The organism is Bradyrhizobium sp. cf659 (assembly GCF_900113725.1).
Lineage (GTDB): Bacteria > Pseudomonadota > Alphaproteobacteria > Rhizobiales > Xanthobacteraceae > Bradyrhizobium.
The window spans coordinates 222,825-280,149 of record NZ_FOQJ01000009.1; the positions used below are offsets into that span (position 1 = coordinate 222,825).

At 65.7% G+C, this 57,325-nt stretch carries 48 protein-coding genes (1 of these 48 running past the window's edge); 22 read left to right on the plus strand and 26 right to left on the minus strand.

What is annotated here, in order from left to right; translation table 11 throughout:
* The first annotated feature begins 49 nt into the window (after window positions 1–49).
* From BM118_RS30065 to BM118_RS30085, 5 genes are all read left to right on the plus strand, one after another.
* Entirely contained in the window at window positions 50–2,386 is a 2,337-nt protein-coding gene (locus tag BM118_RS30065) for a Tex family protein (RefSeq protein ID WP_177234828.1), read from the plus strand.
* 347 nt (window positions 2,387–2,733) lie between these two features.
* Window positions 2,734–3,177 carry a hypothetical protein gene (locus tag BM118_RS30070; RefSeq protein WP_092190078.1) on the plus strand — a complete coding sequence of 148 codons (444 nt, stop codon included), beginning with the start codon at window positions 2,734–2,736 and terminating at the stop codon, window positions 3,175–3,177.
* A gap of 100 nt (window positions 3,178–3,277) precedes the next feature.
* Window positions 3,278–3,970: a response regulator transcription factor gene (locus BM118_RS30075; protein ID WP_092190080.1), complete on the plus strand. Its 693-nt coding sequence runs from the start codon at window positions 3,278–3,280 to the stop codon at window positions 3,968–3,970.
* On the plus strand, window positions 3,957–5,048 hold the full coding sequence (locus tag BM118_RS30080; protein ID WP_092190082.1) for a sensor histidine kinase: 1,092 nt from the start codon (window positions 3,957–3,959) through the stop codon (window positions 5,046–5,048). Before BM118_RS30075 ends, BM118_RS30080 begins: the two co-directional genes overlap by 14 nt.
* Before the next feature lie 29 nt (window positions 5,049–5,077).
* Window positions 5,078–6,319: an amidohydrolase family protein gene (locus BM118_RS30085; protein ID WP_244550274.1), complete on the plus strand. Its 1,242-nt coding sequence runs from the start codon at window positions 5,078–5,080 to the stop codon at window positions 6,317–6,319.
* Window positions 6,320–6,329: 10 nt separating this feature from the next.
* Here BM118_RS30085 and BM118_RS30090 read toward each other — a convergent pair whose 3' ends face one another.
* Window positions 6,330–6,701: a response regulator transcription factor gene (locus BM118_RS30090; protein ID WP_092190086.1), complete on the minus strand. Its 372-nt coding sequence runs from the start codon at window positions 6,699–6,701 to the stop codon at window positions 6,330–6,332.
* Window positions 6,698–7,564 (minus strand): S1C family serine protease, encoded by an 867-nt coding sequence (locus BM118_RS30095; protein WP_092190088.1) that lies wholly within the window; start codon window positions 7,562–7,564, stop codon window positions 6,698–6,700. Before BM118_RS30095 ends, BM118_RS30090 begins: the two co-directional genes overlap by 4 nt.
* A 183-nt stretch (window positions 7,565–7,747) precedes the next feature.
* On the opposite strand from BM118_RS30095, the gene BM118_RS30100 reads away from it, so the two are divergent.
* The 3 genes from BM118_RS30100 to BM118_RS30110 all read left to right on the plus strand — a co-directional run bounded on the left by BM118_RS30100 (window position 7,748) and on the right by BM118_RS30110 (window position 12,200).
* Window positions 7,748–8,713 carry a VOC family protein gene (locus tag BM118_RS30100; protein ID WP_092190090.1) on the plus strand — a complete coding sequence of 322 codons (966 nt, stop codon included), beginning with the start codon at window positions 7,748–7,750 and terminating at the stop codon, window positions 8,711–8,713.
* A 62-nt stretch (window positions 8,714–8,775) separates the two neighbouring features.
* The gene (locus BM118_RS30105; RefSeq protein WP_092190092.1) at window positions 8,776–9,651 is read left to right on the plus strand and encodes a dihydrodipicolinate synthase family protein; all 876 of its coding nucleotides are present in this window, start codon (window positions 8,776–8,778) and stop codon (window positions 9,649–9,651) included.
* Between the two features lie 227 nt (window positions 9,652–9,878).
* A complete protein-coding gene (locus tag BM118_RS30110; RefSeq protein ID WP_092190094.1) occupies window positions 9,879–12,200 on the plus strand; it encodes a xanthine dehydrogenase family protein molybdopterin-binding subunit in 2,322 nt (773 codons plus the stop codon).
* Between the two features lie 80 nt (window positions 12,201–12,280).
* Here BM118_RS30110 and BM118_RS30115 read toward each other — a convergent pair whose 3' ends face one another.
* From BM118_RS30115 to BM118_RS30125, 3 genes are read right to left on the minus strand one after another with little or no spacing between them, the layout of a single operon-like run.
* Window positions 12,281–13,477: an acyl-CoA dehydrogenase family protein gene (locus BM118_RS30115; RefSeq protein WP_092190096.1), complete on the minus strand. Its 1,197-nt coding sequence runs from the start codon at window positions 13,475–13,477 to the stop codon at window positions 12,281–12,283.
* Window positions 13,478–13,494: 17 nt separating this feature from the next.
* Window positions 13,495–14,643, minus strand: a complete 1,149-nt coding sequence (locus BM118_RS30120) for an acyl-CoA dehydrogenase family protein (protein ID WP_092190098.1) — start codon at window positions 14,641–14,643, stop codon at window positions 13,495–13,497.
* Window positions 14,644–14,647: 4 nt separating this feature from the next.
* A complete protein-coding gene (locus BM118_RS30125) occupies window positions 14,648–15,502 on the minus strand; it encodes an enoyl-CoA hydratase (RefSeq protein ID WP_092190100.1) in 855 nt (284 codons plus the stop codon).
* Window positions 15,503–15,679: 177 nt separating this feature from the next.
* Between BM118_RS30125 and BM118_RS30130 the strand changes: the two genes are divergently transcribed.
* The 6 genes from BM118_RS30130 (at window position 15,680) to BM118_RS41830 (ending at window position 21,034) form a co-directional block, all read left to right on the plus strand.
* The gene (locus tag BM118_RS30130; RefSeq protein WP_008563456.1) at window positions 15,680–16,288 is read left to right on the plus strand and encodes a LemA family protein; all 609 of its coding nucleotides are present in this window, start codon (window positions 15,680–15,682) and stop codon (window positions 16,286–16,288) included.
* A 132-nt stretch (window positions 16,289–16,420) separates the two neighbouring features.
* Window positions 16,421–17,335: a TPM domain-containing protein gene (locus BM118_RS30135; protein WP_177234829.1), complete on the plus strand. Its 915-nt coding sequence runs from the start codon at window positions 16,421–16,423 to the stop codon at window positions 17,333–17,335.
* 5 nt (window positions 17,336–17,340) lie between these two features.
* On the plus strand, window positions 17,341–17,838 hold the full coding sequence (locus tag BM118_RS30140) for a TPM domain-containing protein (protein ID WP_092190104.1): 498 nt from the start codon (window positions 17,341–17,343) through the stop codon (window positions 17,836–17,838).
* Between the two features lie 405 nt (window positions 17,839–18,243).
* Window positions 18,244–19,203 (plus strand): hypothetical protein, encoded by a 960-nt coding sequence (locus tag BM118_RS30145; protein ID WP_177234830.1) that lies wholly within the window; start codon window positions 18,244–18,246, stop codon window positions 19,201–19,203.
* 93 nt (window positions 19,204–19,296) lie between these two features.
* Complete coding sequence (locus BM118_RS30150; RefSeq protein ID WP_092190108.1) at window positions 19,297–20,832, plus strand: hypothetical protein; 1,536 nt, start codon at window positions 19,297–19,299, stop codon at window positions 20,830–20,832.
* 37 nt (window positions 20,833–20,869) lie between these two features.
* Window positions 20,870–21,034 (plus strand): hypothetical protein, encoded by a 165-nt coding sequence (locus BM118_RS41830; RefSeq protein WP_177234831.1) that lies wholly within the window; start codon window positions 20,870–20,872, stop codon window positions 21,032–21,034.
* Window positions 21,035–21,245: 211 nt separating this feature from the next.
* On the opposite strand, the gene BM118_RS30155 is transcribed toward BM118_RS41830, so the two are convergent.
* Complete coding sequence (locus BM118_RS30155; protein ID WP_092190110.1) at window positions 21,246–22,451, minus strand: CaiB/BaiF CoA transferase family protein; 1,206 nt, start codon at window positions 22,449–22,451, stop codon at window positions 21,246–21,248.
* A gap of 344 nt (window positions 22,452–22,795) precedes the next feature.
* Window positions 22,796–25,795: a bifunctional proline dehydrogenase/L-glutamate gamma-semialdehyde dehydrogenase PutA gene (gene putA, locus BM118_RS30160; RefSeq protein ID WP_092190112.1), complete on the minus strand. Its 3,000-nt coding sequence runs from the start codon at window positions 25,793–25,795 to the stop codon at window positions 22,796–22,798.
* A 114-nt stretch (window positions 25,796–25,909) separates the two neighbouring features.
* Here putA and BM118_RS30165 point away from each other — a divergent pair, with 114 nt between their 5' ends.
* Window positions 25,910–26,374: an Lrp/AsnC ligand binding domain-containing protein gene (locus BM118_RS30165; RefSeq protein ID WP_092190114.1), complete on the plus strand. Its 465-nt coding sequence runs from the start codon at window positions 25,910–25,912 to the stop codon at window positions 26,372–26,374.
* Window positions 26,375–26,544: 170 nt separating this feature from the next.
* Here the strand turns inward: BM118_RS30165 and BM118_RS30170 are convergent, their stop codons facing one another.
* From BM118_RS30170 to BM118_RS30185, 4 genes are all read right to left on the minus strand, one after another.
* Window positions 26,545–26,745: a cold-shock protein gene (locus tag BM118_RS30170; protein WP_008563500.1), complete on the minus strand. Its 201-nt coding sequence runs from the start codon at window positions 26,743–26,745 to the stop codon at window positions 26,545–26,547.
* Window positions 26,746–26,942: 197 nt separating this feature from the next.
* Window positions 26,943–27,251: a SorB family sulfite dehydrogenase c-type cytochrome subunit gene (sorB, locus tag BM118_RS30175; protein ID WP_177234832.1), complete on the minus strand. Its 309-nt coding sequence runs from the start codon at window positions 27,249–27,251 to the stop codon at window positions 26,943–26,945.
* 12 nt (window positions 27,252–27,263) lie between these two features.
* Entirely contained in the window at window positions 27,264–28,463 is a 1,200-nt protein-coding gene (gene sorA, locus BM118_RS30180) for a SorA family sulfite dehydrogenase catalytic subunit (protein WP_092190118.1), read from the minus strand.
* 334 nt (window positions 28,464–28,797) lie between these two features.
* Window positions 28,798–30,528 carry an adenylate/guanylate cyclase domain-containing protein gene (locus BM118_RS30185; RefSeq protein WP_092190239.1) on the minus strand — a complete coding sequence of 577 codons (1,731 nt, stop codon included), beginning with the start codon at window positions 30,526–30,528 and terminating at the stop codon, window positions 28,798–28,800.
* 337 nt (window positions 30,529–30,865) lie between these two features.
* Here BM118_RS30185 and BM118_RS30195 point away from each other — a divergent pair, with 337 nt between their 5' ends.
* Window positions 30,866–32,407 carry a glycosyltransferase family 39 protein gene (locus BM118_RS30195; RefSeq protein WP_092190121.1) on the plus strand — a complete coding sequence of 514 codons (1,542 nt, stop codon included), beginning with the start codon at window positions 30,866–30,868 and terminating at the stop codon, window positions 32,405–32,407.
* A gap of 7 nt (window positions 32,408–32,414) precedes the next feature.
* Here the strand turns inward: BM118_RS30195 and BM118_RS30200 are convergent, their stop codons facing one another.
* On the minus strand, window positions 32,415–33,443 hold the full coding sequence (locus BM118_RS30200; RefSeq protein ID WP_092190123.1) for a YcjF family protein: 1,029 nt from the start codon (window positions 33,441–33,443) through the stop codon (window positions 32,415–32,417).
* Window positions 33,440–34,909, minus strand: coding sequence for a YcjX family GTP-binding protein (locus BM118_RS30205; protein WP_092190125.1), 1,470 nt, complete (start codon window positions 34,907–34,909; stop codon window positions 33,440–33,442). Before BM118_RS30205 ends, BM118_RS30200 begins: the two co-directional genes overlap by 4 nt.
* Before the next feature lie 178 nt (window positions 34,910–35,087).
* On the opposite strand from BM118_RS30205, the gene trhA reads away from it, so the two are divergent.
* Together trhA and BM118_RS30215 are read left to right on the plus strand one after the other, a co-directional pair.
* On the plus strand, window positions 35,088–35,783 hold the full coding sequence (trhA, locus tag BM118_RS30210; protein ID WP_092190127.1) for a PAQR family membrane homeostasis protein TrhA: 696 nt from the start codon (window positions 35,088–35,090) through the stop codon (window positions 35,781–35,783).
* Between the two features lie 66 nt (window positions 35,784–35,849).
* A complete protein-coding gene (locus BM118_RS30215; RefSeq protein WP_027547155.1) occupies window positions 35,850–36,644 on the plus strand; it encodes an SDR family oxidoreductase in 795 nt (264 codons plus the stop codon).
* Window positions 36,645–36,899: 255 nt separating this feature from the next.
* On the opposite strand, the gene BM118_RS30220 is transcribed toward BM118_RS30215, so the two are convergent.
* On the minus strand, window positions 36,900–37,361 hold the full coding sequence (locus BM118_RS30220) for a MarR family winged helix-turn-helix transcriptional regulator (protein ID WP_177234833.1): 462 nt from the start codon (window positions 37,359–37,361) through the stop codon (window positions 36,900–36,902).
* A gap of 75 nt (window positions 37,362–37,436) precedes the next feature.
* Here BM118_RS30220 and BM118_RS30225 point away from each other — a divergent pair, with 75 nt between their 5' ends.
* Window positions 37,437–38,213: an SDR family NAD(P)-dependent oxidoreductase gene (locus BM118_RS30225; RefSeq protein ID WP_092190131.1), complete on the plus strand. Its 777-nt coding sequence runs from the start codon at window positions 37,437–37,439 to the stop codon at window positions 38,211–38,213.
* A gap of 179 nt (window positions 38,214–38,392) precedes the next feature.
* Here the strand turns inward: BM118_RS30225 and mdlC are convergent, their stop codons facing one another.
* The 4 genes from mdlC to BM118_RS30245 form a co-directional block, all read right to left on the minus strand.
* Window positions 38,393–40,015, minus strand: a complete 1,623-nt coding sequence (gene mdlC / locus BM118_RS30230) for a benzoylformate decarboxylase (RefSeq protein WP_092190133.1) — start codon at window positions 40,013–40,015, stop codon at window positions 38,393–38,395.
* A gap of 141 nt (window positions 40,016–40,156) precedes the next feature.
* Window positions 40,157–41,008: an HTD2 family dehydratase gene (locus BM118_RS30235; protein ID WP_092190135.1), complete on the minus strand. Its 852-nt coding sequence runs from the start codon at window positions 41,006–41,008 to the stop codon at window positions 40,157–40,159.
* A 15-nt stretch (window positions 41,009–41,023) separates the two neighbouring features.
* Window positions 41,024–42,124: a CaiB/BaiF CoA transferase family protein gene (locus tag BM118_RS30240; RefSeq protein WP_092190137.1), complete on the minus strand. Its 1,101-nt coding sequence runs from the start codon at window positions 42,122–42,124 to the stop codon at window positions 41,024–41,026.
* A 10-nt stretch (window positions 42,125–42,134) separates the two neighbouring features.
* Entirely contained in the window at window positions 42,135–43,304 is a 1,170-nt protein-coding gene (locus BM118_RS30245; RefSeq protein ID WP_092190139.1) for an acyl-CoA dehydrogenase family protein, read from the minus strand.
* 125 nt (window positions 43,305–43,429) lie between these two features.
* On the opposite strand from BM118_RS30245, the gene BM118_RS30250 reads away from it, so the two are divergent.
* Window positions 43,430–44,350 carry a LysR substrate-binding domain-containing protein gene (locus BM118_RS30250; protein WP_092190141.1) on the plus strand — a complete coding sequence of 307 codons (921 nt, stop codon included), beginning with the start codon at window positions 43,430–43,432 and terminating at the stop codon, window positions 44,348–44,350.
* A 341-nt stretch (window positions 44,351–44,691) separates the two neighbouring features.
* On the opposite strand, the gene BM118_RS30255 is transcribed toward BM118_RS30250, so the two are convergent.
* On the minus strand, window positions 44,692–45,966 hold the full coding sequence (locus BM118_RS30255; RefSeq protein WP_177234834.1) for a cytochrome P450: 1,275 nt from the start codon (window positions 45,964–45,966) through the stop codon (window positions 44,692–44,694).
* Window positions 45,967–46,144: 178 nt separating this feature from the next.
* The gene (locus BM118_RS30260; protein WP_092190143.1) at window positions 46,145–47,410 is read right to left on the minus strand and encodes a cytochrome P450; all 1,266 of its coding nucleotides are present in this window, start codon (window positions 47,408–47,410) and stop codon (window positions 46,145–46,147) included.
* 302 nt (window positions 47,411–47,712) lie between these two features.
* Between BM118_RS30260 and BM118_RS30265 the strand changes: the two genes are divergently transcribed.
* On the plus strand, window positions 47,713–48,867 hold the full coding sequence (locus BM118_RS30265; RefSeq protein WP_441299767.1) for a YjgN family protein: 1,155 nt from the start codon (window positions 47,713–47,715) through the stop codon (window positions 48,865–48,867).
* Window positions 48,868–48,870: 3 nt separating this feature from the next.
* Window positions 48,871–49,980, plus strand: a complete 1,110-nt coding sequence (locus BM118_RS30270) for a M48 family metallopeptidase (protein WP_092190145.1) — start codon at window positions 48,871–48,873, stop codon at window positions 49,978–49,980.
* Window positions 49,981–50,054: 74 nt separating this feature from the next.
* Here the strand turns inward: BM118_RS30270 and BM118_RS30275 are convergent, their stop codons facing one another.
* From BM118_RS30275 to BM118_RS30300, 6 genes are all read right to left on the minus strand, one after another.
* The gene (locus tag BM118_RS30275; protein ID WP_177234835.1) at window positions 50,055–51,086 is read right to left on the minus strand and encodes a G1 family glutamic endopeptidase; all 1,032 of its coding nucleotides are present in this window, start codon (window positions 51,084–51,086) and stop codon (window positions 50,055–50,057) included.
* Complete coding sequence (locus BM118_RS30280; protein WP_143099542.1) at window positions 51,083–51,988, minus strand: phosphatase PAP2 family protein; 906 nt, start codon at window positions 51,986–51,988, stop codon at window positions 51,083–51,085. The genes BM118_RS30275 and BM118_RS30280 overlap by 4 nt, the downstream gene beginning before the upstream one ends.
* Window positions 51,989–52,028: 40 nt before the next feature.
* A complete protein-coding gene (locus BM118_RS30285; protein ID WP_092190151.1) occupies window positions 52,029–53,798 on the minus strand; it encodes an adenylate/guanylate cyclase domain-containing protein in 1,770 nt (589 codons plus the stop codon).
* A gap of 252 nt (window positions 53,799–54,050) precedes the next feature.
* On the minus strand, window positions 54,051–54,680 hold the full coding sequence (gene upp / locus BM118_RS30290; protein ID WP_027548356.1) for a uracil phosphoribosyltransferase: 630 nt from the start codon (window positions 54,678–54,680) through the stop codon (window positions 54,051–54,053).
* A gap of 201 nt (window positions 54,681–54,881) precedes the next feature.
* Window positions 54,882–56,120, minus strand: coding sequence for a URC4/urg3 family protein (locus tag BM118_RS30295; protein ID WP_092190153.1), 1,239 nt, complete (start codon window positions 56,118–56,120; stop codon window positions 54,882–54,884).
* A gap of 7 nt (window positions 56,121–56,127) precedes the next feature.
* Window positions 56,128–57,325: the 3' portion of a GTP cyclohydrolase II gene (locus BM118_RS30300; RefSeq protein ID WP_092190155.1), read on the minus strand. Its footprint extends 59 nt past the window's final position; only the last 1,198 of its 1,257 coding nucleotides appear in the window; its start codon lies beyond the right edge, outside the window; its stop codon occupies window positions 56,128–56,130.

Below are 57,325 nucleotides of genomic sequence, written 5' to 3' on the forward strand. Positions count from 1 at the left end.
GCGACCGGATTTCGGTTTGCGTCGCGTGCTTGGAGAGAGGAATTCCCGCGTGGCAAATATCAACCAGAAAATTGCGCAGGAGCTTGGGGTTCGGGCGGAGCAGGTCGAGGCGACGGTGACGTTGCTCGACGGCGGCGCCACGGTTCCCTTCATCGCCCGCTACCGCAAGGAAGCGACCGGTGCGCTCGACGACGCGCAATTGCGCACCCTGGAGGAGCGCCTGGGCTACCTGCGCGAGCTCGAAGACCGCCGCAAGGCGATCCTCGAATCGGTCCGCGAGCAGGGCAAGCTCGATGCCGCACTCGAAGCCACGATCATGGCTGCCGACAGCAAGGCGCGCCTGGAAGACATCTATCTGCCGTTCAAGCCGAAGCGCCGCACCAAGGCCGAGATCGCCAGGGAAGCCGGCCTCGAGCCGCTCGCCAATCAGCTGATGGCGGAGCCCGGCAACGATCCCAAGGTCGTCGCCGAAGGCTTCATCAACGCCGAGAAGGGCGTGGCTGACGCCGCTGCCGCACTCGACGGCGCCCGCGCCATTCTGGTCGAACGGTTTGACGAGGACGCCGATCTGATCGGCGCCCTGCGCGAGGAGATGTGGACCAATGCGCGCATGGCCTCCAAGGTGCGCGATGGCAAGAAGACCGAGGGCGAGAAATTCGCCGACTATTTCGAGTTCTCCGAGCCGCTGACCAGGCTGCCGTCGCACCGCATCCTGGCGATGTTCCGCGGCGAGAAGGAAGAAATCCTCGATCTGCAGATTCAGGCCGAGGCCGAAGCGCCGCCGCCGGGCGTGCCGAGCGCCTACGAATTGAAGATCATGAAGCGTTTCGGCATCGCCGACCTCAAGCGTGCCGGCGACCGCTGGCTGATCGACACCGTGCGCTGGGCCTGGCGCACCAAGATCCAGGTGCATCTCAACATCGACTTGCGCATGCGGCTGTGGAACGCGGCCGAGACCGAGGCCGTGCGCGTGTTCGCGTCCAATTTGCGCGACCTGCTGCTGGCCGCACCCGCCGGCACCCGCGTCACCATGGGGCTCGATCCCGGCTACCGCACCGGCGTCAAGGTCGCCGTCACCGACGCGACCGGCAAGGTCGTCGATACCGCCGTGATCTATCCGCACGAGCCGCAGCGGCAATGGAACGAGTCGCTCGCGATCCTCGGCAAGCTCGCGCTGAAGCACCGTGTCGAGCTGATCGCGATCGGCAACGGCACGGCCTCGCGCGAGACCGACAAGCTCGCAGGCGATCTCGTCAAGGGCCTGGCCGAGCTGAAGATGAACAAGATCGTGGTGTCGGAAGCCGGCGCGTCGGTCTATTCGGCCTCGGCCTTTGCCTCGGAGGAGCTGCCCGGTCTCGACGTCACCCTGCGCGGCGCGGTCTCGATCGCGCGGCGGCTCCAGGATCCGCTTGCCGAGCTCGTCAAGATCGAGCCGAAGGCGATCGGCGTCGGCCAGTATCAGCACGACCTCGGCCAGGCCAAGCTCGCCAAGTCGCTCGATGCCGTGGTCGAAGACTGCGTGAACGCCGTCGGCGTCGACGTCAACACCGCCTCGGCGCCGCTGCTCGCCCGCGTGTCGGGCGTGGGCTCGGGCCTTGCACAGAGCATCGTGGCACATCGCGACGCCAACGGCCCGTTCAAGTCGCGCAAGGCGCTCAAGGAGGTGCCGCGGCTCGGACCGAAGGCGTTCGAGCAGTGCGCGGGCTTTTTGCGCATTCTCGGCGGTGAGGATCCGCTCGATGCGTCCGGCGTGCATCCGGAAGCCTATCCGGTGGTGCGCCGGATTCTCGCGGCCACCAAGAGCGACATCAAGGCGCTGATCGGCAGCAGCGAGATCGTGCGCACGCTGAAGCCGAAGGATTTCGTCGACGAGACCTTCGGTCTGCCGACCGTCACCGACATCCTGCGCGAGCTCGAAAAGCCCGGCCGCGACCCGCGTCCGGCGTTCAAGGCCGCGGTGTTCAAGGAGGGTGTCGAGGAGATCAAGGATCTCAAGAAGGGCATGATCCTCGAGGGCACCGTGACCAACGTCGCCGCCTTCGGCGCCTTCGTCGACATCGGCGTGCACCAGGACGGCCTCGTGCACATCTCGGCGATGTCGAAGACCTTCATCAAGGATCCGCGCGAGGTGGTGAAGCCCGGCGACATCGTCAAGGTGAAGGTCCTGGACTTCGAGGTCGCCCGCAAGCGCATCTCGCTGACGCTGCGGCTCGACGACGAGGTCGGCGCCAAGAAGGACGCCCCCGGCATGCAGCGCGACAATGGTGCGCGCAATCCATCCCGCATGACCTCGTCGGCGCCGCGCAAGCAGGAATCCTCCGGCGGCGGCGCACTCGCCGAAGCCCTGCGCCGCGCGGCGGAGAAGAACAACGGCAAGCGGGCGTAGTACTTAACCTCTCCCCGCTCTTCAGCGGGGAGAGGTCGGAATTCGCGCATAGCGCGGATTCCGGGTGAGGGGCAGGGGCACTACGTTGCCGAAACAGAAGTCCAACCGACTCGTCGGACGACCACACAACGGATATCCGGCTCTCAACTCAAATTGAATTCGCGGAAGCAGCCCCTCACCCCCTCCCTCTCCCCGTAAGAACGGGGAGAGGGAGTGACAGAGCAGAGCGCACCTAACTTCCGCGTCAGAATCTGGCGCCTTTGTAAGTTGAAGGCGCTCGTCTCTTCCTCTCATCTGATCCTCCTCGCGCGGCACGGAGACCGCCGCGCTGCACGGAGGATGTTTCGATGAACAGCAGGCTTCTCAAAGGCCTCACCGCGGTGACGCTCGCCGCGACGATGGCGCTCGCTTCACCGGTGCTTGCCCGAGGCGGCGGTGGAGGTCACGGCGGCGGTGGCGGACATTTCGGCGGTGGCGGGCATTTCGGCGGCGGAATGCACGCGGGCGGCATCGGTGGCATGCATGTCGGCGGGATGAGCGGCGCCCGCTTTGCCCATGTCGGCGGTCCGGCCCTCGGCGGCGCACGTTTCGCGCATGCGGCGATCGGGCCGCGCTTCGCCGGTCCTGGCTGGCACGGGCACCACCATGCCTTCTTCCGTCATCATCACTTCCGGCGTTTCGCCGTCTTCGGCGCGCCCTTTTACTATGCTGGCTATGACAATGGTTGCTGGCGCAGGAGCTGGACGCCCTATGGGTGGCAATGGGTCAATGTGTGCGGAGATTATTGGTAGTCGCATCGCCGTACCGCACCATTGTCGCGATCGCCATCGGACGGTTCCGCTCAGCCCCGGAACGGGATAGTCTGGTGGCGATCGTCGCGCGGAGTTTTGCATGACCGGAGGTCACCGCCGCATCCTGGTCGTCGAGGACGATCCGGAAACCGCAGGCCAGCTCGTCGAAGAGTTGACGACCTCCGGCTATGAGGTCGATCTCGCCGCCACCGGGCGCGAGGCCCTGAGCCGGGGCGCCGCGCGCGACTATGCCGTGATCACCATCGACCGCATGCTGCCCGACATCGACGGCATCACCGTGATGCGCCAATTGCGCGACGACGGCATCGCGGCGCCCTTCCTGATCATCTCGGCGCTCGGCGAGGTCGACGACCGCGTGCGCGGCCTGCGCGCCGGCGGGGACGACTATCTCGTCAAGCCGTTCTCCTTCGTCGAGCTTCTTGCGCGGCTGGAGGCCTTGGGCCGCCGCAGCGAGACCATCGCCAAGGAGACGCTGCTGCGCGTCGGCGACCTCGCCATCGACCTGATCGCGCGCAACGCCAGCCGCCGCGGCCGCAAAATTCCGCTGCTGCCGCGCGAGTTTCAGCTGCTCGAATATCTCGTCCGCAACGAGGGCCGCGTCGTCTCGCGCGCGATGCTGCTCCAGCACGTCTGGGACCTGCATTTCGATCCCTCCACCAACATCATCGACGTCTATGTCGGGCGCGTCCGCCGCAAGGTCGACGATGCCCAGGCTTATCCGCTGATCCATACCATCCGCGGCATCGGATATTGTCTCCGTGCTCCTGGCTAAGACGCTTCGTTCCTCGACCTTCCGCCTGGCACTGATCGCGATCGCGGCGTTCGGGCTGATCGTCGCGGCGATCATGGCTTATGTCTATTTCGGCACGCTCGCCTATGTCGAGAGCCGGCTCGGCACCGCCGGCGATCACGACGGCTTCACCGGCACGATCGAGCTCGCCATGGTCGCGGTCGCGGTGCTGCTCCTGGTGCTCGCCGGGCTCGCGGCCGTGCTGGTGACCCGGCGCACGGTGGGGCGGATCGAGGAGATCAACGCCACCAGCCGGGCCATCATGCTGTCCGGTCTCGACCGCCGCATTCCCTTGCGCGGCAGCCACGACGAGTGGGACCGCGTCGCCGAAAACCTCAACCAGATGCTCGACCGCATCGAGACGCTGATGGGCGAGGTCAAGCAGGTCAGCGACAACGTCGCCCACGATCTGCGCACCCCGCTGACGCGCATGCGCGGCCGGCTGGAAAAGGCCTATCACACCCCGCGCAACAGCGAGGCAGATGCTGCGCTGATCGGCGACACCATCGCCGATCTCGATGCCGTGCTCGGCATGTTCGCCTCCATCACCCGGATCTCGGAAATCGAGACCCGCGCCCGCAGGAGCGCCTTCCGCGCGCTTGATCTCGCCGAGATCGCCGGCGAGGTCGTCGAGCTCTACGACGCCGCCGCCGAGCAGGTTTCGACGCGTCTCAGCCTCGGCGGGGACCGCGAGGTCGCGATCACGGGCGACCGCGACCTCCTGTTCGACGCCGTCGCCAATCTTGTCGACAACGCGATCAAGCACGGCTGCAAAGGCGGGCAGGTGACGGTGACCTGCCGCTGCGCCGATGGCGGCGCCGTGATCGCGATCGCCGACGACGGTCCGGGCATTCCCACTGAGGCGCGCGATCACGTCTTCAAGCGGTTCTACCGGCTCGAACAGAGCCGCTACACGCCGGGCAACGGCCTGGGTCTCAGCCTCGTCGCCGCGGTCGCGCGCCTTCATGGCGCCGAGATTGCGCTGCATGACAATGCGCCGGGCCTGACGGTCCAGCTCCGGTTTCCGCCGCCTGCGCAGCCCGGCACCCAACTTGCATGATCGGACTGGTACTGAGTGGAAGTCCTGCAATGTCCCGCCTGCCAGACCTCGTCATCACCAATGCTCGCACGCGCGGCCGCGAGATCGTCGACATTGCGATCACCGATGGCGTGATCACCGCGATCGGCAACCGGCTCGATCCCGGTGCACAGGCCTTTGTCGATGCCAAAGGCGGCCTGGTGACGCCGGCCTTTGTCAATCCGCACCTGCATCTCTGCAAGGTCTGGACCCTGCCCATGATGTCGGAGGCGGCGCTCGAGGCCTATCAGGGCGGCGGCATGAGCGAGGCGGCGAAAGCGGTCGATCTCGCTGCAGTGGTGAAGAGCAAATACGACGCGTCCTGGATCGTCCCGAACGCACGGCGCGCGGTGGCGCTCGCCGTGCTCCACGGCAATCTCCACATCCGCGCCTTCGCCGATGTCGACACCAAGGCCCGGCTGGAGGGCGTCAAGGCGCTGCTCGCGATCCGCGAGGAGTTTCGCGGCATCGTCGACATCCAGGTCGTGGCTTTCCCGCAGGACGGCCTGTTTCGCGAGCCCGGCGCCGACGGTCTGATGCGCAAGGCGATGGCGCTCGGGGCCGACGTCGTCGGCGGGATTCCCTGGATCGAAGCCGATGAAGAGGACATGCGCCGCCATGTCGCGTTCTGCTTCGACCTCGCGGTCGAGCACGGCGCCGAAATCTCGATGCTGCTGGACGACGTCGGCGACGCCAACATGCGCACGCTCGACATGATGGCGCGCGCGGTCATCGCGCGCGGCGTCGAGGGCCGGGCGCTCGCCCATCATTGCCGGGCGATGGCGCTCTATCCCGAGAATTATCTCCGCGAGCTGATGGTGCTGCTCGGAAAGGCCCGTGTCAGCGTCGTCAGCAATCCGCACAACGGTCCGCTGCACGCGCGGGTGAAGGAATTGCTGGGCGCGGACATCAATGTCTGTCTCGGCCAGGACGACATTTCCGACGCCTATTATCCGTTCGGCCGCAACAACATGCTGGAGGTGGCGTTCCTCGCCTCGCATCTGTTGTGGATGACGAAGAAAAGCGAGTTCGAGACGCTCTACGACATGATCACCACGCGCGCCGCCACGGCGATCAACCTCGAGCGCTATGGCCTCGGGCTCGGCTGCGCAGCCAATCTGGTCGTGCTCGAGCAGGCCGACGTCACCGAGGCCCTGCGCTTCCACGCCCCGCCCAGCGTCGTGATCAGCCATGGCCGCATCGTCGATACCGACCGCATGCGCGCGCTGGCGCAGACCGCGATTGGCGATTGATCCGCGCCGCTCAGAGCTCGATCACGCCGCGGCGCGCGGCATGCGCCACCGCATCGGTGCGGCCGGTGGCGTCCAGCTTGTCGAGCAGCGAGCCGACATGGAATTTCACGGTGTGCACGGAGATGCCGAGCTGACGCGCGATCATCTTGTTGGAGGCGCCCTCGGCCATCAGCGCCAGCACGTCGAGCTCGCGCTGCGTCAGTGCGATGTCGTCGGGCATGCCGCGCGGATCGCGGGCAACGACCGTCGCGGCGGCTTGCTCGCCGGGCGCGGCAAGGCGCAGCCCGGCGACAGTGCCGAGTAGCGCAGCCAGGCGATCGGCGAGAGCGGCATCGTCGATCTCCAGGGACAGCACGATCTCCGGCAGCTTGTTCTCGCTCACGCCTCCGGCCTCTCGCCGACCGTGACCTTGAAGCTGACAGGCTCGCCGCCGCGGCGCACCGCGACATCGACCACTGCGCCGACGCTCGACGGTCCCAGCGTCCGCGACAGCGCGCGCACGCCGGAGAGCTTCTGGTCGTTGACCGCCACGATCACGTCGCCCTGGCGGATGCCGGACGCCGCCGAAGGCCCGGCCTTGTCGACATTCATCACCATCGCGCCGATACCGTCGTCGAGCCGCACCGGCTGGAGTCCGAGCCCGAGATACCCGCGCGCGATGCGGCCGCGTGCCTCCAGCTGCGGCGCGATGCGCTCGATCGTCGCCGTCGGGATCACCAGCACGCGCCGCGGTCCGAGCACGGCCATGCCGAAGGCTTCACCGGTCGCATCGAGCGCAAGGCCGCCTTCCTGGCCGGGACGCAGGCGAACGTCGAGCTCGATCCGCGCATCGATGTCGCCGCCGCGCAAGGAGCGCCAGCTCCCGCCGGACGCCGATACCATGCCGAGCGCGGCGCTCGGGGTATCACGGTTGGTGGCCACGACAACCGACAACGTGCCGAGGGGCGGGACCGTCGCGGCCAGCTTGACCGGGGCGACGCCAATCTCGGTGCGCAGCAGCGCGATATCGGTGGTGTGGTCGCGGCCGACGATCGTGGCGGCGACCCGGCTGCCGTCGGGGAGGCCGATCTCGACCTCGCCCTCGTCGGCCAGCGCCTCGTCGGCGGTGACGATCAGGCCGGGCTTCCAGACGAAGCCGGTCGCGCGGGAGCGATGCGAATGCACGGAGACGACGGAGGGCGCGGTGCGCGCCACGACGTCCGCGAGCGCGGACGACAGTGAAGACAGAGGAGTTGGGGCGGTCATGGCGGTCTCCTGTAAGTTGTCCTCAATCTGGGATGTCGCGGGCGATTGCGAAACTGGCCGGGTGGCCAGGACAGAGCCGGCGCCGGCCGACGAACATGTGATTGGGAGCCGCTCACGGGAACGTGTAGCAATCGGCCGACATTGCGCCGCACGGCCCTAAACGTTTCCAGCGAGCCCTGACCGATGACCATCGACCTCACCCGCCGCACCCTGCTTCAACTCGCCGGCGCCACCTCGCTCGCGATGGCCGCCGCGGCTGCTGCACGCGCCGAGGGGACTGCGCAAGGCACCGGGCCGACCTATGCCAGCCGCACGCCGATGCGGGTCGGCATGGTGACGCTCCGGGTGAAGAATCTCGACACGGTTGCCGACTACTACCGCGACGTGATCGGGCTGACCGTCATGGAGCGCTCCGCCAGCGCTGCGAAGCTCGGCACAGCGGGCATCGCGCTGCTCGTGCTGGAAGCCCGTCCCGATGCTGCAATCGAGCCGCGCAATGCCGCCGGCCTCTACCACACCGCCTTCCTGATGCCGACCCGCAAGGACCTCGCGCGCTGGCTGGTAGCCGCCGCCTCGCATCGCGTGCCGCTGTCGGGCTTTGCCGATCATCTCGTCAGCGAATCCGTCTATCTCGACGATCCCGAAGGCAACGGCATCGAGGTCTATGCCGACCGCGATCCCTCGCAATGGCAGTGGAGCGAGGGCAGCGTGAAGATGGCGACCGACGAGCTCAACATCCCCGACCTGCTGTCGCTGACCAACACGCGCAGTCCCGACTACGCCAAGGCGCCGGACGGAATGCGCATCGGCCACATGCATCTGCGCGTCGGCGATCTCGCGCAGGCGGAAAGCTTCTACCACGGCACGGTCGGCCTCGACCCGACCCGCAAGCGTAATGGTGCCGCGTTCCTGTCGTCGGGCCGCTATCACCATCACCTCGGCATGAATGTCTGGCAGAGCCAGGGCGCCGGCCAGCGCGACGATCAGACCACGGGTCTTGCCTGGTTCTCGCTGGTGATGGCAAAGCAGGACATTCTCGCCGCCCAGGTGGAGCGCCTGCGCAAGGGCGGCGCGCAAGTCACGGCGCTTGCGGACGGCGTGGAGGCCGTCGATCCCTGGGGCACGCGGGTGCGGCTGCTCAGGGTTTGATCGCCTGCGCCGGCATTGCTAAGACCCGTCAGGTGCAAACCCAGCTTCCGGGACCTCCTGACATGCCCGATTTCCACGGTGTCTTCCCGTATCTCGTCTCGCCCGTCGATGCCGACGGCGCGGTGCGTACGAACGTGCTCGCGAAACTCTGCGACGACCTGATTGCCGCCGGCGTTCATGGGCTGACGCCGCTCGGCTCGACCGGCGAATTCGCCTATCTCAACGCCGCGCAGCGGACGGCAATCGTGCAGACCACCATCGAGGCCGCGAAGGGCCGCGTGCCCGTGGTGGCCGGTGTGGCCTCCACCTCGACGGCCGATGCGGTGGCACAGGCGAAGGCCTATCAGAAGCTCGGCGCCGACGGCATTCTCGCGATCCTGGAGGCCTATTTCCCGCTCGCCGATGCCCAGATCGAATCCTACTTCCGCGCGATCGCGGATGCCGTGGACATTCCCGTCGTCATCTACACCAATCCGCAATTCCAGCGCTCCGACCTCACCCTCGACATCATCGCGCGCCTCGCCGGGCATCCGCGCATCGGCTACATCAAGGACGCCTCGACCAACACCGGCCGGCTGCTCTCGATCATGAACCGCTGCGGCGATTCCTTGCGGGTGTTCTCGGCCTCCGCCCACATTCCGGCCGCGGTGATGCTGATCGGCGGGCTCGGCTGGATGGCGGGGCCTGCCTGCATCATCCCGCGCCAGAGCGTCGCGCTCTACGACCTCTGCCGGGCGGGCCGCTGGGACGAGGCCATGGCGCTCCAGCGCAGGCTGTGGCGCATCAACGAAGCCTTCGCCCGCTTCAACCTCGCCGCCTGCATCAAGGCCGGCCTTTCGATCCAGGGCTACGACGTCGGCGATCCCATCCCGCCGCAGGCCGCGCTGACAGCCGACGCGCGCAAGGTGGTGGAAGCGGCGCTGCGGGAGCTGGCATAGCCGTCATTCCGGGGCGTCCGAAGGACGAACCCGGAATCTCGAGATTCTCAGGTGCGCAATTGCGCACCATAGTTCGATGCTGCGCATCGCCCCGGAATGACGGCCTCCACCACAAGCCCGGGCATGACGAATCTGTGGGTTCGTCGCCCAAAACCGCGGCTGGCATGCCTCCGATCGATCCGCTAAAAGGCAGCCCGCATTTCTAGAGACCCTGAGGACCCCACGGAATGAACATTCTTCCCGGCAATTTGCGTTTCGGAGCGGGCCAGCCCGTCAAGCGTTTGGAAGACCTGAGGCTGCTGACCGGGAAGGGGCAATTCATCGACGACAAGCCGCAAGACGGCGCGCTGTGGTTGCACGTGCTGCGCTCGCCGCATGCGCACGCCAGGATCGTTTCGATCGACACCAGCGCCGCGGCCGGGATGCCCGGCGTCACCGCGATCTACACCGGTGCGGATCTCGTCAAGGACGACGTCGGCAGTATCCCGACGCTGAGCATCTTCAAGCGCCCCGACGGCAAGCCGATGACGGTGCCGCCGCGCCGGCTGCTCGCCCATGAGATCGTGCGTTACACCGGCGAGGCGGTGGCGGCGGTGGTAGCGGCCTCCCGCGCGGAAGCGCAGAGCGCGGCCGAGGCGATCGTGGTCGAATACGACGTGCAGCCCGCGGTGGTCGACCCGGTCGAGGCGGTGAAGCCCGGCGCGCCCGTGGTGTGGCCGGAGGCGCCCGACAACATCGTCGGCGCGATGGCTTACGGCGATGCCGCCAAGGTGGACGAGGCCTTCGCCAGGGCCGCGCACACGGTCGAGCTCGACATCGTCAGCCAGCGCCTGGTGCCCTCCGCGATGGAGCCGCGCTCCACCATTGCCGAGATCGACAAGAAGACCGGACGTCTCCTGCTGCATGTGCAGTCGCAGACGCCGGCCTCGACCCGCGACGTGCTGGCTGAAGCCGTGCTCAAGCGGCCCAAGGACAGCGTCCGCGTGCTGGTCGGCGACATCGGCGGCGGCTTCGGCCAGAAGACCAACCTCTATCCCGAGGACGGTATCGTCGCCTACGCCGCGACCAAGCTGAGCAAGAAGATCCGCTGGCGCGGCGACCGCACCGACGAATTCGTCGGCGGCACCCACGGCCGCGACCTCACCTCGACCGCGTCCTTCGCGCTGGATGAGAAGGGCAAGGTGCTGGCCTATCGCGTCACATCGATCGGCTGCACCGGCGCCTATTCCTCGGGTGCGGCAAACATCATCCCGCTGGTGCTCGGGCCGTTCGTGCAGACCGGCGTCTACGATCTGCCGCTGGTGCATTTCGAGGTGAAGTCGGTCATGACCCACACCGCGCCGGTCGGCGCCTATCGCGGTGCCGGCCGGCCCGAGGCGGTGTTCATCGTCGAGCGCCTGTTCGACGCCGCCGCGCGAAAAATCGGCATGGATCCGCGCGCGATCCGCAAAGCCAACTACATCAAGCCGGCGCAGTTGCCCTACACCAACGCTGCGGGGCAGGTGTACGATTCCGGCGCGTTCGCCCATATGCTCGATCGCGCCGTGAAGCTCGCCGATTGGGACGGCTTCGCCGCGCGCAAGAAGGCGGCGAAGAAGAAGGGCTTGCTCTACGGCCGCGGGCTCACCTCCTACATCGAATGGACCGGCGGCCGCGCCCATACCGAGAAGGTCAGCCTGCACGCGACCTCGCAGGGCCGCGTCGTCCTGCACTCCGGCACCATGGCGATGGGGCAGGGGCTTCAGACCACCTACACCCAGATGATCTCCGACACGCTCGGCATTGCCATGGACAAGATCGATGTCGTGCAAGGTGACACCGATCTCGCCATGGGCTTTGGCAGCGTCGGCTCGCGTTCGCTGTTCGTCGGCGGCACGGCCGTGGCCGTCTCGTCGAATGACCTGATCCAGAAGGCGCGCGAGAAGGCGGCGAACGTGCTGGAGACCTCGATCGAGGACATCGAATATCAGGGCGGCATGCTCACCGTGGTCGGCACCGACCGCCGCATCAGCCTGTTCGACCTTGCCGAGAAGGAGAGCGGCGCAAAACTTAGCGTCGATTCGGAAGGCGAGGTCGACGGGCCGAGCTGGCCGAACGGCACGCACATCTGCGAGGTCGAGATCGACCCGGAGACCGGCGTCTCCCGCGTCGTGCGCTACACCACCGTCGACGACGTCGGCGTCGCCGTGAACCCGATGCTGGTGACGGGGCAGATCCATGGCGGCGTCGCGCAGGGAATCGGCCAGGCGCTCTATGAAGGCGTCTCCTACGATGCCGACGGCCAGCTCCTCACCGCGAGCTATCAGGACTACTGCATTCCGCGCGCCGGCGACGTGCCGCCGATCGAGGTGACGCTGGACGATTCCGCGCCCTGCCGCACCAATCCGCTCGGCGCCAAGGGCTGCGGCGAATCCGGCGCCATCGGCGGCCCGCCCTGCGTCACCAATGGCGTGATGGACGCACTCGCCGAGCTCGGCATCACCCAGCTCAACACGCCCCTGACGCCGCAGAAGATCTGGCAGGCGATCAGGGACGCCAAGGCGGGTTAATTGTAGCCTGCGCTGCTGCGCCAATTTCAGCTCGTCGTCCCGGCCTTCGCCGGGACGACAGCGAGTGGCTAGTTCGCGGCTCAAATCCCCAGCATCATCTTCGCGATGATGTCGCGCTGGATCTCGGACGTGCCGCCGAAGATCGTGTAGGCCCGGCCGTTGAGATATTCCGGCACCACCGTCAGCATCTCCTCGGGCGTCGCCGGCTCGTGGTTGAGCTTGTAGAGCGGGCGCATCGGCTCGACGGCGAGGGCGTCGTGGCCGATTACGTCGGCGCCCAGCCGCGTCACGGCCTGGCGGATCTCGCTGTTGCGCAGCTTCAGGATCGACGACACCGCGCCGGGATTTTGTCCGGTCTGGAGCGCCGAGAGCACGCGCAGCTCGGTCATCTCCAATGCGTCGATGTCGACCTCGACTTCGGAGATGCGGGTCGCGATATCGGGACTGTCGATGGCGCGGCCGGTCAGGTCCGACTCGGCAAGGTCCGCGATCGCCTTCAGCCCTTCGCGCAGCTTGGCCGACGCGATGCCCGAGCCGCGTTCGAATTCGAGCAGATATTTGCCGTAGGTCCAGCCCTTGCCTTCCTCGCCGACGCGGTTGGCGACGGGCACGCGCACATCGTCGAAGAACACCTGGTTGACCTCGTGGTCGCCGCCGATGGTGAGGATCGGGCGCGTCGTGATGCCCGGCGTCTTCATGTCGATCAGGATGAAGCTGATGCCGTCCTGCTGCCGCGGTCCGTCGCTGGTGCGCACCAGCGCGAACATGCGGTTGGCGTGGTGGGCATGCGTGGTCCAGATCTTGGTGCCGTTGATGATGTAGTCGTCGCCGTCGCGCACCGCGCGCGTCTTCAGCGACGACAGGTCGGAGCCGGAGCCCGGCTCGGAGTAACCCTGGCACCAATAATCCTCGCCGGAGAGGATGCGCGGCAGGTAAAAGTTCTTCTGCTCCGGCGAGCCGAAGCCGATGATGACGGGCCCGACCATCTTGACGCCCATCACGTTGACGTTCGGCACGCCGGCCCGAGCGGACTCAGTCTCGAAGATCCAGCGCTGCGCCGGCGTCCAGTCCGGTCCGCCATGTTCGACCGGCCAGCCCGGCGCGCCCCAACCCTGCTTGTGCAATGCGCGCTGCCAGGCCATGCCGATGTCAGGGTCGGAGAACACCGACGGCGTCAGCGCGGTCGCGCGCTTCATCTCCTCGGTGAGATTTTTGGCGATGAAGCCCCGCACCTCGCCCTGGAAGGCGCGCTCCTCGGCGTTGAACGACAGGTCCATGATGCGCTCCTTTCGGTTCAGGCCTGCACGCTGGCGCGGCCGAGCCGGGCGTGGCGGGCATAGTGGTGCGCACTGCCGCCGAACAGCGTGTCGAAGGCGACGAGGCGCTTGAAATAGGCGCCGACCTCGAGCTCCTCGGTGACGCCCATGCCGCCGTGAAGCTGGATCGACTGCTCGCCGACAAAGCGCGCGCATTTGCCGATCTTCGCTTTCGCGCCCGACGCGGCCCGCGCGCGCTCGACCGGCGCGCCATCTGCCTTCAGCGCTGCGCGCAGCGCCATCGAGCGCGCCTCGTCCACCTGCATCGCCATGTCGGCGAGGCGGTGGCGGATCACCTGGTTGGCGGACAGCGGCCGGCCGAACTGTTTCCGGATCTTGGTGTATTCCAGCGTGGTCTCCAGCAGCATCTGCATGATGCCGACGGCTTCCGCCCCTAACGCGGCCATGGCGCGATCGACGGCCCATTCGATGGCCGGGAGCGCGTCGCGGCCGTCGCCGAGCAGGGCGTCCTCCGGAAGATGCACGTCGGGCAGCTCGATATTGCAGGCGCGCCCGCCACCGAGCCGCGGATAGTCGGTGATCGAGAGGCTCGGCGCCGTTGCCGGCACCAGGAACAGGCCGATCCGCCCCGATGGCCCCCGATGATCGTGAATATGCGCGGACACGATGATCTCGTCGGCGGCATGGCCGTCGAGCACGGCGATCTTGCTGCCGGCAAGGCGCCAGCCCCGCGCGGTCTTGTTGGCGGCGGTCGCGACTTTTGCGAGATCGAACCGCGCTGCGCGTTCGGAATGCGCAAGAGCCAGCTTCATCGATCCGTCCGCGATCTTCGGCAGGCTCGCCTGCTTCTGCGCGGTGCTGCCGCATCTGTCGATCAGCGCAGCCCCAAGCACGACCGTCGCGACATAAGGCTCCGACACCAGTCCGCGGCCGAAGGCTTCCATCAAGATGCCGATCTCGACCGCACCACCGCCGAGTCCATCAAACTCCTCCGGGATCGGCAACGCCAGCCAGCCGAGCTCGGCAAACTGCGTCCAGACATCAGGGCTGAAGCCGAGCGGGTCGTTCGCCATCTTGCGGCGATGATCGGCATCATAGCTCTCGGCCACGAAGCGTTCCGCGCTTTCGCGCAGCAGCCGTTGCTCGTCACTGAGATTGAGGTCCATGACCTTACTCCGCGGCCGCCGGCGGCTTGCGCACCGAGGGATGCAGGCTGGATGGATCGACGATCATGCCGAACTCCTGAAGGTTATGGGCGTGACAGAGCTGATGCAGGGCAAAGGCCTGGTCGATTGCGGCCGGCTGACCCATCACGTCGACGGAGCGATTGACCGCCTCCTTGGTCAGCTTCAGCGCGAAGGACGGTTTTGCTGCGATCCGGCGCGCCAGCTCCAGCACGCGCGATGACAGCTCCGCGCGCGGCACGACCTGGTTGACCATGCCGAGCTGATGCGCCTCCTGCGCGCTCCAGCTGTCGGCCGTGAACAGGAATTCCTTGGCCTTGCGCGGGCCGAGCTCCCAGGGATGCACGAACCATTCGACGCCGCAGACGCCCATGGTGACCACGGGATCGCAGAACTGCGCATCGTCGCTGGCGACGATGAGGTCGCAGGCCCAGGCCAGCATCAAGCCGCCGGCGATGCATTTGCCGTGCACCTCGGCGATGGTCGGTTTTGCCAGATTGCGCCAACGGCGCGTGATCTGGAGATATATTTCCTGCTCGCGCGCGAAGCGGCCATGGGCATTGGCTTCGGCGAAGCCGCCCCAATTTCCGATCGGCGGAAAATCGACGCCCGCTTCATTCTTGCTGCCCGGGCGCAGGTCGTGGCCCGAGGAGAAGTGCGGCCCGTTGCCGGCAAGGATGATCACCTTGACCGCGTCGTCCTGCACCGCGGCATCGAAGGCGGCGTTGAGATCGTAGGTCATTTGCAGGTTCTGCGCGTTGCGCGCATCGGGCCGGTTCATCACGACCCGGGCAATCGCCGGCTCCGGCCGCTCCACGAGGATGGTCTCGAACGAGGACATCGCGTTCCCCCTGGCGTTTCCGTTTGGTCTTATTGTTTCGTCGAGTTGACTATGTTGGCCAGTGATAGGCAAGGGGCTTGCGTCAATCGGCTGCTTTTCGCGCCGCCGGGACAAGATGTCTGGCACCGCGCGCGTTCAATCTGGTAGTTTGCACCGGATTCCACCGGGAGAAATTTGATGCGCAAGATCCTGACCGTGCTGGCGGCGCTGGCCTCGCTCAGCCTCACCAATTGCGGCTACAACGCGATCCAGAGCGAGGACGAGCAGATCAAGGCCAACTGGTCCGAAGTCGTGAACCAGTATCAGCGCCGCGCCGATCTCGTGCCCAATCTGGTCAACTCGGTGAAGGGCTTTGCCCAGCAGGAGAAGGACGTTCTGCTCGGCGTCACCAATGCGCGCGCCAAGGTCGGCAGCATCCAGGCGACGCCGGAGGTGCTGAACGACCCCGCGGCCTTCCAGAAGTTCCAGGCCGCCCAGGGCGAGCTCTCGAGCGCGCTGTCACGCCTCCTGGTCGTCACCGAAAACTACCCGCAGCTCAAGTCGGACGCGCTGTTCAAGGACCTGATGTCCCAGCTCGAGGGCACCGAGAACCGCATCACGGTGGCGCGCAACCGCTACATCAAGGCGGTGCAGGATTACAACGTCACCATCCGCTCGTTCCCGAGCAATCTCACTGCGATGATGTTCGGCTACAAGGAGAAGCCGAACTTCTCGGTGGAGAACGAGAAGGCGATCTCGACCGCACCGAAGGTCGATTTCAATCCGGCGCCTGCGCCGTCGAAGTAAGCGCGTTCAGCCCCGATGCGCACCACATCCTCCGCTGTCATTCCCCGCGAAAGCGGGGAATCCAGTACGCCGCGGCTTCCCGGTTCAAGCACTGCGGCCTCTCGAATACTGGATCGCCCGCCTTCGCGGGCGATGACAGCGAGGTTGTGGCGGGCCTGTTCGGCCTTCTTTTCGTTTGTCGTTGCCATCGCACTCCTCCTCGCCTTCGTCCTCCCAGCCTTCGCCGACGTCGCGGTGCCACAGCTCACCGGCCGCGTGGTCGACCAGACCGGCACGCTCTCCAGCGGCGACATCGCCGCGCTGTCGCAGAAGCTGCGCGATTTCGAGACGCGCAAGGGCAGCCAGGTCGCCGTGCTGATCGTGCCGACCACGCAGCCGGAGACGATCGAGCAGTTCTCGATCCGGGTTGCGGAGGCCTGGAAGCTCGGCCGCAAGAAGGTCGATGACGGCGCGATCCTCGTCGTTGCCAAGAACGACCGGCATTTGCGCATCGAGGTCGGCTACGGCCTCGAAGGCGCGCTCACCGACGTCACCTCGCGGCGGATCATCGACGAGATCATCACACCGAAATTCAGGACGGGCGATTTCAGCGGCGGCATCTCGGATGGCGTCGACCGGATGATCCGCGTCGTCGACGGCGAGCCGCTGCCGGTTCCCTCGCCCAGCGTGAATTTCGGTCATCTGGACGACCTTGCGCCGCTCTTCATCGTGACGCTGTTCGCCTCGATCGGGGTCGGCGGGTTCTTCCGGGCCATGTTGGGGCGGCTGCTCGGATCATTGGCGACCGGGGGCATCATCGCAGCATTGACCTGGCTCATTCTCGGCTCTTTCGCGCTTGCCATGGCGCTCGGCGCCCTCGGCTTCATCATCGGGTTCATCGCCGATCTGTTTTCCGCGATGGGGCCAGGCTCGGGGTCGTCGCGTCGCGGCTCGTGGTCGAGCGGATCCTCGGGAGGCGGCTGGAGCAGCGGATCGTCGGGCAGCAGCGGCAGCTTCAGCGGCGGCGGTGGCAGTTTTGGCGGCGGCGGCGCCTCGGGGAGCTGGTAGCGGTCATGAGCATCAAGCGCATTGCCAGACATCTGGTGCAGCATCATTGGCGGGCAAAGCAGATCTTTCCGCCAAAGGTGCTCAGCCGCATCGAGCAGGCGATCAGGCAGGGAGAGACCACGCATTCCGGCCAGGTCCGCTTCGTCGTCGAAGGCGCGCTCGACGGCCGCCCCCTGTTCCGCAACCAGCCGGCGCGCGAGCGCGCGCTCGATGTGTTCTCGCACCTGCGCGTCTGGGACACCGCGCACAACAACGGCGTCCTCATTTATCTCCTGCTCGCCGATCGCGACGTCGAGATCATCGCCGACCGCGGCATCGACGCGAAGGTGGGGGCGGCGGGCTGGGAGACCATCTGCCGCGCCATGGAGGCCGAGTTCAGGTCCGGCCAGTTCGAGCGCGGCGTGATCGACGGCATCGCGTCGGTGTCGCGCGAGTTGGCCAAGCATTTTCCGCCAGGCGGCCCGCATCGCAACGAGCTGCCGGATGCGCCGGTGGTGATGTGACGGACGGGCGATAATCCGCATTCCGTCATTGCGAGCGCAGCGAAGCAATCCAGAGTCTTTCCGCGGCAGCAAGTCTGGATTGCTTCGCTGCGCTCGCAATGACGACGTAGATGCTCCGCGCTTAACTCTCTCGCCGTCACCCCCGCGCAACCGCGAAGCGGTTGTCGTGCCGGAGCGAAGCGGAGGCCTCGAAGGGCGACGGCGCGGCTGTTGCGCGGCCGTTCATCTTCCCCCGGTTACAATTTGTTTCATACCCGCCACACCGGTTCCACTTTCCCGGCCCAATTCGGCCCCGGATAACTTCCTAAAATTTCGGTAAGCGGGTCCCGAAGTAAGGATTTCGCAAGCAATGAAAGTTACCAAAAGGTCAATCCAGACTGGAGTATTTGAGCTGTGAGCGAACCAATGGCTGAGCAGGCTGCCCAAGACACGAGCGTCGTCGAAGCTGCGACCGCGCCGCAGGCCGTCGAAGCTGCCGGGATCGAGGCGCCCTCGATCGCCCCCGACCATGAGGCGCCGCCCAAGCCCGATCCGGTCAAGATCGAGCCGCCGCGGATCGAGGTGCCGAAGTTCGAGGCCAAGGTTGAGCCGAAGGCCGAGAGCAAGCCCGAGCCGAAGCCCGGCAAGCTCATCGTCATGCCCCCGTCGGACCGCGCCTGGGACCGCGAGGATTTCGCCCCGCACGTGAAGGCGGACGAGCCGCGCGAGGCCGGCGGCAAGCGCCGTCTGTCGGCGATGGTCGCGGTGGTGGCGATTGCCGCCAGCGTCGGTGCGATCAGCGGTGCGCTCGCAACTGCCGGCATGATGCACTTTGTCGCGCCGGCGCCGGCGCAGGTCGCCGACACCAGCGCGCTGGATGCCTCCGTCGCGCGGATCGATGCCGACCTCGTCGCGCTCAAGGCGAATGTCGAGCACACCTCCAAGACCGGTCTCAGCCAGTCCAACCGGGCCAACGACCGCCTCGACAAGCTCGAGAAGGCGCAGGCCGAGCCGATGGCCAGGATCGCAAAACTATCCGAGACCGTGGACAAGCTCCGTGCCACGCCGCCCGCCGCTCCCGCGCAGGCCGCAGCGCCCGCCAAGGAGACCACTGGCTCGATCGCGCCGACCCAGGTTGCGACCGCGGCCGCCGCACCGGCTCCGGTGCCCGCCGCGCCCAAGACCGAGGTCGGCCGGCTCCCGACGATCGACGGCTGGGTGCTGCGTGACGTCTCGAACGGCGGTGCGCTGATCGAGGGCCGCGGCGGCCTCTACGAGGTCTATGCCGGCGATCCCATTCCCGGCGTCGGCCGCGTCGATGCGATCCGCCGCCAGGACGGCCGCTGGGTGGTCGTCACCAGCAAGGGCCTGATCGTCGCGCGCTAAGCCGTCGACATTCGACTTTCGAAGAGGCGCTTCACCACCATGTGAAGCGCCTTTTTGCTTGAATAGGGGTCCCCGCGCGGTGTTACTGAAGGCATGAGCCGCGCGTTGCGAATTCTCCTTGCTGTCGTCGTGCTTTTTGGTAGCGCCATGTCGCTGCCGGCAGCGGAGAACGCACAGCTCACGCGCGGCACCGCCATCACCGATCCCGATGTCCTGCGCAAGCTCGACCAGAACGATGCGCTCACGATCTCGCGCCTGTTGTGGCCGGAGCGGAACGCGGATCTTCCGCTCACGAACGATCTGCTGTTCTCCTGGATGTCGCAGCTTGCGCCAATTCCACCGGCAATCGATGCGGAGTTCGATCGCTACATCGCAGGACACAAGGCGGCATGGCCGAGCGAGACCATCGGCGTCGGCGAAGGTTTTGACGTCCAGTTGTTCGATCGGGCCGCGCTGAAATCCCCCAACACGCGTTTCGTGCTGGCCGGCATCGTCAACCGCATGGACCGCGCCTATGTGGCGGAGGACTCCTGCGGCGAGATCCGCTTGATCTATCGGCTCACCCGTTTCGACGCCGGACCGGATGGAGCCAGGACGGCGACGCGCCTGCCGATGACGTTCAATCTGGTGATGAAGGCGCGCGATGCCCGCCAGCTCGGATCGAACGGCAAGCCGGTCACCTGCGCCGAGGTCGCGCGGCGCTGGCTCGACAATGGCGACTGGCAGGGGCTGATCGGCGGCGGCTTCCATCCTTACGATGCCATGCTCGATCGCATCGAGACCAACATCCAGGTCTCCATCGCGCCGAAATCGGCGCTGCACGATTTCCGCTCGGACTATTTGCTCAAGGTGTTCAAGTATGATTCCGCGACGAAGACGTTCGAGGAATCGACGCTGGAGAACCAGATCGACCGCGACCGGATTCTTGCGGACAACGATCTCCGGCGCGACTTCAAGGAGTGGCTGCTCGCGCCCGACCATCTGCGCGAATTCGATCGCGGCACGGTGCTGATCCCCGAGAAATTTTTGGCCAAGGCCGCGGTCGTGCCGACACCCGCGGGCCTTGATGCCTCCGCGTTGCAGCCCGAGTTCGGCATGATGCAAGGGGAGGGCAACAGCGATCCCGTTTTCACCGACAGCGACGTGGTCGGCGCGTTGAAGCAAGCTGCCGCGCGCGGCGACATGCAGAACATCCGTTCGGTCGCAGGCTTCCAGCGCCGCCTCAACGACGTCACCTGCGCCGGCTGTCACCAGACCCGCGGCATCGGCGGCTTCCATTTTCCGGGCGTGGATTGGCTCGCGGACAAGCCGTCCAATTCCACCATCGTGCCGGCCTCGCCGCATTTCCTCGGCGACCAGCTTCGCCGCCGCGACATCCTGACCGCGTTCGCGGCCGGACAGCGCCCTGATTTCTCACGCGGATTTGCCAGCCGGCCGCAGGCCCGCGGCAGCCAGGAACTGGCCGGCACCGAATATCAGGACGGCTGGGGCGCACATTGTTCCCTGCAAAATGCAGGATCGGGAACGCCCGACAAGAGTTTTACGTCGTGGAGCTGTGCCAAAGGGTTGACCTGTCAGGCCGCCGCGGCCTCGCGCCGCATCGGCATGTGCTTCATCAAGACGCGTTAGCGCGTGCGCAAGCCAGACAGAGCGATTTGGATGACCCATGACGGACACGAGCGAAGCCAACAAGGAGCGCAATCGCGAGATCGCGCGCAATGAGGAAGCCAAGCAGGTCACCGGCAGCATCCGCGTCAGCACCTGGGCGGTGGCAATGGTCGTGATCGTCGGCGGGATTTTGTTCACGCTCGGCTGGCTGGCACTGCGGTAGCTGCGCCGTCTTTCGTCATGCCCGGGCTTGTCCCGCCTGCGAGGCCGAAGCCTCTTCGGCGAGGCGAAGGCCCGGGCATCCACGTTCTGGTTTCTGCGGCTCAAGATCGTGGATGGCCGGGACAAGCCCGGCCATGACGGCCCAGAGGGTTGCTCGCAATGACGGAATTTGTCCCCGGCCTGCGCCGGGACGACGGCGGAGTTTGACGGCCTTATCCCACCGCTCCCGAACCCCGCAGCTGCTTGATCGCGGCCTCGTCGTATCCCGCTCCGCGCAAGATCTCGTCACTGTGCTCGCCGACGCCAGGCGGCTTGCGCGGCTGCACCTTCTTGGCGCCGTCGACCCAGATCGGGCTGGAGATGGTGAGCATGGTGTCGTTCTCGAACGGCACCAGCACCTCGTTGTCGAGCATCTGCTTGTCGTTCGGGATGTCGTCGAGAATGCCGACGATGCCGAACACGAGGCCGTTGCCGTCGAGAATCTTGCGCCATTCGGCAAGATCCCTGGTGGCGAAGGTCTCGTCAAAAATCTTGATCAGTTCGACCGAACGGGCGTGACGGTCGGCCTTGGTGGCGAAACGCGGATCGTCAATCAGGTCCTCGCGTCCCAGGCATCTGGCCAGTATCGGAAACTGCTTCTCCTCGCTCAGCAGCGACAGGATCAACCAGCGGCCGTCCTTGCACTGGTAGTGGTTGGCCACGGCGTTCAGCGCACGTTCGCGCGGCCGCCTCTCGGCGAACTTGGAGCCGCACAGTTTTGCCTGCGCCAGCGTGCCCGCGGCCCACACCCCGTTCGCCATCAGATTGGAGGCGACATGCGAGCCCTTGCCGGTCTTCTCGCGCTGATAGAGCGCGGTGACGATCGCACTGTACAGGGCCATGGCGCAGGGATGATCGCCCATGCCGGCGACCGAACGGGCCGGCGTGGTGTCGATGTCGGCGCGGACGAGGTCCATCAGGCCGGAGCGCGCCCAATAGGCATTGCTGTCGAATCCGGGCTTGTTGGCCTCTTCGCCCTTCTCGCCATAGCCGGTGAAGGAGGCGTAGATCAGTCGGTCGTTGAGATGAGCGAGGTGGTCATAGGTGATGCCGAGCTTGGCGCGCACTGGCGGCGGCATGTTGGTGATGAAGACGTCGGCCTCTTCCACCAGCTTGTAGAGCACGGCCTGCGCCTCCGGCTTGGAGAGGTCGAGCGCGATGCTCTTCTTATTGCGGGCCTCCAGCAGCCAGGCGAAATTGTGTTCCCCAGTGGGATAGCCCGGTATGTTCGGCAGATTGCGGTAGGGGTCGCCGGCGCCGGGCGGCTCGATCTTGATGACGTCAGCGCCGAAATCCGACAGCACGGTTGCAGCCGCGGGCGCAGCGATGAAGCTCGCGCAGTCCAGAACCTTCAGCCCCGCAAAAATGCCCTTGTCCATCGTGGCGTTGCTCCTCGCTCTTGTCGTTTCCCGCGCGCTGGAATTGGCGCGGGCCAGATCATGGCCGCATTAGACCGATGTTTCGGCGGGATGCAACGGCGTCAGGCGCAGGGCATCGCTGCAGTGATCAGCGCGCGTCCGCCACGGATCCGAAACCATCTCCCGTCACCCTGAGGTGCTCGTCCTGCGGTGTACCGCAGGACGAGCCTCGAAGGGCGAGGGCCCAGCTCTATCCCGGCCGTTCATCCTTCGAGGCTCCCGGCGCGATTGGCATCGCGCCACTCGCACCTCAGGATGACGGAACTGATATTGCGCGTGTAGTGAAGGCGGCTCCAGAAGCAGCCTCACTCCTCCCCCGCAAGCAGGGCGGCGTTGCCGCCGGCTGCCGCGGTGTTGATCGTCACGGTCTGCTCGGTCGCGAAGCGCGCGAGGTAGTGCGGGCCGCCGGCCTTCGGGCCGGTTCCGGACAGGCCGTTGCCGCCGAACGGCTGCACGCCGACTACGGCGCCGATCATGTTGCGGTTGACGTAGATGTTGCCGACCTGGACGCGGTCGATGATCGCCTCGATGCTGTCGTCGATGCGGGAGTGGACGCCGAGCGTGAGCCCGTAGCCGGTGCGCTCGATCGCCTGCAACACGCGTTCGAGATTCTCGGCCCGATAGCGCACGACATGCAGGATCGGGCCGAACACCTCCTCGGTGAGCTGGCCGGCCTCCTTGAGTTCGAAGATGTGCGGCGCGACGAAGCAGCCCTCGGGCGCCGGGCCGGCAAAGTGCAGCCGCGCCTCCGCCTTCATCCGCGCAATATGCGCATCGAGGCGCTGCTTGGCCTCAACGTCGATCACCGGCCCGACATGGGTTGCGACATCGGAGGGATCGCCGATCTTCAGCTCTCGTGCCGCGCCCGCGATCATCTCGATCATGCGGTCGGCGACGTCCTCCTGCACGAACAGGAGCCGCAGCGCCGAGCAGCGCTGGCCGGCGGAACGAAACGCCGAGGTCACGACGTCGTCGGCGACCTGCTCCGGCAGCGCGGTGGCATCGGCGATCATCGCGTTGATGCCGCCGGTCTCCGCGATCAGCGGCACGATCGGCCCGTCCTTGGCCGCGAGCGTGCGGTTGATGATGCGGGCGACCTCGGTCGAGCCGGTGAAGACCACGCCGGCGATATCGGGGTGCGCGGTCAGCGCGGCGCCGATGCGGCCGTCACCGGTGACGAGATGCAGCGCGCCCTTGGGAATGCCGGCCTCGTGCAGCAGGGCTACGGCCTCGCGCGCGATGCGCGGCGTCTGTTCGGCAGGCTTGGCCACGACGCAGTTGCCGGTCATCAGCGCCGCCGTGACCTGGCCGAGGAAGATCGCCAGCGGGAAATTCCACGGCGAGATCGCGACGAAGACGCCGCGGCCACGCATGGCGAGCGCATTGCTCTCGCCGGTCGGGCCCGGCATCGCCGTCTCGCTGCCGAACAGCTTGCGGCCCTGCGCGGCATAGTAGCGGCAGAAGTCGGCGGCCTCGCGCAGCTCCGAGAGCGCATCGTCGAGCGTCTTGCCGCCCTCGCGCTGGAGCAGCGCGATGAAACGGGCGCTGCGGCTCTCCAGCAGATGCGCGGCCTGCTCCAGCGCTGCCGCGCGCGTGCCCGCCGGCGTTCGGCTCCAGGCCGCAAAGCCCGCACGGGCGGCGGCAACCGCTGCGTTGGCCTGGTCCGGCGTTGCATCGGCGACCGGCTTGGGATCGGCTGCCGCGGCCTTGACGTCTGTCAGCAACTGGTCGAGCGCGGCGCGTGCGCCGAACTCGACGCCGCGTGAATTGCGCCGCTCCGGCGCAAACAGATCGCAGGGGAGCGGAATCCTGGGATGGGCCGCCGCTTGCGGCCGGACGATGGCATCCGCCGGACGCTGCAACAGCGCCGGGACCGGGACGCGATAATCGGCGGCCTGCGCCACGAAGGAGGAGTTGGCGCCGTTCTCCAGCAGCCGCCGCACCAGATAGGCGAGCAGGTCGCGATGGCTGCCGACGGGGGCGTAGGTGCGGTAGGCGATGTCTGGATGGTCCTTGGCAAGCTGCTCGTAGAGCGCCTCGCCCATGCCGTGCAGGCGCTGGAATTCGAACCCGCCGCTGTCCCCGGCCATCTCCAGCACGGTCGCGACCGTCAGCGCGTTGTGGGTGGCGAATTGCGGGAAGATGCGCGGCCGCAGGCCGAGCAGCTTCGCGGCGCAGGCGACGTAGTTCAGATCCGTCATCGCCTTGCGCGTGAACACGGGGTAGCCGTCGAGCCCGCGCTCCTGCGCGCGCTTGATCTCGGTGTCCCAATAGGCGCCCTTGACCAGCCGCACCATCAGCTTGCGGTCATGCGCCCGCGCCAGCGCATCGACATAGTCGATCACCGTGCTCGCGCGCTTCTGATAGGCCTGGATGGCGAGCCCAAAACCGTCCCAGCCTGCAAGCGAGGGATCGGCCAGCGTTGCCGCGATCACGTCGAGCGACAATTCCAGCCGGTCCGCTTCCTCGGCATCGACGGTGAAGTTGAGATCATGGGCCTTGGCGCGCTGCGCCAGATCGAGCAGCTGCGGCACCAGCTCGGCCATCACGCGCGCGTGGCTGATCGCCTCGAAGCGCGGATGCAGCGCCGAGAGCTTGACGGAGATGCCGGGCCGGTCGGGCAGGGGATGGTCGCCCGCCGCCTTGCCGATGGTCTCGATTGCGCTGGCATAGGCGTCGAAATAGCGCCTGGCGTCCGCCGCCGTGCGCGCGCCCTCGCCGAGCATGTCGAAGGAGTAGCGCGTCTTCTGGCCTGAGCGCGGCTTGCCCCGCTCCAGCGCCTGCTCGATGGTCTCACCCAGCACGAAATGGCTGCCCATCAGCCGCATCGCCTGGCGCGTGGCGGTGCGCACCGCCGGTGCGCCGAGCCGTTTCACCAGCCGGCCGATGGTGCCGTCGGGCGTCTCGCCGGGCTGGATTACCCGCGCCGACAGGCCGAGCGCCCAGGCCGAGGCGTTGACCAGGAAGGCGGTGGACTTGGTCTCGTGATGGATGAAGTCGCCCTCGCCGAGCTTGTCCTCGATGAACTGGTCGGCGGTGCGCGCGTCCGGCACGCGCAGCAGCGCCTCGGCCAGCACCATCAGTGCGAGGCCCTCCTTGGTCGAGAGCGCGAACTCCCGCAGCATGTCCTCGACCCCGCCGAGCCGGTCGTCGCGCTTGCGGATCGCCTCGATCAGCCGCGTCGCGGTGCGGTCGATCCGCGCCTCCTGCGGCGGGGACAGATGCGACGCCGGGAGGAGGCGCGCGGCAATGTCGGTATCATCGGGCGCGTAGGGGGCGGTGAAGGGAGGCGGAATGTTCGACATGGCGTGTCCTGTAGCTCAAATCCAGGATAAGGCCCGCGTTACCGTAGTTCGATAGACAAATTAGCCATTTTGCCTTAGAAAATGAAGACAGATACCACAATAGCCAGATAAAATATGGAACTTGATCGGATCGACCGGAGAATCCTCTCGATTTTGCAGGAGGATGGGCGAATCGCCAATGTCGAGCTCGCCGAACGCATCGGCTTGTCGCCGACATCGATCGGCGAGCGGTTGAAGCGCTTGCAGCGCGAGGGCTTTGTCGAGGGCTATGGCGCGCGGCTCAATCCGCACCGGCTTGGTCTCGGGCTTCTGGTGTTCGTCGAGGTCCTGCTCGACAAGACCACGCCCGACAATTTCGAGCGCTTTGCGCGCGCGGTGAAACTCGCGCCTGAGGTCCTGGAGTGTCACATGGTTGCCGGCGGCTTCGACTATCTTGTGAAGGCGCGGCTTGCGGACATGACGGCGTATCGGCGCTTCCTCGGCGAGACCCTGCTGTCGATGCCGGGCGTGCGCGAGACACGGACCTACGCGGTGATGGAGGAGATCAAGCGCGACGCACCATTGCCGGTGGGCTCGTGAAGTGCCGTCGCGATTGTCATTGCCGTGGCGTTGAACGAGCGGCCTTCGCGGGAAAAATAGCTATCCCTGCGCAATCGCAACGCCTGTCGTCGAATGCACTGACCGTCTTGTGAAATCTTCTTGGCCTCGCTCCCGGAGGTATTCCGGGAGGCAGCGAAACGCTGGCGGGCTTATACTTTGAGGTTTTCTGCGGAGGTCTTGCCCCGGTTTGCGATCTCTTCGTATTCAACCGTCTGTCCCTCGTTCAGGGTGGACAGACCGGCTTTCTGCACTGCCGAGATATGCACGAACACATCCTTGCCCCCCGACGCAGGCTGGATAAATCCATAACCCTTCGTCGGGTTGAACCACTTGACCGTACCTTTAGCCATCACGACTTCTCCGCGGGTCTTCCTCCGAGATCTCGAACCGCCAGTCCCCGCCAACCGGCCGGTTCGGTCCTAACAGGATACGCGGATTGTGGCAGGCTTGGTAGCTCAAACCACATCAGCCTTTTGCCGAATTCCGCTCAACTTCGCGGCGTTTTTGCCGATTTTGCCCGTTTCGCGGTCAATCGGCCCGCGCGCCGTCAATACGTCGTGGCCAGATAATCGACGATCTTGCCGACATCGGCATCGTCGATCGGTGCGCCATAGACCTTGATCATCTTGGTCACCTCGGCTTGCCAGAAGCCCTTCTTGTCCTTCATCGGCGGCTGCGTGTTGATGTAGTCGGCCGAGTGGCAGGCGCTGCAATTGCCCTGTACGACCTCGAGATTGGGGCCGGGCTTGAAGGCGGCGACCTCGTCGGGCGTCTTGTAGTTGATCGGCGCCGCAAATGCCGAACCCACCACGGCGGCGAGAGCGAGCGAGATGGCGAGGAGAACGGTGCGCTGCATGATCATTCTCCTTCAGGCCACGCTGACGCGGACGGTTTCGACGACGTTGCGCAAATAACCCGCCGGGTTCCAGCGCGGCGTGTCCGGCTGGGTCTCGCCGCCATTGCCGGTGGCGCGGACCTTGATCTCGTACGAGCCGGCCGCAAGCTTCACCGGCAGCTTCCATTCGCGGAAGGAGTATTTGCCGAAATCCTTGCCGAGCTTGGCGCTCGTCCAGGTCTTGCCGCCGTCGGTGGAGACCGCGACGTCCTTGATGCCCTTGCCGCCGTCGAAGGCGATGCCGCGCAGCGTCGTAGCTCCAGCCTTCAGCCTGGCGCCGTCAGGCACGCTGGTGATGAAGGAGCGGATGGTGAAGCGATTGATCGGGATGGTCGCCTTCGGCGCGGTGCCGGGCTCGATCGCATTGTTCGGGGTGTCGGGAATGCGATAAGCCGACTTCATCCAGAAGCCGTCATAGACATTGTCGATGACGGTGATCTCGTTGAGGTGCTTGACCCAGTAGGTGCCGTAATAGCCGGGCACGATCAGGCGCAGCGGGAAGCCGTTGAGGAACGGCAGGTCCTCGCCGTTCATGCCGTAGGCCAGCATCACCTCGCCGTCGCTGGCGTGATCGATGTCGAGCGCCTTGATGAAATCCGGCGTCTTGTCGCTGACCGGACCGTCCATGCCGTTGAACGTGACCTGCCTGGCGCCGCTCTGCACGCCCGCCATCTCGAGCACGGTCTTCAGCGGCACGCCGCGCCAGCGCGCGCAGCCCATCGCGCCGTTGGCGAGCTGGCCGCCGGCGACGCGCGGCTCGAAGAAGCCGCGGCTGTTGCCGGAGCATTGATTGACGGCGACGATCTCGGTCGCCTTCATCTTGCGGATGTCCTTGAGCGACAGCTTGAGCGGCTTGTCGACCTTGCCCTTGATCTCGAGCGTGAACTTGTCGGGGTCGAGATTGTAGGGCAGGTCGGAGAGGTGATAGCGCACGAAGAACGCGTTGTTCGGCGTGATCGGGCCGTCGTTGAACACCGCGAACGGCGTCTCGAGCTGCGGCGGCCGGCTGGTCAGGCCGATCATCGGCCGCTTCTGCGGATATTTCACCAGCGGCCGTTCGCCATTGGCGAAGGGCAGGGTGACGGTGTCGAGTGCCAGCGCTTTGGTGGAGTTCAGTGTGGCCGCCATAGCGGCAAGCCCCGCTCCTTTGAGCAGGTCGCGTCGATCTAACATCTGGTCCCCTCCCGGAGCTTTTCGTTGGCTCGCGGTCATCACCGCGATCCTGCGTTCATCTGTCGCAACGATGCCGATGAAGTCAATTCGTGCTTTCGCAGCAGGCCCATGCCGCTGCGTTGCAGCAGGCCGGTGTTGCGGCGCGCGACTATCACGTCGGGCTGTAACCGCAACGAAGGTGTGCTCCCTCGCCCCGCTCGCGGGGAGAGGGTTGGGGTGAGGGGGAGTCTCCCCGGGGGCGGTAACAGTGAGACTCGCGGAGGCTCCCCCTCACCCGGAATCCGCGCTGCGCGCGCATTCCGGCCTCTCCCCGCAAGCGGGGAGAGGCGAAGATTCATGCCGCGACGCGTTCGCCGTGCGCGACCAGCGCCGACAGCTCCCTGGCGTCCGCGACCACGCGCACGGCCATCGGCTCGTCGCGGCCACGGATCGCGACCTCCTGCTGCGGCAACGCGTCGTCGGCAAGGCGTGCGGTGCGGCGGACCTCTTCCGAGACGATGGCTTCACAGGCCAGCGTCTTGGTCATGTCCTGGAGGCGGGCGGCGACGTTGACGGCGTCGCCCAGCGCCGTGAACACGATGTGATCGCGGTAGCCGATGTCGCCGATGATGACCTCGCCGCCGTGAATGCCGATGCCGAAGCGGATCGGCTGGCGCAGATCGTGGCTCAGCAGCTCGTTGAGCTCGTCGATATGCGTGGCGATGCCCGCGGCCGCCTTCAGCGCCTGCCGGCAGGCCGCTTGCGGATCTGCTGACAGCCCGAACAGCGCCAGCATGCCGTCGCCGACGAACTGGTTCGGCTGGCCTCCGTTCTCGACCACGGCCTGCGAAACCGCGCCGAGGAAGCGGTTGACGATGAAGACGGTGTCGAACGGCAGCCGCTTTTCGGCGAGCTGGGTCGAGCCGCGCATGTCCACGAACAGGCTGACGAGATAGCGCTCCTGGCCGATGCGGGCCGGCGTCGAAGCCGTCGCATTCGCCGACAGGGTGTGCGAGGTGAAGAGCTGGAAGAAGGAGAGATCCGACGTCGGCCGCAGCTGGCAGGCGAGGCGGATCGAGGGGTCGGTGGTGCCGACACGGTGGAGCACGAAGGCCTCGCGCTGTGACGGCTCGGGCAGGGCGCCATGGTCGCCGATGATGCGGATGCGGCAGGTCGAGCAGCGGGCGCGGCCGCCGCAGACGCTGGCATGCGGCACATTGTGTCGCAGGCTCGCTTCCAGCACGGAGAGGCCCTTGGGGACCCGCACCGTCTTGCCGTTGCCGTAGGACAGCGCGATCATGCCGCCGCGCCGCTCGCGCAGGGCGCGCACGCCGCGCGCGGCCAGCGCCAGTCCGAGCAGCCCGACATAGCCGATGGTGAGGCCGCCGGTGATGCGGTCGAGCGTGTTGGCTTCCGCGACGGTGCCGACCTGGCGGCGGGTGAGATTGTGCGTGCGCCATTCCCCGTCGTCGGCTTCGACCACGACGCTGCGGCCGCCCTGATAGACGCCGAGCAGCGCCAGCGTCGGGATCAGCACCGCGGCCGCGAGCAGGTAAGGCGCGGCGCGCGTGAAGAACGGCTTGAGGCGGAGCCAGAAATAAATGCCGATGCAGCCGTGGACCCAGGCGATGATCAGCAGGATCGTCATGGTCCAGATGCGGTTCGACGCGACGAAGAACAGATAGAGTTCCTGCGGATAGAGTTTTTGGTGCCCGTACAGCGTCTGGCCGAGCCGCACGCCGATCACGTGCGCCATGACCAGGGCGGGGATGCTCAGCCCCAGCACGAGCTGGAGCGGCTCGATCGTCCGCCAGCGGAACTGCCGCCGCTGATACAGCGCATAGATGCCGAGCCCCATATGGGTGAGCGCGGCGGTGTAGAACAGGATCGCAACAGGCAGGAACTGCCAGAATGCGGTGTGGTAATAGACCCCGACCTCCATGGCATCGACCGAGACGTTGCCGAGCGCATGGTTGAGGAAATGGCTGACCACATAGGAGAACAGGATGACGCCGCAGATGAGCCGCACCTGCCGCACGCCGGTCGCGCGGACGAGTTCGGGCATGTGTGCGGGAGCGGTGGCCATGATTCGATTGTATCCGTTCATGAAGGAGAACAGCCAGCCTAACGTTTAATTCCGGCGGCGAACAGCTTGCCCGATCACATGCGCGGCAAGGTTACAAAACCGTAGGGTGGGCAAAGGCTCGCTCTTGCGCGCCGTGCCCACCATCCCGCATCGCAATCCCTCGAAGGTGGGCATGCTCCGCTTTGCCCACCTTGCGTCGTGCCCCGGGACGACAAGGAAATATGGCGCAATGTCCCCCGCATTGACTCCCCCTCCCAAGTCGGGGAAAAGCGCGGCCGTGACGATCGCCCCCGACATCTCTGCGAAGCCAGACGGCGCCGCGCGCCGGCCCCTTGTCATGGCCGTGCTGGTCATCGCCGCGATGACGCTGCTGCGCATCGTCTACGCCTCCGCGATCGAGCTGCGCACCGACGAGGCCTATTACTGGACCTGGTCGAAGGAGGCGGCGCTCAGCTTCCTCGATCATCCCCCGGGCATCGCCTGGCTCATCCGTTTTGGCACCGCGATCTTCGGCGACACCGCGCTCGGTGTCCGTTTCGGCGGCATTGTCGCAATGCTGGTGACGCAGCTGCTGCTTGCCGACATCGTCCGCCGCCTCACCCATGACGCGCGTGCGGTCATGATCGCGGTGCTGATGCCGGAGGCCGCGCTCTATTACGGCCTCTTGATGGCCAAGATCGCGCCCGACGTCGCCATGATCCCGTTCGCGGTGGCGATGATGTGGTCCCTGGTGCGGCTGGCGCAGAGCGATGACGGACGCTGGTGGCTGGCAGCGGGGCTGTTCGCCGGGCTGGCGATGCTGTCGAAATTCACCGTGGTCATGTTCGCACCGGCGGTGGTCGCTTTTCTTCTCGTGCCGGATTGGCGCTGGCGCTGGCTGCGCAGTCCTTACCCCTATCTCGCCGTGCTGGTCGCGATCGCAATATTCTCGCCGGTGCTGATCTGGAATGCGCAGCACGACTGGGCCTCGTTCCGGTTCCAGGGCGTGCGCGCCACCGCCAATTACGGCATCTCGCTCCGCACCGTCGGTGATTACATCGGCCTGCAATTCGGTCTCGTCGGCTTCGTCATGTTGCCGGTGGTGCTGTGGGGGCTCGTGATGACGGCATGGCGCGGCTATCGCACGCGCGAGCCGGTCGCGATCCTGCTGTCGACCGCGGTGCTGGTGCCGTTTCTCTATTTCTTAATGAAATCGCTGACGCTCCGGGTCGGCGATACCTGGCCGATGTTCATGTGGCCGGTCGGCTTCGCGGCGGCGGCGGTGAACCTCGTCATGCTGTCGCGTGAAAACTGGTCGGCGCGGGTGATCCGGTCGAGCCTGTTCTGGGCGAAGACGGCGATCGTCTCGGGCATCGCCTTCGTCGTCATCGTGTTCCTCTACTACGTCGCCGCGCCCTGGAATTTTCTCGGCAAGATCGATCCGATCGGCGGCGAGGCCGGCTATGAGCAGGTCGCAGCGCGCGCGCAGGCTGCGCTGGATGAGACCGGCGCGACCTGGATCGCAACCACGGACTACCGCACCTATGCCATGATGCGCTGGCTGTTCAGGGGCCGCGTGCCCGTCATCGAGATCAGCGAGCGCGGCCGTTTCCAGGATTTCCGCGATCCCGGCATGGACCGGATCAAGGGACATGCCGGCATCTATGTCGGGCGCGAGCCCGACAATCGCTTATCGCTGTGGGAGAATATCCCTGCGAAGCGCGAGCAGCTCGGTCAGGTCGAACGCCGCTGGCGCGGCGTACTGACGGATACCTACGTGCTTGAAAAGCTCACCGACTGGACCCCGGAGCTGTCCCCGCCGAAGGACTCGCCGCTGTTTCAGTGGCGGGTGCTGGCCCTTCTCTCCCTCTCCCCGCGTGCGGGGAAAGGGTTGGGGTGAGGGGGACTTACTCCTCGTCCTCTTTCTTCCGCAGCAGATCCGTTGCGAGATCCGACAGCTTCGGCGGCGGCAGCGCCGCGAAGGGCAGCGGGCGTGTCACCTCGATCGCGGCCAATCCGAGCCGCGCCGTCAGCAATCCGTTGAGCACGCCTTCGCCCAGCCGCTGCGACAGCTTCGCTGCAATCCCGTGGCCCAGCATCTGCTGCACCAGGCTGTCGCTCGCGGCCATGCCGCCGGTGATGGCGAGATGGGCGATGACGTGGCGGAGCAGGCGGATCATGCCGAGCGCGCCGGGCCGGCCGCCATAGAGGTACGCAAGCTGGCGGATCAGACGCAGCGCGGCGACGAACACGAACATCACGTCGATCGCCGCGCGGGGCGAAACTGCCGTGACGATCGAGACCTTTTGCGCGGCTGACGACACCAGCCGTCGCGCCTCCACATCCAGCGGCGACATCAATTCGCGCTCGGCGAGGCGGATCATGTCGGCGCCGTCGATGATCTCGCCGGTGTGGCTCTCCAGCGTGGCGCGGGCGCGGGCGAGCTGCGGATTCTGGTGCGCGATCTTCAGGAGGTCCTGCACGATGACGCGGCTCTCCTTGCGGTCGTCGCTGGCAAGCACTGCGGCTGCGCGCTGATGCAGCTTTTCGATCGTCGCGAGGCGCGCCAGCCCGAACGCTTCACGCCCGATCACCACCGCGAGCGCGAGCGCGGTGACGAGCGCGAAAGCGAGCCCGACGAAGCCGAGGCTCTCGCTGCGTGCAAACAGATCCTCGATCAGACGGACGACGCCGAGGCCGACGCCGAGCAGCGTCAAGCCGGCAACGCCCGACCAGAACAGCGTGCCCCAGGAAAAGCCGCGCCGCGCCGGAAGTGCCGGTTCGATCGGCACAGGCAGCGTCGCCGGATCGGGCTCCGGCGTGATCTGGATCGTGGCGCGGCTAAGCCGGCTGGTCTCGTTGGCTTCGGTGACGACGACGCCGGGATCGTCGAGGCGGAACGTCGCCGGCCGCCGCGGCGGGGATCGCTCGTTCATGAGAGCTTGTCTCCGATCAGGAACTGCAAGGCACGGTCGAGGCGGATGTGTGGCAGCGTCGGCTCGTCCGTCCCTTCGCGTTCGAGCTTTGGCGGGCGGAAGCGCAGGAAGCGAAAGTCGCTCTTCCCGGCGGCCTCGGTCGAGAGGCCGCGGAACGCATCCGTGCCGTTGAACAGCGGCTCGGGATCCAAAGGCAGGTCGCCGGGAAAGGTCGCAACCTCCGTGTTGCCGTCGAAGAACTCGCCGCCGGCGCTTTCGCCCGCGGTCGGCGTTCCCAGGATCGACGGCAATTTGTCGCGGCCATGGGCGACCTGTGCCTCGCGCGTGGCGCGGACTGCAGCAAGCGCCACCACGTCGATCGCCGCGCCGGTATTTTCCGCGCGTGCAACCGCCTGCGTCACGGCGCGCCGCAGCACGGCCTCGAGCCGGTCGTGACTGGAATGATGCAGATGGTCCGCCTTGGTCGCCGCGAACAGGATGCGGTCGATGCGCGGCCGGAACAGGCTGGAGAGCAAGGTGCTGCGGCCGGTGTTGAAGCAATCGAGAATGCCGGCGAGCGCGGCTTCGAGATCGTGCAGCGCCTCGGGTCCGGAGTTGAACGCGGCGAGCGCATCGGCCAGCACGATCTGGCGATCGAGGCGCGCAAAGTGATCGCGGAAGAACGGCCGCACCACGACGTCCTTGTAGGCTTCGAAGCGGCGCACCATCATCGCCCACAGCGAGCCGTCCGGCGCCTGGCCGCCGACTGGCACGTCGAGCGGCGCGAAGGTCAGCGCCGGGGAGCCTGCGAGATTGCCGGGCATCAGGAAGCGGCCGGGCGGCAACAGGCTCATTGCAAAGCGCTCGTCGCGGCCCGCGCGCAAGTAATCGGTGAACAGCTTTGCGGCCGTGAGCGTGGCCTGCTCGTCCTCGCGCGCCTCGGGCTTGAGCGTGGCGAGATGGGCGTGCCATTCGGCGGCAAGATGCGCGCGTGGCGCCTCGCGCGACAGCGCAAGACTCTCCACCGACCATTGCTCGTAGCTCTTTTGCAGCAGCGGCAGGTCGAGCAGCCACTCGCCGGGATAGTCGACGATGTCGAGCGTCAGGGTGCGATCGGCGCCGTTGTGGCGCTGATAGTCGATGACGAGCCGCAGTTCGCTGATGTCGACGGTCGAGGTCGGCCAGTGCCGTTCCTCGATCAGCGCGCGCAGATGAGTCTCATACGCAAAGCGCGGCACGGCATCGTCGGGCTGGGGCGCGAGATGCGCCCGCGCGATCCGGCCCGAGGCATAGGCTTCGAACACCGGAAACCGGCCGCCGCGCGTCAGCCCATGGATCAGCGCGGTGATGAACACCGTCTTGCCGGCCCGCGACAGGCCGGTGACCCCGAGCCGCACCGTCGGATTGAAGAAGTGCTCGCCATAGTCGATCAGCGCCTGGGCCGACAGGCGCGCCTCTTCGACCATATCCTGAAAACTGAATGCCATGTGAACGTTAGGGGATCTCGGCGGGCGGAACAGTGAAGCTGTTCACAAAGGTGGCAATTGCGTGGGGAAAATCAAGCTTCATACTTCCACCGCCTTTGTCGGTAAATCAGCCGATTGAACGACGCGCCGATCCCGAAAGACCCATACAACGAGAGATTGACTCGCTTTGTGGATTGCCATGACCGTCTTCCAACTGAAACAGCTTGCATCCAATTCCGTCCATGCCGCAGCCGACGCGATCGGCTGGAACTACGACCGCGCAGAACTGATCGCCGACGGGATCATTCATGCGGTCGGTGTGTTTTCCGGTACCGTTGCTGCGACCGTTCTGGTGGTGCTTGCGGTGCTTTATGCCGACGCCACCAACGTCGTCGGCGTCTCGATCTATGTCGCCGGCCTGCTCTCGATGCTGGTGCTGTCGGCGAGCTATAATCTCTGGCCGGTCTCGCCGGTCAAATGGCTGCTGCGGCGCTTCGATCATTCGGCGATCTATCTCCTGATCGCCGCGACCTACACGCCGTTCATCCTGGAGCTGAAAGACAGCGTCTTCGCGCTGGTGCTGCTCGTCTGCGTCTGGTGCGTGGCGACCGTCGGTATCGTTCTGAAGCTTCGCTATCCCGGCCGGTTCGACCGCGTCGCGGTCGGCATCTACCTCGCGATGGGCTGGAGCGGCGTGATGCTCTACGACGCCGTGGTCAAGGCGCTGCCCGCGCTGGTGCTGGGCTTCATACTTGCGGGCGGGCTGCTCTACAGCTTTGGCGTGATCTTCCATGCCTGGCGGCGGCTGCGCTTCCAGAATGCGATCTGGCATGGCTTTGTCTTGGCCGGTGCGGCGTGCCATTATACCGCGGTGCTCGACCTCGTGTTGAGCTGAGCAAGCTCCGCGAAGCGGAATAAGCCGAGCGGTATAAGAGCGGTACAGGACAAGAGGAGACGTCGCATGCAGGTGACAGGCAAGGTCGTGGTCGTCACGGGCGGCGCAAACGGCATCGGCAAGGCGCTGTGCGAGGCGTTTCACAAGGCGGGCGCCGCCAAGGTCGTCGTCGCGGACATGGACGCCGCCAACGCCAGGGCGGTCGCCGCCATGGTGGATGGCGCGGCCTTCAGATGCGACGTCGCGCAGGAAAAAGAGATCGCCCACGTCATCGAGGAGACCGAGCGGCAGTTCGGCCCGATCGAACTGTTCTGCTCCAATGCCGGCATCGGCGGCGGCTTTGATCCGATGTCGGTGAATGCCGGCGGCGCTTCCGACGAGCCGTGGCAGCGCAGCTGGGCGATCCACGTCATGGCCCATGTCTATGCGGCCCGGCATCTCATTCCCCGTATGAAGGCGCGGGGCGGCGGCTATTTCCTCAACACCATCTCGGCCGCGGGCCTGCTGTCGCAGGTCGGCAGTCCCGCTTATTCCACCACCAAGCACGCCGCGGTCGGGTTTGCCGAGAACCTCGCGATCTCGCACAAGGCTGACAACATCAAGGTCTCGATCCTCTGCCCGCAGGGCGTCGACACCAACATGCTGCGGTCGATCCCCAAGGGTCCGCAATCCGGCGACGGCGATCTCACGCCCGAGCAGGTCGCCAGTGACGTGCTAGCGGGCCTCGCGCAGGAAACGTTCCTGATCCTGCCGCACCCCCAGGTGCTCGGCTACATGCGCAAGAAGACCGAGAACTACGACCGCTGGATCGGCGGCATGGCGAAGATCCAGGCCAAGATGCGGGAAGAGTTCGGGAAGTGACCGTGAGGTCATCCCGGGGCGGTCCATAGGACCGAACCCGGGATCTCGAGATTACGGCCAAGTATTTCGAGCCACCGCTCGCGCCAAACACTCGCCGTCGTCCTGGCGAAAGCCAGGACCCATACCGCGTGATCTATCGATCGCGCACGGCTGGCAATCCCGAGCGACGAATCGTCGCCAAACTACTCCCTGGGGTAATGGGTCCTGGCTTTCGCCAGGACGACGATGGAGAAGCATTGCAGCCCGGTTCCGCCCTCACGCCGCCGGCTGCGCCTCGTCCTCCACCCGGCTCTGCCGCAACGCCCGGGCATAGAGCATCATTCCCTCGCGCACCGTGTGCTGCTCGGCCTCCGTCAACGCCGCCAGCGCCCCGCGCACCTGCTGCCGGCCGAACGCATGCAGCGCCTCCAGCGTGCGCCGGCCCTTGCCCGTCAGTGACAGCAGCTTGCTCCGTGCATCCAGCTCGTCAGGCGTCTCCCTGAGCTCACCGCAATCGATCAGCTTGCGCACCAGGCGGCTGACGCTGGATTTTTCCAGCCGCAGGAAATCGCCGAGCTCGCCGGAGGTCATCGGCCCGCGGATGCCGATCTCCAGAATGGTGTGCACGGCCGACGGCGGATAGTCCGACGCCGCCACCGTCGCATCCATGAAGCCGAGCTCGCGCACCATCAGGCGCGAGGCGGCGCGGATGTCGTCGATCAGCGATAGCCCGGTCATCTTGACTTCCGGCATATGGTTGTATCATACAACTATATGCGCCGAGCGGCGCGCGCAAGCGTCTTGGAGTGGCTCATGAGCGGAATCTTCCCGGCTGGTCAGCGGATGAGGGACAAGGTCTGCCTGGTGACTGGCGGCGGCAGCGGCATCGGCCGCGCCACGGCCTTGCGGATGGCGTCCGAAGGCGCGGCAGCGATCATCGTTGCGGGGCGGCGCGAAGCGGAGATCGAGGCGACCGCGGCGGCATGCCGCGAGATCGGCGCGGACGCGATCGCGCTCAAGACCGACATCACGCGCGAGGACGACGTGGCGCGCCTCGTCGGCACGGCTGTGAAGCGTTGCGGCCGGCTCGACGTTGCCTTCAACAATGCCGGCTTCCAGGAGCGCCGGGCGCCGCTGGAAGAGCAGGGCATGGAGATCTACGACAGCGTGTTCGACACCAATGTCCGCGCGCTGTTCCTGTGCCTGCGCCATCAATTGCCGGCGATGCAGGCGAAAGGGCGCGGCAGCATCGTCGTCAATGCCTCCGTCAGCGGCATGCGCAATCCCAATCCCGGGTTTTCGCTCTATTCGGCCTCCAAGGCGGCGGCGATCTCGCTGACGCGCTCAGCCGCCATGGAGAACGCCCCGCGCGGCATCCGCATCAACGCCATCGCGCCCGGCCGCGTCGTCACCGACATGATGCTGCGCGCCGGTGTCGGCGATGTCGCGACGGTCAGCGCCGGCCTGCCGCTGCGGCGGATGGGGAGCCCGGAGGAGGTCGCGGAGGCCGTGGTGTGGCTGTCGTCGGATGCGTCGTCCTACGTGGTCGGGCACGTGCTCGCGGCGGATGGGGGATTTCTGGCGTCGTAGCTTGCGGGTGGTGGCGCCAAACATTCAGTGTCGTCCCGGCGAAGGCCGGGACCCATACCCACAGGGAGTAGTTTGGCGAAGATTGGTTGTTCGGGATTGGCACCGCGCACAATCGATAGATCACGCGGTATGGGTCCCGGCCCCCGTGCGCAATTGCGCACGAGGCCGGGACGACAACATCAGTGCTTCTGCCCGTACAGCACCGGCACCGCCGAATCCACGACCACCTCCACGAGGCTCGTGCCCGCATACGCCATCCCGTGCTTCAGCGCCTCGCCGAGCTCTGCGGCCTTGCTGACCCGCACCGCATGGCAGCCCATGCCTTCGGCGAGCCGCACGAAGTCGATGCCCGGCAATTCCAGCCCGGGCACGTTCCTCACCTGCATCACCTGGCTGAACGAGCGCATCGCGCCGTAGCCTGAATTGTTGATGACGACGACGGTCAGCGGCAGCTTGCGTTGCGCGGCGGTCCACAGCGCCTGGATCGAATACATCGCCGAGCCGTCGCCGATCAGGCACACAGTGCGGCTGTTCGGCTTGCCGAGCGCCATGCCGACCGCGGCTGGCAGGCTATAGCCGAGGCCGCCGCTCGCCATGGTGTAAAAACTGTCCTGGCCGCGCATCGGCATGAACTTCTGCATCGCCGGCCGGTGCGAGGGCACTTCCTCGACCAGCGATGTGCCGTCCGGCATTGCCTGAGACAGCGAATGCAGCAGGAATTCGACCGGCAGCGGATCGGCGGCCTGCGGCGCCGGCGGCAGCGTGCGGCCTTTTGGCGTCGCGCGTTTGCTCTCCGGCAGCAGGTCGAGCAGCATGGTGAGCGCCGGCTTCATCGTGGCGAGGATGCTGGTGCCGACCGGGGTCACCGCAGCGGCATCCGGATCATCCGTGATCTGGAAGATCGTCGCGCCGCCGTCGAAGATCGCGGCATGCCCTTCGACATGGAAGGTGAACACGGGTGCGCCGACCACGACGGCGAGATCGTGCTCGCGCAACGCGTCGGAGAGTTGCGCGGGTGAGGCATGCAGGAAGCCGGCGAACTGCGGATGACGCTCGGGGAACGAGCAGCGTGCCGAGAACGGGCTGACCCAGACGCTCGCCTTGGCCTTCTCGGCGACGCGCACCATCAGATCGACAGCGCCGGCGCGGTCGACGCCGGGGCCGACGACGAGGGCAGGGTGTTTTGCGGAGCCGAGTGCGGCGACCAGCGCTTTCATTGCCTCCGGCTCGGGGCCGATCTCGCGGCTGACCTTGCGCGCCTCGACTGGCGCTGTGGCATGCGTCCAGTCGTCGATCGGGATCGAGACGAAGGTCGGCCCACATGGCGGCTGCATCGCGGTGTAATAGGCGCGCGCGATCGCGGCCGGCACGTCCTCGGGCCGTGCCGGCTCGACACTGTATTTGACGTAGGGACGCGGGAACTCCGAGGCGCGCTCGGCATAGAGGAACGCCTGGAGCGGCAGGATCGAGCGCGCCTGCTGGCCCGCGGTGATCACGAGCGGGGTCTGGTTGCGATGCGCGGTGTAGATGTTGCCGAGCGCGTTGCCGACGCCGGCGGCCGAATGCAGATTGACGAAGCCGGCATTGCGCGTCGCCTGCGCGTAGCCGTCGGCCATGCCCACGGCGGAGGCTTCCTGGAGCGCCAGCACATAGTCGATGTCGTCGGGCCAGTCGCTGAGGAACGGCAGCTCGGTCGAGCCGGGATTGCCGAAGACTTTCTTGATGCCGAAGGCGCGCAGCAGGTCGATTGTCGCCTGCTTCACGGTGACGGACTTGCTGCCGGTCTTGCCGTTCTTGGCCATGGTTTCCGTCCCCTGTTGTTGATTGACGCTATCAACCTCGCCCGTCATTGCGAGCGCAGCGAAGCAATCCAGACTGTCTCCGCGGAGGGATACTGGATTGCTTCGCTTCGCTCGCAATGACGAGGAGGCAGCAGCGGTGGCTCACCACACCGCCGTGCCCTTCATCGTCGGCTGTCCCTCCGCATTCGCGGTCCACAGCTCCATGCTCTCGCCGCTGTCGTTGGCGTTGATCGAGAACTCCGTGCCTTCGAACAGTGGCTGCAAACCGCGATAGGTAAACTTCTTCGGCGCCTTGCCGCCGTGGAGCTTCGCCGCCATCTCGATGATGAGCGCCGCCTGCAACGGGCCGTGGAAGATCAGGCCCGGATAGCCCTCGACCTTGGTGACGTAGTCGCGGTCGTAATGGATGCGGTGGCCGTTGAAAGTCAGCGCCGAGTAGCGGAACAGCAGCACCGGATCGGACACATGCGTCTCGCGATGCTGCGCCTTGGGCGGCGGAGGCGGGGCCTTGGCGCCGGCAGGCGCGCCGCTCGGGATCTCGCGATAGACGATGTCCTGGCGTTCGCGGATGGCGACGCCACGCGGTGAGGTCACGGTGTGCTCGACCGCGACGAAGCACAGCGTGCCGGTCGAGCCTGATTTCACCGTGACGTCGGCGATGCGCGAGGTCCGCGTCGATTCATCGCCGACGCAGAGCGGCTCCAGAAATTCGATCTCGCCGCCGGCCCACATCCGGCGCGGCAGCGGCACCGGCGGCAGGAAGCCGCCGCGCGTGGGGTGGCCATCGGGCCCCAGCATCGCCATCGGAAACACCGGCTGCGCCAGGCACCAATGCACCGTGAACGGCGCGGCGTCGCCCTTTTGGGGCTCGCCGACCTCCTGGAACAGCGTCGCGCGCAGGCCCTTCACGAGCTGCGCGGTGACGATGTCGGTGGCCTCCGTGCTGCGGCTGATCCATTGCCGCAAATGATCGATGTCGAGCTTCTCGGTCATGACGCCTCGCTCTTGTTATTTCTTGGATGGACGTTCGCCGATGGCAGGCACGGCACCGTAAGCGCGGCTCTCGCCGACGATGATCGGCGCCGGCGCGGGATAGCTGACGCGGCCGTTCGGCGTGTCGACCTCGATGCGGCGCAGGTGCGGGTGGTTGGTGAGGTCGGCCATGGTGTTGACCTCGGCAAACGCGATGTCGGCATCCGACAGCCGCTTCAGCAGCTCATCGCGCGTCATCTTGCCGAAGGCGTCCGCCACCGTCTTGTCGGTGAAATCGCGGTTGCGCACGCGCTCGACCATGTTGGCGACGCGCGGATCGGCGGGCAGGTCCTGCTGGTCAAGCACCTTCACGCAGAGCGTCTTCCACTCCCGCTCGCTCTGGATCGAGATCAGGATGTCCTTGCCGTCTTTCGAGGTGAACACGCCATAGGGCGCGATCGAGGGATGGCGCAAACCCATGCGCTTCGGCGGATTGCCGGCCTCGGAATTGAGCAGCGGCACGGTGCACCAGTCCGCCATCACGTCGAACATCGAGATGCGGATATCGGCGCCCTTGCCGGTGCGCCCGCGCGCGATCAGCGCTTCCAGGATCGCCGCATGCGCGGTGGCGCCGGTCGCGACGTCGACAATGGACATGCCGACGCGCGAGGCGCCGTCGGGATTGCCGGTGATCGACGCCAGCCCGCTCTCGGCCTGGATCAGGAGATCATAGGCCTTGCGGTGCGCGTAGGGGCCCTCGTCGCCATAGCCGGTGATGGTGCAGGAGATCAGCTTCGGATAGTCCTTCAAGAGCCGCTCGCGCGAAAAGCCGAGCTTGTCCATCGAGCCCGGCTTGAGGTTCTGGATCAGCACGTCGGCGCTCGCGATCAGCTTCTCCAGCTCGGCGCAGCCTTGCTTGGTGGCGAGATCGACCACCGCCGACTGCTTGCCGCGGTTGAGCCAGACGAAATAGCTGCTCTGGCCCTTGGCCGCCGCGTCATAGCCGCGGGCGAAATCGCCTTCGGGCCGCTCGATCTTGATGACTTCCGCGCCGGCATCCGCCAGGCGCGAGGAGCAGAACGGTGCCGCGACCGCCTGCTCGACCGCAATCACCCTGATCCCGTCAAGTGCTCCCATGATTGCTGCCTCAGTACGAGCGGGGCATGCCGAGCACGTGCTCGGCGACGAAGGACAGCACGAGATTGGTCGAGATCGGCGCCACCTGGTAGAGCCGCGTCTCGCGGAATTTGCGCTCGACGTCGTATTCCTCGGCAAATCCAAAACCGCCATGGGTCTGGATGCAGGCATTCGCCGCTTCCCAGGACGCGTCCGCCGCGAGCATCTTGGCCATGTTGGCCTCGGCGCCGCAGTCGAGCCCGGCCTCGTATTTGCGCGTCGCTTCCTTCACCATCAGCTCGGCCGCGCGCATCGAGGCGTAGGCCTTCGCGATCGGAAACTGGATGCCTTGATTCTGGCCGATAGGCCGGCCGAAAACGCTGCGCTCCTTGGCGTAGTTCGTGGCCTTCGCGATGAACCATTTGGCGTCGCCGACACATTCGGCCGCGATCAGGATGCGCTCGGCATTCATGCCGGAGAGGATGTAGCGGAAGCCCTTGCCTTCCTCGCCGATCAGATTTTCCGCCGGCACCTTCATGTCGGTGAAGAACACTTCGGTGGTGGCGTGGTTCATCATGGTGCGGATCGGGCGGATCTCGAGGCCCTTGCCCTTGGCCTCGCGCATGTCGACGATGAACACCGAAAGGCCGTCGGTGCGCTTCTTGACCTGCTCCTTCGGCGTGGTGCGCGCCAGCAGCACCATCAGGTCGGAATGTTCGGCGCGGCTGGTCCAGATCTTCTGGCCGTTGACGATGTAGCTGTCGTTGCCGTCCTTGCGCGCAAAGGTCTTCAGCGAGGAGGTGTCGGTGCCGCTGGTCGGCTCGGTGACGCCGAAGGCCTGCAGGCGCAATTCGCCGCTGGCGATCTTCGGCAGATATTTTGCCTTCTGCTCGGCATTGCCGTGCCGCAGCACCGTGCCCATCGTGTACATCTGGGCGTGGCAGCCGCCGCCGTTGCACCCCGCACGCTGGATCTCTTCGAGGATTGCGGCCGCGGCGGAAAGCTTCAGGCCCGCGCCGCCATATTCTTCGGGGATCAGCACCGAGAGATAGCCGGCCTCGGTCAGCGCGTCGACGAAGGCCTTCGGGTAGGCCATCTCGCGATCGAGCTTGCGCCAGTATTCGCCGGGAAACTGCGCGCAGAGCTTTGCGACGGCTTCGCGGATGTCGGCGTGATCTTCGGTGTGGTGTTCTTCACTCATGGCGTTTCCCGTTTGGTGCCGCAGTTAAGATAACGCCGGCCGATCCTCCGGCGTTGTGAAAACAACGCCAGCCCCCTATGCTCATTTGCTATAGCGTATGGAGTAGCCTTCCAGGATTGGCAAGCATGGATTTCCGGCAGCTCAGGACCTTCAGTTGTGTGGCGGAGCTCGGCAGCCTCTCCAAGGCGTCCGACACGCTGCGCGTGGCGCAGCCGGCGCTCAGCCGCCAGATCAAGCTTCTGGAACACGAGCTGCGCGTCGACCTGTTCACGCGCAACGGCCGCGGCATGGTGCTGACCGATGCCGGACGGCTTCTGCTCGCACGCACGTCCGGCATCGTGCGGCAGATCGACCAGATCCGCGACGACATCCAGTCGGCCAAGGGGCCGCCGTCCGGCCAGGTCGTGCTTGGCTTGGTTCCGACCGTGAGCTGCGTGCTGTCGGCGCGCTTCGCGCGGCGCTGCGTCGAGACATTTCCCGGCATTTCGCTGCGCATCGTCGAGAGCTACAGCGGCCATCTCGTCGAATGGCTGCACCGCGGCGAGATGGATCTCGCCATCCTCTACGGCCGCTCGGCCGATCTGCACCTCAATGTGCAGAGCCTCGGCCGCGACAACATCGTCGCGGTCGGCCCGCGCGGCTGCGGCCTCGCGCGCAAGAAGAGCGTCGATGTCGGCTGGCTGCTGCGGCAGCGGCTGGTGCTGCCCAGTCATTCGCACGGCCTCCGTGCGCTGATCGAGCACGCGGCCGCGCAGCGCAAGATCAAGCTCAACGTCCAGCTCGAGGCGGATTCGTTTCGCGTGCTGACGAGCCTCGTGGAGGAGGGGCTCGGTTTCGCGCTGCTGCCGCCCTCGTCGGTCCACGGCGAGGTCGCGGACGGGCGGCTGGAAACCGCTGTCGTGTCCAAGCCGATGACGCGCGAGCTCATTTTCGCTTCTCCGATCGACCGCCCGGCCTCGACGGCCTCGCTGGCCATCACCGCGCTCCTGCGCGAGGAAGTCGCCGCCTGCCGCAAGGAAGGGGTCTGGGACATCCGGCTCGCGTAAACGGTGCCGTCTTCGCCTCGCCCCGCGAGCGGAGCGGGGGAGCGCACCGAGCGCGCGGTGAGTGTTCTCAATGCGGTTTAGGCCAGAAGCCCGGGGGCCACCCTTCGCATCTGGTGCGAGCTGTCATGCCGGAATTTTATAGCTGGGAAGTGTCGCCCTGCTGAGCGTTAGGGACGATGCGCTCTTCGCTCCACCTTCGGTGTCATTGCCCGCGAAGGCGGGCAATCCAGTATTCCAGGGGCGGCGCGGTTAGAATCGAGAAGCCGCGGCGTACTGGATGCCCCGCCTTCGCGGGGCATGACAGAAGAGGTTAAGGAAGCACCTGCCGAATAGCGGCGCGCCTACACTGGAATCCTCACCGGCAGCGACTCATAGCCCTTGATGAAGCTCGAATAGATCCGCTTCGGCTCTCCCACCACCTCGATGCGGTCGAAGCGCTTCAGCATCTCCTCCCAGACGATCTTGAGCTGGAGCTCGGCGAGCCGCATGCCGACGCAGCGGTGGATACCGAAGCCGAAGGAGAGGTGGGTGCGCGGCCGCGGGCGGTCGATGATGAACTCGTTCGGGCGGTCGATCGTCTCCTCGTCACGGTTCCCCGAGACGTACCACATCACGACGCGGTCGCCCTTCTTGATCTGCTTGCCGCCGATCTCGGTATCCTGGAGTGCCGTGCGCCGCATATGCGCGAGCGGCGTCTGCCAGCGGATCACCTCGGGCACCATGGAGTCGATCAGCGCGGGGTTGGCGCGCAGCTTGTCGTACTGCTCGGGGTTCTCGTTCAGCGCCAGCACCGAGCCGGTCATGGTGTTGCGCGTGGTGTCGTTGCCGCCGACGATGAGCAGGATGATGTTGCCCATGAGGTTGTCGGGGTCCATGAAGCGCGTGGCGTCGTTATGGGCCATCAGCGACAGCAAATCGTTGCGCGGCGCGGAGTTGACGCGCTCGTTCCACAGCTTGGACATGTAGGCGTAGCATTCGTCCATCTCGCGGCGGCGCTCTTCGGCCGAGGCGACGATGCCGCTCTTGGGCAGCGCGGTGGAGACGTCGGACCAGCGCGTCAGCTTGCGCCGTTCCTCCCAGGGGAAGTCGAACAGCGTCGCCAGCATCTGCGTCGTCAATTCGATCGAGACGCGCTCGACGAAATTGAAGGTCTCGTTGCGCGGCAGATTGTCGAGCACGGTCTGCGAGCGCTGGCGGATCAGCTTTGCCAGCTCGTCCAGATGTGTCGGCGTGAACATCGGCGACACGGTCTTGCGCTGCGCCGAATGCCGCGGCTGGTCCATCGCGATGAAGCTCGGATAGTCGTAGCCGGGCGGCACGTCGCGGATCGAGATCCCGCCGAGCGTCGAGTCGGAGGAGAAGAGGCCGTGATTGGTGTCGACATGCATGATGTCGTTGTATTTCACCACCGACCAGTAGGGCTCGATCGGGGCGTTGGTGCAGTAATGCACCGGCTCTTCCTTGCGCAGCCGCTCGAACCACGGCCACAGCGTGTCGTCCTGGAACAGGCGTGGCGCGCCGGGGTGGAACTGCGCGAGCGGGGTGGCGTAGGCCTCCTCGCGCGCCCTGCGCATGCGTTCGGCCTTGTCCACTTTCACCGGCGTCTGGATGTTCATGGTCGTGGCTCCAGTGCTTCTCTTTCTTCGCCTCTCCCCGCTTGCGGGGAGAGGCCGGAATTCGAGCGAAGCTTGAATTCCGGGTGAGGGGGACTCTCCGCGATTCGGCTGTCGCCGTCCCCGTGGAGAGTCCCCCTCACCCCAACCCTCTCCCCGCAAGCGGGGAGAGGGAGTTGACTCACGCCGCAATCTTCACCGGCAGCGTTTCCAAACCCTTTACGAAACTCGAATAGACCCGCTTGGGTTCGCCGACCACGTCGATGTGGTCGAAGCGCTTGAGGATCTCTTCCCAGATAATCTTGAGCTGGAGTTCGGCAAGCCGCAAGCCGACGCAGCGGTGGATGCCGAAGCCGAAGGAGAGATGCGTGCGCGGGCGCGCGCGGTCGATGATGAAATCGTAGGGCTTTTCGATCGCCTCCTCGTCGCGGTTGCCCGAGACGTACCACATCACGACCTTGTCACCTTTCTTGATCTGCTTGCCGCGGAACTCGAAGTCGGACAGCGCGGTGCGGCGCATATGCGCCAGCGGCGTCTGCCAGCGGATCACTTCCGGCACGAAACTGTCGAGCAGTGCCGGATTCTCGCGCAGCTTGCGATATTGTTCCGGATGCTGGCTCAGCGCGTAGATCGAGCCCGACATGGTGTTGCGGGTGGTGTCGTTGCCGCCGACGATCAAAAGGACGAGATTGCCGAGGAAGTTCTTCGCGTCCATGTCGCGCGTCGCGGCGCCATGCGCCATCATCGAGAGCAGATCGCTCTTCGGCGGCTGCTCGATGCGCTCCTTCCAGAGGCGCGCGAAATAGCCCGCGCATTCCGTCAGCTCGGCCTGCCGCTCGTCTTCGGTGGCGACGAGGCCATCGGGGCCGGGAATGGTGGTGGCGATGTCCGACCAGCGCGTCAGCTTGCGGCGATCCTCCCAGGGGAAGTCGAACAGCACCGCGAGCATCTGCGTGGTGAGCTCGATCGAGACGCGGTCGACCCAGTCGAACACCTCGCCGCGCGGCAGATTGTCGAGGCACTCGGCCGAGCGGGTGCGGATGTTGAGCGCGAGATTGTCCAGATGCGTCGGCGTGAACATCGGCGCCACGGTCTTGCGCTGCGCCGCATGGCGCGGCGGATCCATCGAGATGAAGCTTTCGCGGCGCAAATCCGGATCGATGTCGCGGATGGTGATGCCTCCGAGCGCGGAGGCCGAGGAGAACACCGAATGGTTGGTCTCGATCTCCATGATGTCGTTGTAGCGCGTCACCGACCAGTACGGCCCGAACATCGAGTCCTTGCAGTAGTGCACGGGGTCTTCACGGCGCAGGCGGTTGAAATAGGGCCAGAACGTATCGGTCCTGAACAATTCAGGATCGCCCGGATCGAATTGCTCCAGCGGCAGTGACGTGGCGCGCTCGCGCAATGCATCGAGCTTTGCCGTGCTTTCGATGGTCCCGTGCATGACCGCTCTCCCTGACGTGAACCGCGCGTTCTCGTTGAATTCTGCGCTGCGGTATTTGATTTGCAATTACAGCCGGTTGTCTGCGTCGGGGCAAGGGCGAGTTTTGCCACACCCAACCTTTGGGTGAGCGTTCGGCGGCGGTCACGCGGATGTGTCAGCGTGATCTCCCGCACGCCGTTTGGCAGGGAAACGCGCCAGAAACCGACTGGAATCGAGGTAAATCGAACCCGCCCATCTTGGGGATCGACCAACCTCTGATCTATAGTTTGATCGCAACAGGCCAACATCCCGAGGTTGCCGCCGTGAACGACATGCAATGGGCCCCCACCGGTTCCGAACCCGTCCCGCCGCCACTGCCGCCCACGCGGGTCGACTTCGCCGGCGACCGCTCCGTGTTCCGCAAGATGGTCACCAAGGGTGCCATGCTGGAGCTGGTCACTTTCGGCTTCTACCGGTTCTGGCTCGTCACCGACATCCGCCGTCATCTGTGGTCGAACACGTCGATCGACGGCGACGCCGCCGAATATACCGGCCGGGGCAAGGAATTGCTGATCGGCTTCCTGTTCGCGCTGGCGATCCTGGTGCCGATCTATCTGGCCTATTTCCTCATCGGTATCGAGTTCGAGCGCTGGCAGGGCTTTGCCTCGACGCCGCTGTTCATCAGCTTCTATGCCTTCGGCCAGTTCGCGATTTTTCGCGCGCGGCGCTATCGCCTGACGCGCACGGTCTGGCGCGGCGTGCGGTTCTGGATGGACGGCTCGGGCTGGGCCTATTCGTTCCGCGCGATGGCGTGGGGCCTGCTGGTGTTCCTCACCCTCGGCCTGGCGCTGCCCTGGCGCGAGGCCGCGCTCGAACGCTACAAGATGCAGCACACCCACTACGGTGATTTGCGCGGCGATTTCGAAGGCGATGGCTGGACGTTCTTCAAGCGCGGCTGGTGGCTGTGGCTGCTCAGCCCGATCGCGCTGGTCATCTTCCCGCTCGCCCCGTTCTTCTACGCCGAGTTCAAGGCGCGTGAGTGGCGCTGGTGGCTCGACGGCATCCGCATCGGCGGCGTCCGCCTGTCCTCGCAGCTGCCGCATGATGCATTCTATGGCCTGTACTGGAAGGTGATCGGCTGGTGGACGCTGCTCTCGATGATTTTCGCCGCCTATCTCGGTGGCGCCACCATGCTCGTCGTCCAGCTGAGCGGCCTTCCGGTCGAGCAGGTGTTCGGCCCCGACAATACCGCCAAGAGCATCCCGATGCTGGTGATGATGGTCATCGGCTATTTCGCCCTGGCGCTTGCGATCAACATCATCATGCGGGTCTATCTTCAGCGCGATCTCTGGGCCAAGGTGCTGGAGACCGTCGAGGTGCATAACATCGGAGCCGCGGCGGACGTGCGCGGCAGCGGCGAGCTCGCCAGCGCGCTCGGCGAAGGCTTTGCCGACGGACTCGATGTCGCGGGATTTTGATCTGTGAGTGAGTTGTCCACCGAGGCTCCGGCGCAGCCCGCAAAGCCGACGATCTTCTTCGACGGCGTGTCGAGCCGCAGGCGGCAGGTGACGCTGACGCTCGGTGATGCGCTCGAGATCGTTGAGGAGGGCGGGACGCCGGTTCGCTGGGCCTATGCCGACATTCGCCGTGCCGACGGTCCGGCCGGTATCCTGCGTCTGGCCGCGACGTCCGCGCCGCCGCTGGCACGGCTGGAGATCCGCGACGCCGCGCTCGCGGCAGACGTGACCGTCCGCTGCATGCGTCTCGATGAGCACCAGACCACGCGCCGCGGTGTCGCGAAGATCGTCGGCTGGTCGGTGGCCGCCGCCGTCTCCATCGTCTGTGTCGTGCTGTTCGGCGTGCCGCTTGCCGCCGACCGGCTCGCGCCGCTGGTGCCCAAGCCGATCGAACGGCGGATCGGTGACGCCTCGGAAGTCCAGGTGAAAGCCATCTTCGGCCGCAACGTTTGCGAAGACCCCGCGGGCAAGGCCGCGTTTACAAAGCTCGTCAACCGCCTGCGCGATGCCGCCGGCCTCGACGATGATTCCATGACGGCGGGCGTGCTGCCGACCCCGGTGCCGAATGCGTTCGCGCTGCCCGGCGGCAAGGTGTACGTGCTGAGCGGCCTGCTCGACAAGGCGCAAAACCCCGACGAGCTTGCCGGCATCCTCGCCCACGAGCTCGGCCATCTCAAGCATCACGACAGCATGCGCGGCCTGATCTACAACGGCGGCACCTCGTTCCTGATCGGCCTGCTGTTCGGCGACGTCACCGGCTCATCCGCCGTGATCTTCGCCTCGCGCAGCGTGGTCGAAGCCTCCTATTCGCGCGAGGCCGAGACGGGCGCCGACACCTTCGCCATCGAGATCATGCACGCGCTTGGCCGCTCGCCGAAACCGTCGGCCGAGCTGATGTTCCGCATCACCGGCAAGGAAGGCGGCGGCCTCACGTCGATCCTGGCGAGCCATCCGCTCACCGAAGATCGTCTCGCCCGCATGACCAGGGAAGATCGCCCCGCCAGCGGCCCGCCGCTGCTGACTGACAAGGAGTGGCAGGCGCTGAAGGGCATTTGCGGCAGCGGGAAGATCTAGGGCAAGCCGCCATCCTCAGACGGCCTTACGGGTAAGTCCGTTTCATCGCCAGATCTGATCGAAAATGTTCTGGTCTACTGAAATTCGGTGAGGAATTCCGTCGTATCGAGCGGCTTCGGGATCGAGATCTTCACCGTCCTTTCCGGATTTTGCCTCACGACGTACATGTCGATGAGTTTTGCCCCGGAGAGGGTTCGTTCAACCGTCGCGCCGGTCTTCATGTTGATCGCCGTCGCGCCGCAGTCCCGGAAATCCACCGTGCCATAATCCGGGAGCGGCATCGGGGTTGGATCGGGCGGGATCGCCGGTCTCTCCATCACCCATTCGGCAGTCGCTCCTGAAACCTTGAAGGGGAGGCCACCGTTGGGCGCGGGCGCGCTCTGAAAGAATTGCACGACGCGGCCGGTCGAAACATTCGTGATCACGAACGACACCCCGGCGCGATCAGCCGCGACCTGCATGTAGCATATGATCAGATCGCCAGGATGAATCGTCGGTGCAGCGAGCTTGATGGGAATTGCCTGGCCTGCGAGGCCCCTGACCCACCATTGCCACCACGCGAAAAACGACCTCGTCGGGACGCCCATGTTCGGCTCGATATTCTGTGCCGTGCCAAACTGCGGGAGAGTCGACATGTAGTAGCGACGCTGCCCGTCAAACCCGATCCATGTGGAGCTGAGATCCTTTTCGCCGGGCCTCGCGCCTGGCGGGAGGTTCGGCGTCGGAACCTGAAACTTCGTCCAGATCGTCGAAAATACCGTACCATCCCTGGGCGTGATGTAGGCGCCGGACCAATTGAGGCTGGTTTGCCGCCGCGGCGATTCCCAGAAAAAACCGCGGATCTGTGTCGCGACGGGAGGAAGTATGTCGAAAGCGAATTGCTCGAATGCGAGCGACCTGGCGAACATTTGTTGCCAGAGTGCGTGTTCGGCCGGCTGATATTTCGGATCCGGCCGCATCGGAAACCCGAACTTCTTCAGGTCTTCTCGCGGCGCCTGCAACGGGTCGAACCCTTCCGGAGGTGGAGTGCTCGTTATCGAAGCTTCGACGAGCTTCCTCAGGGCGCTCGGGTCCAACGGAGGGTGTGGCTTTTGCTCGGAAATCATTGCCATTCCTCCGCTGCGGCGGCAATCGCCTGATCAAACATCGTCACGGTGGTTGGCGTCAGGATGACCGTATCGATCAGATCCGCTAGCCTGGTGCCGCCTGCGGAGTCTGCTGCGTAGTGCAAACCGGCGATCTCCCGGTTTCGCGCGATCATGTCCGCCAGAACCGTCAAGTCGGCCTTCCATACGATCTGGTCGGCCGCAGGCATCGGATTCGGCATCGATGCCGTTGCGGCAAAGATCCTGAGCATGCAGTTCTTCATCAAATGCGCCTGCGTGGAATGCCCGCTCGGCCAGGATGAGTGGCCGGGGACGGGGATAGGCGGCAGCAATGCGGGACAGATTTGCGATGGTCTGGGCAAGTCGTATTTGTCCTTGAAATACAGTGCCGCAAACGATCCGATCAGACTGGCGATGTTCAATACGCGCCATGTTTGCGGATGCGATCCCGGCCGGATCGTCAGCACAGCCAGGAAATCAGAGAAGAATTCGCCGTCCTGCGACAGGATGAGTCCCATGGCATCCGGTCGTTCGTCTCGATCGGCAAGCACGAGATCATCAATTTGGCTGTTGAAGTTCGCGACAAGGGCGTTCCGAATGTTTGTGAACATGGGGTCCGCATCGACGGTCGCCGCCCAGTTGGGGACCTTGGCCAACATCTCATGCAAGACACGCCACGCATACCAGTTCGCCGACCATTGCCTGTTGCCGAAGGACGTCGGCGGGATTCGCCGCAGCGAACCAAGGTCGCTCATCCCGCCTGGGGCAAGTCTTGTGACGAATGGCAAGTCGACCCGGTCGGAGATGAACCAGCCGACACCTCCGATGTTGCCGGTGTTTCCGGTGTTGCCTGTGTTGCCCGTATTCCCGGTATTCCCAGTGTTACCCGTGTTACCTGTCATGACGTCTCCTCTTGTTCGAAGTTGTCGCCAGCAGTCAGCGTCAGTCGGGAAGCCCCGCGGATCGGAGGTGCCCGAGCCAGGTTTCCAATGCAGCGCCGCGAAATGGGCAGCGTTTCGCATAGGATGATACGCGGAAATCAGGTTGAATCTGCAGGTAGCGATGCGCGGCCTGCGCGGCCTCCTCGCGCCGGCCCAACGCACCGAGCGTGACGATGAGAAGGCGCTGATTGAAACGGATGAGCTCGTTGCGGCTCACCGCACTGCGCACCCACTCCAATGCCTGCTCGTAGTCGCCATTCACGTAGTGAGCCTGCCCCAATAGTCCCTCGTGCCAGAACGAGCGGGCGTCGAGCGGGGAAAGCCGCACGCCCTGCTCACCCTGGCGCACGGCCGCGGGGCCGTCACCCAGAAAGCCCGAAGTCGCGCTTGCCATGGTCCAGGCCATGGCCGAACTCGGGCCGGCGGCAATCGCGCGCTCCAGCGAGATCTTTGCCTTCTGAAAATCACCGAGCAAGAATGATTGGACGTGGCCATACACCGCCAACGCGAAGGCGTCGTCACCGCCTCGTGCGATGGCCTCCGTCGCATATTTGGCGCCGGCGATGGCGTCGCCGTCCGGATCCGCCGATCCGATCTCTCCGATCCGGAACACGTACCAGAGAGCGGCATAGGAATAGGCCAGGGCATAATTGGGATCGTGCGATATCGCCTGCTCGAGCAGGCCCCGCGCCCTCGAAAATGAATCGTAGTCCATTCGGTACAACAGGTCGAATGCCTGCAGCACGAGTTCGTAGGCGGTCAAATTCTGGGGATGCTTGCGCATCGCTCGCATCAATTCCCGCTCGCGCACCTGCGGCGCGATCTGTCTTACGACACTGATGGCAATCCGATCCTGAAGCGCAAACAGTTCGCTGGGGTCGCCTTCGTGCAAATCCGAACGAATGACCTCTCCCGATTCGGCGTCATTGAGTTCGGTCCCGATACGGATGGCCGTCGCTGTTCGTTGCACCCCTCCATAGAGGACGTAACGGACGCCGAGCTGGCGGCCGATTTCACGCACGTCGATATTGCGGCCGCCGAAGCCGAGGCTTGCACCTCTCGATACGACGAAGAGCTCCTTGAGTCCGGCAAGGCCGCGGATGATGTCGTCAACAATACCATCCGCGAAATAGGCCTCGTCAGGGTTGGAGAGATTCATCCGGAACGGCAGAACGGCGATCGACGGGCGCGGCTCCTGACCCGCGGGAGCTTCCCCGACAAGCTTTGCGGGCTGCGTGGGCGGGTGGAGCGCATACACGCGAACCGGTCGACCCATATTGCGAAGATGCAGATCGCCGAGATCTATGACGTTGACGTTGAAGTCCTTGCCGAGCTGCTCCGCAATTGCGCCTGACACGACAATGCCGCCCGCCTGCGCATAGGTCTGAAGACGAGCCGCAATATTTACGCCTTCGCCATAGACGTCATCCTTCTCTACGATGATGTCGGCCGCGTTCAACCCCATGCGAAAGCTGATGCGCTGATCTGCGGGCATCCCCGCAGTATTCGCGGCGACCGATTCCTGCAGCGAAAGAGCACAGCGCGTCGCGTCTCGCGCGGTATCGAAGGTTGCGAGGAAGCCATCGCCGGTATTCTTGACGATCGTTCCGTGAAGCGCCGCAACACCGGGGTCGAGGACCTCCGAACGCAACTGCATGAGCCGCGTGTGAGTGTCTATCTCGTGCGATTCCATCAATCGGGTATACCCAACCACGTCGGCTGCGAGGACTGCCGCTAGGCGTCGACGAACTCCCGGCACGGATGGGGTCATATGACTGATACTTCTAATCTAATTCGATAAATGCGTCCGCAAAATCAAGAATAACGGGTGACCTCGAGAAGGATACCTTCATCGCGGTCGCAAAGGAAGGGAATTACAATCTGTGCCAATTGTGGCGATCAAGGGTTCGCGCTGCGCGCGACCAACGAGACGTACCCCACAATTGTCAGTTGCAACAGAGAGAGTGGATCGGTGTGGCGGATCCTCGCGTCAGACACCGCGGCGCTCGCCGACCTCGAAATCTCATCGCGTGCCGTAGGCGCGGTCGCCGGCGTCGCCAAGGCCGGGCAGGATGAAACCGTTCTCGTCGAGACCTTCGTCCACCGCCGCCGTCCAGACCGGCACGTCCGGATGCAACCCGCGCAGGCGTTCGAGCCCTTCCGGCGCGGCGATCAGGCAGGCGAGGCGAATGTCCTTGGCGCCGCGCTCCTTCAGCCGGTCGATGGCGGCGACGGCCGTGTTGGCGGTGGCGACCACCGGCGTCACGACGATCGCCAGCCGTTCGCCCAGGTCGGACGGCGATTTGAAGAAATATTCGACCGCGGCAAAGCTGTGCGGCTCGCGGTAGAGCCCGATATGCGCGACGCGGGCGGTCGGCACCAGATCCATCATGCCGTCGACGAAGGTGGTGCCGGCGCGCAGCATCGGCACGAACACCAGCTTCTTGCCGGCGATCTTGGCCGAGTGCATCGTCGCCAGCGGCGTTTCGATGACGGTATCGGCGAGCGGCAGGTCGCGCGTCACCTCGTAGCACAGGAGCATGCCGATCTCCTTGATCAGCTCCCGGAACGACTTGGTCGAGATGGATTTGTCCCGCACCAGCGTCAGCTTGTGCTGCACCAGCGGATGATCGACGATCGTGACGCCTTCCATGTAACGCTCCTAACGAAATGCGCGTTGATTGAAATGCAACGAGCCGGCGCTTCTTCCTTCTCCCCTCGTGGGAGAAGGTGGCGCGAAGCGCCGGATGAGGGGTCTGTTTCGGCAAACTCAAGTGAGAGATACGCCCGCGGAGACAACCCCTCACCCGGCTTCGCTTTCGCGAAGCCACCCTCTCCCACAGGGGGAGAGGGTTTAGAAAACCGTGCCGTCGCTGATCACCTTGAGCGGCGGCGAACCGTCGGGACGGCGTGCGAAGGCGATGGCGCGGCCCGCGGCCCAGGTGCCGCCTTCCAGGATGCTGGCGAGCGGCAAGGTCTCAGGCGTCCGGCCGAGCTTTATGCGAACCAGTCCGGCAAGCCGATCCAGCAACGCGACGGTCAGCGCGCGCCACTCCACGACGAGCAGCGAATCCACCGCATGCGCGCGCCCGGCATCCGCGGCATCGCGCAGGCGCAGCACCTCGTGATCGACGAACAGGCCGCCATTGCGGTATTCGGCAAGCCCGGTCAGGCCGTCGATGTCGGTGACCGCAAAGCCGGCGCGCTGCAGCGGCTCGATCAGCGAATAGCTCAGCCATTGCGACAGCTTGTGCAGGGGGACGAGGCCCGCTGTCGCGTCGTCCGCCCTGATCGCCGGATGGCGCCAGCAATCGCCGAGCGGAACGCCGGCAAGCTCCAGCCGCGACGGCCAGATCGGCCCGAGCTGGTTCAGCACCGCGGAGAGAATGGCCGGCGCGGCGATGGCGCCGCCTACAGCCTGCGCCGCGATGTGATCGAACAGGCCGCCGGGCCGCGGCGTATCGTGCAGTCCAAAGATCTCTGGACGGTCCGCCACCTGCTTGCCCAGGCGCCGCAGCAGATCCGTGCGTCCGTCGAGGCCTAGCAGCGGATTGGCCTCGCTGACCTGAAACGCAGAGGTGAGGGAGGCGAGGGGCAGTTTTGCGAGCACGTCAGCGTCGACCCTGAACGGCGCGCGGGCATCGCGGGAGAAGAGGCCGCTTGCGAACATGTCGAGGCTCGCAATCGCGAGCCCCTCGGACCGGCCGATGCTTTCGCCCGTCACCGCGTCACGATAGCGCCAGGCAGCGCCGGCGCCGGCATCGAGCAGCACGCTGACGATGGCAAGGTCGAACTCCGCGCGCGCCCGCGCGGCACGATCCGGCCATGATGCGGCGTCCGTCAGCCGCGCCCAGCGATCGACGCCGCCGAGCACAAAATGCCGCCAGCGGGCGTGGAAGGGAACCTCCAGCGCCGGATAGGCCTTGCGCGTGACCGCGAGCACGGCGTCGGCGACGCCGTCCATGCGGTCGAGATCGATCGTGAAGTGGCTGAGCCCGCCGTCAAGGCCAAGCTCGAGCATCTGCCCGGCGCGCGCGCGAACCGCTGTTGCGGTGAGCAGCGAACGGGCCTGTTGTTCTCCAGAGTCCGCCATCAATCGATCAGTATTTTTCCAGCGAACGCCCGACCACGCCATTGACGTCCTTCTCGGGCGCGATGTCGGTCGAGTAATAGCCGGCGGCCTTCTTGGCGGCGATCTCGACATAGGCGTCGGCGGGAATCAGCTCCGGCGGGATCGGCACGCGCTCGACGATGTCGATGCCCTGCGAGGTCAGCGCGTCGTGCTTCATGTCGCTCATCGACAGGAAGCGGTCGATGCGCTTCAGGCCCAGCCAGTGGATGGTATCCGGCATCAATTGCTGGAAGCGCGCGTCCTGGACGCCGGCGACGCATTCTGTGCGCTCGAAATAGGCGGCGGCGGCATCGCCGTCCTCCTGCCGCTTGCGGGCGTTGTAGACCAGGAATTTCGTGACCTCGCCGAGCGCGCGGCCTTCCTTGCGGTTGTAGACGACGAGCCCGAGCCCGCCCTCCTGCGCGCCGCGCGCGGATTCCTCGATGCCGTGGATGAGGTAGGGCCGGCAGGTGCAGATGTCCGAGCCGAACACGTCGGAGCCGTTGCATTCGTCATGCACCCGGCAGGTGATTTTGGTGCGATGGTCGGGCAGCTTGGTGACGTCGCCGAACATGTAGACGGTGGTGCCGCCGATCGGCGGCAGGAACACCTTCATGTCCGGCCGCGTCACGAGCTCGGGGAACATGCCGGCGGTCTGCTCGAACAGGGTACGCCGCAGCTCGGTTTCGCCGGTGCCGAAGCGCGTCGCGAGACCCGGCAGATACCAGACCGGGTCGATCGCGATCTTCACCACCGAGACGCTGCCATTGGCGTGCACGACCTCGCCGTCGGCGCGCAAGCGCTTGGCGGCCAGCGCCTCGCGGATCTCCGGCAGGTCGAGCCGCGCGCGCGTCACCGCGATGCTCGGCCGGATGTCGGAGCCCTCGGCGATCTCCTTGCCAAAGTTCTCGGCGACCAGATGCCCCCAGGGGTCGAGCGCGACGATCTTGGCGGGATCGTTCCATTGCGGAAACGGCCCGATGGTCGCCGCCGGAAACGTGTTGGTGAGGTCGGGACGCCGGATAGGGTCGAGCGCGCCGGCGGAGACGGCGAGCGCGCGATACATCGCATAGGAGCCGCCATGGCTGCCGATCACGTTGCGATCCCCGGCGCGCGACACCGTGCCGATGATCGGCCCGCGGGCTCGCGCGTCGGCTGCGCCCCAATGGATCGGAAAGGCGGCCTTC

Excerpts from the sequence above, each read along its gene's own strand:
- BM118_RS30070 (WP_092190078.1), top strand. The coding sequence starts at position 2,734 with ATGAACAGCAGGCTTCTCAAAGGCCTCACCGCGGTGACGCTCGCCGCG.
- BM118_RS30075 (WP_092190080.1), top strand. The coding sequence starts at position 3,278 with ATGACCGGAGGTCACCGCCGCATCCTGGTCGTCGAGGACGATCCGGAA.
- BM118_RS30085 (WP_244550274.1), top strand. The coding sequence starts at position 5,078 with ATGTCCCGCCTGCCAGACCTCGTCATCACCAATGCTCGCACGCGCGGC.
- BM118_RS30095 (WP_092190088.1), bottom strand. The coding sequence starts at position 7,564 with ATGACCGCCCCAACTCCTCTGTCTTCACTGTCGTCCGCGCTCGCGGAC.
- BM118_RS30100 (WP_092190090.1), top strand. The coding sequence starts at position 7,748 with ATGACCATCGACCTCACCCGCCGCACCCTGCTTCAACTCGCCGGCGCC.
- BM118_RS30105 (WP_092190092.1), top strand. The coding sequence starts at position 8,776 with ATGCCCGATTTCCACGGTGTCTTCCCGTATCTCGTCTCGCCCGTCGAT.
- BM118_RS30110 (WP_092190094.1), top strand. The coding sequence starts at position 9,879 with ATGAACATTCTTCCCGGCAATTTGCGTTTCGGAGCGGGCCAGCCCGTC.
- BM118_RS30115 (WP_092190096.1), bottom strand. The coding sequence starts at position 13,477 with ATGGACCTGTCGTTCAACGCCGAGGAGCGCGCCTTCCAGGGCGAGGTG.
- BM118_RS30120 (WP_092190098.1), bottom strand. The coding sequence starts at position 14,643 with ATGGACCTCAATCTCAGTGACGAGCAACGGCTGCTGCGCGAAAGCGCG.
- BM118_RS30125 (WP_092190100.1), bottom strand. The coding sequence starts at position 15,502 with ATGTCCTCGTTCGAGACCATCCTCGTGGAGCGGCCGGAGCCGGCGATT.
- BM118_RS30130 (WP_008563456.1), top strand. The coding sequence starts at position 15,680 with ATGCGCAAGATCCTGACCGTGCTGGCGGCGCTGGCCTCGCTCAGCCTC.
- BM118_RS30135 (WP_177234829.1), top strand. The coding sequence starts at position 16,421 with ATGACAGCGAGGTTGTGGCGGGCCTGTTCGGCCTTCTTTTCGTTTGTC.
- BM118_RS30140 (WP_092190104.1), top strand. The coding sequence starts at position 17,341 with ATGAGCATCAAGCGCATTGCCAGACATCTGGTGCAGCATCATTGGCGG.
- BM118_RS30145 (WP_177234830.1), top strand. The coding sequence starts at position 18,244 with ATGGCTGAGCAGGCTGCCCAAGACACGAGCGTCGTCGAAGCTGCGACC.
- BM118_RS30150 (WP_092190108.1), top strand. The coding sequence starts at position 19,297 with ATGAGCCGCGCGTTGCGAATTCTCCTTGCTGTCGTCGTGCTTTTTGGT.
- BM118_RS41830 (WP_177234831.1), top strand. The coding sequence starts at position 20,870 with ATGACGGACACGAGCGAAGCCAACAAGGAGCGCAATCGCGAGATCGCG.
- BM118_RS30155 (WP_092190110.1), bottom strand. The coding sequence starts at position 22,451 with ATGGACAAGGGCATTTTTGCGGGGCTGAAGGTTCTGGACTGCGCGAGC.
- putA (WP_092190112.1), bottom strand. The coding sequence starts at position 25,795 with ATGTCGAACATTCCGCCTCCCTTCACCGCCCCCTACGCGCCCGATGAT.
- BM118_RS30165 (WP_092190114.1), top strand. The coding sequence starts at position 25,910 with ATGGAACTTGATCGGATCGACCGGAGAATCCTCTCGATTTTGCAGGAG.
- BM118_RS30170 (WP_008563500.1), bottom strand. The coding sequence starts at position 26,745 with ATGGCTAAAGGTACGGTCAAGTGGTTCAACCCGACGAAGGGTTATGGA.
- sorB (WP_177234832.1), bottom strand. The coding sequence starts at position 27,251 with ATGCAGCGCACCGTTCTCCTCGCCATCTCGCTCGCTCTCGCCGCCGTG.
- sorA (WP_092190118.1), bottom strand. The coding sequence starts at position 28,463 with ATGTTAGATCGACGCGACCTGCTCAAAGGAGCGGGGCTTGCCGCTATG.
- BM118_RS30185 (WP_092190239.1), bottom strand. The coding sequence starts at position 30,528 with ATGGCCACCGCTCCCGCACACATGCCCGAACTCGTCCGCGCGACCGGC.
- BM118_RS30195 (WP_092190121.1), top strand. The coding sequence starts at position 30,866 with ATGGCCGTGCTGGTCATCGCCGCGATGACGCTGCTGCGCATCGTCTAC.
- BM118_RS30200 (WP_092190123.1), bottom strand. The coding sequence starts at position 33,443 with ATGAACGAGCGATCCCCGCCGCGGCGGCCGGCGACGTTCCGCCTCGAC.
- BM118_RS30205 (WP_092190125.1), bottom strand. The coding sequence starts at position 34,909 with ATGGCATTCAGTTTTCAGGATATGGTCGAAGAGGCGCGCCTGTCGGCC.
- trhA (WP_092190127.1), top strand. The coding sequence starts at position 35,088 with ATGACCGTCTTCCAACTGAAACAGCTTGCATCCAATTCCGTCCATGCC.
- BM118_RS30215 (WP_027547155.1), top strand. The coding sequence starts at position 35,850 with ATGCAGGTGACAGGCAAGGTCGTGGTCGTCACGGGCGGCGCAAACGGC.
- BM118_RS30220 (WP_177234833.1), bottom strand. The coding sequence starts at position 37,361 with ATGACCGGGCTATCGCTGATCGACGACATCCGCGCCGCCTCGCGCCTG.
- BM118_RS30225 (WP_092190131.1), top strand. The coding sequence starts at position 37,437 with ATGAGCGGAATCTTCCCGGCTGGTCAGCGGATGAGGGACAAGGTCTGC.
- mdlC (WP_092190133.1), bottom strand. The coding sequence starts at position 40,015 with ATGGCCAAGAACGGCAAGACCGGCAGCAAGTCCGTCACCGTGAAGCAG.
- BM118_RS30235 (WP_092190135.1), bottom strand. The coding sequence starts at position 41,008 with ATGACCGAGAAGCTCGACATCGATCATTTGCGGCAATGGATCAGCCGC.
- BM118_RS30240 (WP_092190137.1), bottom strand. The coding sequence starts at position 42,124 with ATGGGAGCACTTGACGGGATCAGGGTGATTGCGGTCGAGCAGGCGGTC.
- BM118_RS30245 (WP_092190139.1), bottom strand. The coding sequence starts at position 43,304 with ATGAGTGAAGAACACCACACCGAAGATCACGCCGACATCCGCGAAGCC.
- BM118_RS30250 (WP_092190141.1), top strand. The coding sequence starts at position 43,430 with ATGGATTTCCGGCAGCTCAGGACCTTCAGTTGTGTGGCGGAGCTCGGC.
- BM118_RS30255 (WP_177234834.1), bottom strand. The coding sequence starts at position 45,966 with ATGAACATCCAGACGCCGGTGAAAGTGGACAAGGCCGAACGCATGCGC.
- BM118_RS30260 (WP_092190143.1), bottom strand. The coding sequence starts at position 47,410 with ATGCACGGGACCATCGAAAGCACGGCAAAGCTCGATGCATTGCGCGAG.
- BM118_RS30275 (WP_177234835.1), bottom strand. The coding sequence starts at position 51,086 with ATGATTTCCGAGCAAAAGCCACACCCTCCGTTGGACCCGAGCGCCCTG.
- BM118_RS30280 (WP_143099542.1), bottom strand. The coding sequence starts at position 51,988 with ATGACAGGTAACACGGGTAACACTGGGAATACCGGGAATACGGGCAAC.
- BM118_RS30285 (WP_092190151.1), bottom strand. The coding sequence starts at position 53,798 with ATGACCCCATCCGTGCCGGGAGTTCGTCGACGCCTAGCGGCAGTCCTC.
- upp (WP_027548356.1), bottom strand. The coding sequence starts at position 54,680 with ATGGAAGGCGTCACGATCGTCGATCATCCGCTGGTGCAGCACAAGCTG.
- BM118_RS30295 (WP_092190153.1), bottom strand. The coding sequence starts at position 56,120 with ATGGCGGACTCTGGAGAACAACAGGCCCGTTCGCTGCTCACCGCAACA.